This window comes from Amycolatopsis methanolica 239, assembly GCF_000739085.1.
Lineage (GTDB): Bacteria > Actinomycetota > Actinomycetes > Mycobacteriales > Pseudonocardiaceae > Amycolatopsis_E > Amycolatopsis_E methanolica.
Genome location: NZ_CP009110.1, coordinates 1,795,684 through 1,852,896, shown reverse-complemented (window position 1 = coordinate 1,852,896; position 57,213 = coordinate 1,795,684). Strand labels below are relative to the sequence as shown.

Here is a 57,213-nt window from a genome sequence, read left to right as displayed (position 1 = left end):
GGCGCGCCAGTCCTCGCCCGCCGGCTTCGGCGGTTCCTCCTCGGCCGCGTAGTCGACCATCAGCTCGATCAGCTGGTCCTTGCCCGACACGTACCGGTACAGCGACATCGTCGTCTTGCCGACCGCCGCCGCGACCCGCTGCATGGAGAGCGCCTCGACGCCCTCGGCGTCGGCGAGTTCGATCGCCGCGCGGACGATCTTCTCCACGCTCAGCGCGGGCTTCGGTCCCCGGGTGGACCGTTCGCCGCCGCCCCACAGGAGTTCGAGGGTTCGCGTGCGTTCCGCCGTCATCGCCGTCCTTTCGTCCTTGACGGCCATCCTAGAACTGTGTATCACTTACACAAAGCAGTGTATGTCATACACAGTTCCAGGGGTGAGGGTGATGATCGAGGTCAGCGGCCTGCGCAAGGCCTTCGGGGGCAGAGAGGTGCTCGGCGGTGTCGACCTCACCGTCGAGCGCGGCAGCGTCGTGTCCCTGCTCGGGCCCAACGGCGCGGGCAAGAGCACCACCGTCCGCATCCTGACGACCCTGCTCGCGCCGGACGCGGGCACCGTGCGGATCGGCGGGTTCGACGTGGTGCGGCAGGTGCCGGACGTGCGGCGGATCATCGGGGTGACCGGCCAGCAGACCGGGGTCGACCGCCTGCTCACCGGCTACGAGAACCTGGTGTTGATGGGGCGCCTGTTCCGGCTCGGCACCGCGGCGGCCCGACGCCGGGCGAGCGACCTGCTGGAGCGGTTCGACCTGACCGAGGCCGCCGGACGGCCGGTGAAGACCTACTCGGGCGGCCTGGAACGGCGCCTCGACCTGGCGATCAGCATGATCACCGCGCCGCCGGTGCTGTTCCTCGACGAGCCCACCACCGGGCTCGACCCGCGCAGCCGCGCCGGGGTGTGGGAGACGGTGCGCGACCTGCTGTCCGGTGGCGTGACGGTCCTGCTCACCACCCAGTACCTGGAGGAGGCCGACGAGCTGGCCGACCGGGTCGCGGTGATCGACGGCGGGCGGGTCGTGGCCGAAGGCACCCCGGCGTCGCTCAAGCAGCGCGTCGGCAGCGAGCGCCTCGACCTGACCTTCGCCACCGCGGAGGCGTTCGAGGTGGCCCGGATCGTGCTCGATGAGGCGCACACCGGCGAGGGATTGGTGCTCAGCGTGCCCGTCGACGGCGCCCGCGACGTCCGTGAGGTCCTGGAGCGCCTCGACCGGGCCGGCGCGGAGATCGCCGACCTCGCCCTGACCCGCCCGTCGCTCGACGACGTCTTCCTGTCCCTGACCGGCTCGCCGACGATCGGAGCGGCCCGATGAGCACCCTGTACTGGCACGCGAACAACTCGGCCGTCCTCATCGGACGGTCGGTGCGGCACATCCTGCGGTCCCCGGACCAGGCGATGACGGCGATCTTCCTGCCGGTCGCGATCATGCTGATGTTCCGCTACGTGTTCGGCGGCGCGATCAACACCGGCGGCACCGCCTACATCGACTACGTGCTCGCCGGGATCATCGCCATCAGCGTCACGTTCAACTCGACGTCCACCACGGTCGGCGTCGCGGACGACCTCGAACGCGGTGTGGTGGAACGGTTCCGCTCGATGCCGATGTCGAGCGTAGCGGTGCTGACCGGGCACATCGCCGGCGCGATCGTCCGGAACGCGTTGTCGCTCGCGATCATGATCGGCGTCGGCCTGCTCATCGGCTTCTCCCCCACCGCGGGGGTCGGCGGGTGGCTGGGCGCGCTCGGCATCCTGCTGGTGTTCACGGTGGCGATCTCATGGGTCGCGGCGATCCTCGGGCTGCTCGCCGGCGGCACGGAAAGCGCCGCCGGGCTGGGCATGATCCTGGTGTTCGTGCCGTACCTGAGCAGCGCGTTCGTGCCACCGAGCACGATGCCGGACGGGCTGCGCGCGGTCGTGGAGGTCCAGCCGGTCACCCCCGTGGTCGACAGCGTGCGGGCGCTGCTGCTCGGCGGGCCGGTCGGGAACTCAGCCTGGCTCGCGGTGCTGTGGTGGGGCGGGATCACGCTGGTCGCGATGCCGGTCGCGGGCGCGTTGTTCCGGCGGCGCTCCCGGCGCTAGCTTGGCCCCATGACGAACCTCGACGCCGTCCGCTCGCTCGCCGCCCAGGAGACCGGCCTGGCCACGGTGGCGGTCGCGCGGGCGGACGGCTCGGTGCACGCTTCGGTGGTCAACGCCGGGGTCCTCGACGACCCGGTGTCCGGCCGCCCGTCCGTCGCGTTCGTGGCCGTCGGCCACGCGAAGAAGCTGGACCTGCTGCGCGCGCGTGGCAACGCCACGGTGGTGTTCCGGCGCGGCTGGACGTGGGCGGCGGTGCAGGGACCGGTGCGGCTGATCGGCCCGGACCACCCGGACGAGGCCTTCGACCCGGCCGGCCTGACCCGGCTGCTGCGCGACATCTTCACCGCGGCCGGCGGCACCCACGACGACTGGGGCACCTACGACCGCGTGATGGCCGAAGAGCGCCGGTGTGCCGTGTTCGTCGAGGGGGCCCGGATCTCCGGCACCGCGTGAGCGGCCGCTACTTCTTCTTGCCCTTGTCGCCGGAGGGCTCGTCGGTGGACAGCGCCGCGACGAAGGCCTCCTGCGGAACCTCGACCCGGCCGATGTTCTTCATCCGCTTCTTGCCTTCCTTCTGCTTCTCCAGCAACTTCCGCTTCCGCGAGATGTCACCGCCGTAGCACTTGGAAAGCACGTCCTTGCGGATCGCGCGGATCGTCTCGCGCGCGATGATCCGCGACCCGACCGCCGCCTGGATCGGCACCTCGAACTGCTGCCGCGGGATCAGCTCGCGCAGCCGGCCCGCCATCTTGTTGCCGTAGCCGTAGGCAGCGTCCTTGTGCACGATCGCGGAGAACGCGTCGACCGGCTCGCCCTGCAACAGGATGTCGACCTTCACCAGATCGGCGACCTGGGTGCCGGCCTCCTCGTAGTCCAGCGAGGCGTAGCCGCGGGTGCGGGACTTCAGCGAGTCGAAGAAGTCGAAGATGATCTCGGCGAGCGGCAGGTTGTAGCGCAGCTCGACGCGGTCCTCCGACAGGTAGTCCATGCCGAGCAGGTTGCCGCGCTTGCTCTGGCACAGCTCCATGATCGCGCCGATGAACTCCGACGGGGCGATCACGGTGACCTTCGACAGCGGCTCGTGCACCTCGGCGATCTTCACACCGGTCGGCCAGTCGGACGGGTTGGTCACCATCACCTCGGTGCCGTCGTCCTGCACCACGCGGTACTCGACGTTCGGCGCGGTCGCGATCAGATCCAGGCCGAACTCGCGCTCCAGCCGGTCGCGGGTGATCTCCAGGTGCAGCAGGCCGAGGAAGCCGCAGCGGAAACCGAAACCGAGCGCGACCGACGTTTCCGGCTCGTAGGTCAGGGCCGCGTCGTTGAGCTGCAGCTTCTCCAGCGCCTCACGCAGCTCCGGGTAGTCCGAGCCGTCCACCGGGTAGAGGCCGGAGAACACCATCGGCTTGGGGTCGCGGTAGCCGGCCAGCGGCTCGGTGGCGCCCTTGCGCTCGGAGGTGACGGTGTCACCGACCCGGGACTGGCGGACGTCCTTCACGCCGGTGATGAGGTAACCCACCTCGCCGACGCCGAGACCCGCGCTGGGCTTGGGCTCCGGCGAGATGATGCCGACTTCCAGCAGCTCGTGCGTGGCGCCGGTGGACATCATCCGGATCCGCTCGCGCGGCGTGATCTTGCCGTCCACGACGCGGATGTAGGTGACGACGCCGCGGTAGGTGTCGTACACCGAGTCGAAGATCATTGCGCGGGCCGGGGCGTCGGCGTCGCCCACCGGCGGCGGCACCTGGCGGACGACCTCGTCCAGCAGGTCGGGCACACCCATGCCGGTCTTCGCCGAGACGCGCAGCACCTCGGACGGGTCGCAGCCGATGATGTGCGCCAGCTCGGCGGCGTACTTGTCCGGGTCAGCGGCGGGGAGGTCGATCTTGTTCAGGACCGGGATGATGTGCAGGTCCTTCTCCAGCGCCAGGTACAGGTTGGCCAGGGTCTGCGCCTCGATGCCCTGTGCCGCGTCGACCAGCAGGATCGCGCCCTCGCACGCCTCCAGTGCCCGGGAGACCTCGTAGGTGAAGTCCACGTGGCCCGGGGTGTCGATGAGGTGCAGGACGTGGTCGCGGCCGTCGACCTGCCACGGGAGGCGCACGTTCTGGGCCTTGATCGTGATGCCCCGCTCGCGCTCGATGTCCATCCGGTCGAGGTACTGCGCGCGCATGGCCCGCTCCTCGACCACGCCGGTGAGCTGCAGCATCCGGTCGGCCAGGGTGGACTTGCCGTGGTCGATGTGCGCGATGATGCAGAAGTTCCGGATCTGCTCCGGCGGCGTGAAGGTCTGGTCGGCGAACGTGCTCACTCGGATCCTCGGCTCGTCGTGGGGTACGACTCCATGTTCCCATGCCCGATTTCCGGGTCATCCCCGATGCCGGTGAGCGGTGGCGAGTGCTGACCTGGAGGTATGAGCACAACCATCGAGCAGATCCTGGACCGGGCCTTCGGTCACCCCCGCGGCCTGCTGGGCCGCATCGGCGGCGCCGTGATGGCCCAGGCGAACGGCGCGACGGAATCGCACGTGGTGGACGTGGCGAGGCTCACCCCGGAGGAGACGGTGCTGATGGTCGGCCCCGGTCCCGGGGTGGGCCTGCGCTTGGCCGGCCGGCGCGCGGCGGTGGCGCACGGGGTGGATCCGTCGCCGGAGATGCTGGCGCAGGCGCAGGCCCGCTGCGCGGCGGAGATCGCGGCGGGCCGGGTCCGGCTGACCCGCGGTTCGGCGGAGCGGACGGGCCTGGACGAGGCCTCCGTGGACGTCGTGGTGAGCGTGAACAACGTCCAACTGTGGGACGACCGCCTCGCGGGCTTCCACGAGCTGCGGCGGGTGCTGCGCCCGGGCGGCAGGCTGATCCTCTCGGCGCACGACAAGTGGCTCCCCGTGCCGCGGCACGCGCTGGCGGCCGAACTGGTCGACGCTGGATTCACGGAGCTGCAGACGTGGGTGTGGCAACCCCCGGGCGTCACCGCGCCGCTGGCCGCCCAGTTCCGCGCCCAGCGCCCCGCCTGAGCCCGCACGCCATCAGCCCTCCCAAGCGCACCACCAGCCCACGTACACACCTGCCCCGGCGCGATCCGCCGTCAGCGGCGCCGCCCACCCGGCACACGATTCAGCGCTCGCGAGTGCGCCACAGACGCAGCTCGGCGAGATCCGCCGTCAGCTGCACCGGCCCACGGAATAAGCCGCCCCGAGAGGGACGGCCCCACGGGATCCCCAGCTCCCGGCTCGCCACCGGTCCCGCGTCGCGGCTCACCGCGCGCGGATGTCCGTCCGCAGTGGATGGTCCGGCGGTATCTCCACCAGCACGATCGACGTGCCGTCCGGGTCGGAGATGCGCGCCTCGTCCAGGCCCCACGGCTCGCGGCGGGCCTCGCGGTCCGGCACGACCCCGCGTTCGGCCAGCTCGTCGAGCGTGGCCTTGAGGTCGCGGACCTGGAACCACAGCTCGACGTCCGGGCTGGTGCCCCTCTCGCCGCGGCCGACGACCTCCAGGTAGCCCTGGCCGGTGAAGAACACGGTCCCGCCGGGGAACGTGCGGTAGATGGCCAGGCCGAGCACGTCCCGGTAGAACGCCGTCGTCTTCTCGGGGTCGCGGGGGTGGATCAGCACCCGGCTGCTCAGGACGTCCATACCTCCTGCCTACCCCACCTGGTCAGGAAGCCGCAATCGCGGCAATTCCGGCCAGGACGACGACCGAGCCGACCAGGCGGCGCGCCGGGTTCGGCTCGTCCAGCACGAGCCAGGCCGCGATCCCGCCCAGCACGATGCTCACCTCGCGCGCGGGCGCGACCAGGCTGACCGGCGCCATGCGCATCGCGTAGAGCACGAGCACGTAGGCGACCGGCGACAGCACTCCGACGGCCACCGCCTCCCGCCAGTGCGTCCGCCACAGCGCGCCGATCCGTCCGCCCGCCCGCACGGCCGCGGGCGCGAGCAGCAGGCTCTGCAGCACGGAGCCGGCGGCGAAGTAGGTCAGCGGCGGGACGGCGAGGGCGTTGACGGCGTGGTCGTCCCAGAGGGTGTAGGCCGCGATGGCGACCCCGGTGAGCAGCCCGTAGAAGACCCCGGCCCGGCGGGCGCGGGCGTCGGCCGCCGAGCGCGAGCCGAGCCCGATCACGAGCACCCCGGTCACGACGAGGAGCGCACCGGCGAGCCCGAGCCACCCGGGCCGTTCGCCGAGCAGGACGACCGCCGCGAGCACCGAAAGCAGTGGCCCGCTCCCGCGCGCCAGCGGGTAGACGACGGACAGGTCGCCGACGCGGTAGCCGCGCTGCAGGACGATGCCGTAGGCGATGTGGAAGACGGCGGTCAGCAGCGCGGCGGGCAGCCAGATCCATTGTGGATGCTGCCCCTCGATCACCAGTGCCACGACCGCGACCGGGGCGCAGACCACCGCCGAGACGGTGTAGTAGAGGAAGACGAACCGGGCCCCGTCGTCGACCCGCTTGGCCGCGAGGTTCCACGCGGCGTGCACGACGGCGGCGACGAGGACGAGCCCGAGCGCCGTGCCGTTCACTTGCCCCCTCCCCCAGACCAGTGCGAGTGCCACCGTAGCGCCCTGCTAACCTTGTCGGTCGTTGCCGTGCGGCATTCCGCCAGGGAGGAAACCCGCACGCCGGGGCCGGTACAGCGCGGCAGTGAGCCCACCGACAGATCGAAGGAGCGCCTTCATGGCCAACATCAAGTCCCAGATCAAGCGCATCAAGACCAACGAGAAGGCGCGCCAGCGCAACCAGTCGGTCAAGTCCTCGGTGAAGACCGCGATCCGCAAGTTCCGCGAGGCCGCCGAGTCGGGCGACAAGGCCAAGGCCGTCGAGCTGCAGCAGGCCGCCGCTCGCGCCCTGGACAAGGCCGCCAGCAAGGGCGTCATCCACGCGAACCAGGCCGCCAACAAGAAGTCGGCGATGGCCAAGCGCGTCAACCAGCTCTGAGCTTGATCTTCCGCGGGGCGGGCATCCGGCAGGGTGCCCGCCCCTCTGCTGTCCAGGGGTGACGGATTCGTGAGCGCCGGGACCTGAGACTTCCTGCGCCCCCGGCTCCGGCGTCCGCACAGCCGTGGATGCAGCTTCACCACCCGTCACCCGGGTCCGCTGGCCGGCGACCTCACGCACATCCCGAGCAACGGTGAGCCCGCGCTCCCGCGCGCCAAAAGACCGCGGCCCGACCCTGGCGCCACCGCCAGTCCCGAGCAGCGGGGAGCCTGATCCAACACACCGAACACTTCCGCTTGGGCCCCGGGCCGGACACACCTCTCGGCTCGCGCGACGCCGAGCCCCGCACCCACCGCCACGCACACCAGACAACCGCAGTCCGACCCGCGCTCCGGACCAACGCTCGTACCGAGCAGCGGCGCGCCCCCGCCGTCGGGCGAACGACCGCAGCTGACCGCGGTGCCGAACTCAGCGCTTGTCGCGGGCGGCGGCGAGTTCCAGGACGGCCCGCTCGAGCGCGTAGGCCGGGTCCGCGGCCTGGCCCTTGACCTCGGCGTTCACCCGCGCCACCACGGCCATCGCCTCGGCCAGCCCGGCCTGCGTCCACCCGCGGGACTGCCCCTGCGCCTTCCGGATCTTCCACGGCGGCATGCCGAGCTCACCGGCCATCTGGTTCGGGTTGCCGCGGCCCGCCGCCGACACGCGGGCGATGGTGCGGACGGCGTCCGCGAGGGCGTCGGCGATCAGGACGTGCGCCACCCCGATCTGGAGCGCCCACCGCATCGCTTCGAGTGCCGCGCCGCGCTCGCCCGCGACGGCCTTCTCCGCCACCGCGAAACCGGTCACGTCCGCGCGGCCCCGGTGGTAGCGGCGCACGGCTTCCTCATCGACCCGGCCGCCCGAGTCTGCCACCAGCTGCGACGCCGCCGCGGCCAGCTCTCGCAGGTCGGATCCGACGGCGTCGATCAGCGCGGCCACCCCGGCCGGGTCAATTTTGCCGCCGGCCTGTCGGACCTCGTTGCGGACGAACGACTCCCGATCCGCCGGCCGGGTGATCTTCGGGCATTCGGTGACCTGGGCGCCGGCCTTCCGCAGCGCCGCCGGCAGCGACTTGGCCGCCTTGCTGCGGCCACCGCCGGTGTGCACGACGACCAAGACGACACCGTCGGCAGGCATCTTCGCGTAGGCGAGCACCGCGTCGGCCAGCTCCTGGCCGATGTCCTGCGCACCTTCGAGCACGATCACCCGTCCCTCGCTGAACAGCGATGGGCTGACCAGCTCGGCCAGGCCGGGCGGCGTGAGATCGGACACCCGGACCTTCGTCAGTTCGGCCGTCGCGTCCTCCTGGCGTGCCTGGTCCAGGGCGGCGCGGACGGCGCGCTCGACGAGCAGCTCCTCTTCACCGAGCACGAGCTGCAGGGGGGCGGAGGTGGTTGCCGGCGCGGTCACGGTTCAGATCCTCCCACGGACCACCGACAGCTCCGGAGCGTGATGAAACCCGCAGGGGCATGGCGTGCTCCGAGCGTGGTGCCGTATGTTGTCAACCAGGCATCGCGCGAGCGCGACAGCCACACAATCGAATACCGCTCATCCAGAGGGGCAGAGGGAACGGCCCGACGAAGCCCCGGCAACCGGCGTCAGCCTGTCATCTCGATTCCGCGAGGTAGCTGACGATCACGGTGCCAATTCCGGCCCGCGTCAGCGGGGCAGATGAGGAAAGGAACCTCGCGATGACTGCAGCCCTCGATTCGACCACCACCCGTCGCACCGTCGACCTCGGCCCGGCCGTCGAACTGGTCTCCAAGGAAGAGGGCCACCGCCAGCCGCTCGCCCCGGAGTTCGTTTCCGCCGAGGACTTCTCGCCTCTGGAGGTCGCCTACGACTTCGGTCGCGTGCGCCGTGAGGACATCGAGGCGGGCCCGCGCAACATCTGGCGCTACAAGCGGCTGCTGCCGGTGCCGTCGAACGTCGAAGAGATCCCGAACACCGAGCCCGGCTGTACCAGGCTGGTGAAGGCCGACCGGCTCGCCAAGGCTCTCGGTGTGAAGAGCCTGTGGGTCAAGGACGACACCGGCAACCCCACCCACTCGTTCAAGGACCGCGTCGTCGCCGTCGCACTGGCCGCGGCTCGCGAGTTCGGGTTCGACACCCTGGCCTGCCCCTCCACCGGCAACCTGGCCAACGCCGTCGCCGCGGCCGCGGCCCGCGCCGGCTGGCAGTCCGTGGTGCTGATCCCTTCCTCGCTCGAGCGCGCCAAGGTCCTGACGACCGCGGTCTACGACGGCAACCTGATCGCTGTCGACGGCAACTACGACGACGTCAACCGCCTGGCCACCGAGCTGGCCGCCGAGCACGAGAACTGGGCGTTCGTGAACGTCAACGTCCGCCCCTACTACTCCGAGGGCTCGAAGACGCTCGCTTACGAGGTCGCCGAGCAGCTCGGCTGGCGGATCCCCGAGCAGATCGTCGTGCCGATCGCCTCGGGCTCCCAGCTGACCAAGGTGGACAAGGGCTTCCGCGAGTTCGCCAAGCTGGGCCTGGTCGAGGACACCCCGTACAAGGTGTTCGGCGCGCAGGCGGCCGGCTGCTCGCCGGTGTCCACGGCGTTCCGCAACGGTTACGACGTCGTGCAGCCGGTCAAGCCGGACACCATCGCCCGCTCGCTCGCGATCGGCAACCCGGCCGACGGCCCCTACGTGCTCGACACGGTTCGTCGCACGGGCGGTGCGATCGAGGACGTGACCGATGAAGAGGTCGTCGAGGGCATCCGTCTACTCGCCCGCACCGAGGGCATCTTCACCGAGACCGCGGGTGGCGTCACCGTCGCGACGGCGAAGAAGCTCATCGAGGCCGGCAAGATCGACCCAGACGCCGAGACCGTCCTGCTCATCACCGGTGACGGCCTGAAGACCCTGGACGCGATCGAGAACGAGGTCGGCCCGAAGGCGACGGTCCCGCCGTCGGCGGCGGCCGTCCACAATGCTCTGGGTCTCTGACCGGTCCTCTGTCTCTGATCAAGGTTCCACCTCACTTTCCCCGGCGCACAACTGCCGGGCCGGACTGGTCGGGGATCACCGCGGTGTCGCCGTCGGTGTCCGTGCGGGTGACGAGCGCGCCGTCCGCGGTCAGGGTGTCGAGTGTCGTCGGGTTCGGGTGGCCGTAGCGGTTGCCCGGACCGACGCTCACCAACGCCAGCCGCGCGGACACCGCGGCCAGGAACTGCGGCAGCGAGAACCTGCTGCCGTGGTGCGGCACCTTCAGGATCTCCGCACGCAGATCCGTTCCGGCGGCCAGCAGGTCGGCCTGTGCGGCGAGTTCGACGTCGCCGGTCAGCAGCACGCTGCCCGCTGGGGTGCGAGCTCGCAGCACGACCGAGCCGTTGTTGATCTGTGTTCCGTCGTCGTCCTCTCCTTCGGATACGTATCTGGGACCCAGCACTTCGAGACTCAGCGCCGGCCACTCGAGCCGCCGACCCAGCTCGAGTTCGAGCAGCGGGACCCGGTGGCGGGCCGCGATCTGGCCGGCCTGCCGCCACGCCCATCCGGGCTGCCGCCCTGGCCCGACCGCGATCGCGCCCACCGAGCGTCCCTCGAACACCGAGTCGAGTCCGCCGATGTGGTCGGCGTGCAGGTGGCTCAGCACCACCAGCGGCACCCGCTCGATGCCGAGCCGGTCCAGGCAGCGGTCAGCCGGTCCCGGCTCGGGCCCGGCGTCCACCACCACCGCCCGTCCTGGCTCACCGGTGGCGAGCACGAGGCTGTCGCCCTGGCCGACGTCACAGGCGACCACCGCCCATCCCGGCGGCGGCCACCCCGGCGCGATCACCTTGCCCGGGACGACCAGCAGCAACGCCCCGGTCAGCGCCAGCGCCACCAGCACCCGCAAGCGCCGATGGCGCAACGCCAGCACCACGGCGGCGGCGACCACCAGCGCGAGAAACCCGCCCCACCAGCCGCTGGGCCACGCCAGCACCGCGCCGGGCACCTCCGACGCCCGCCGCGCCACGACGACGAGCCAGCCCGCCTCCGGCCCGGCCAGCCGGACGATCAGCTGACCGCCCGCGGGCCACGCGGCTGCGACGACGGTCGCGAGCACCCCGAACACGGTCGCCGGCGCGACCACCGGCGCGGCCAGCACGTTCGCCGCCACGCTGACCAGGCTGAGCTGCCCGGCCATCCCGGCCACGACGGGCGCCGTCACGACGAACGCCGCCGCAGGCACCGCCAGCCCTTCGGCGAAGCCCGGCGGAACGCCCCGCCGCTGAAGGCCTTCCGCCCACCGCGGCGCGAGGAGCACCAGCCCGGCGGTCGCGATCACCGACAACGCGAAGCCGAAGCTGACCGCCATCGCCGGGTCCCACGCCACGAGGACGCAGGTCGCGGCAGCCAGTGCGGGCACGACTGATCTTTCCCGCCCCAGCGCCAGCGCCAGCAGGGCGACCGCGCCCATCACTCCGGCCCGCAGGACACTCGGCTCCCCACCCGCGAGGACCACGAACCCGGCCAGTGCCGCCCCGGACAGCGCCGCGGACAACCGCGGTCCTGCCCGCAACAGCCGTAACAGCAGCAGCACAGCGCCGCACACAATCGCGACGTTGGACCCGCTGACCGCCATCAGGTGGGTGAGGCCGGCGTCGGTGAACTCGCGGTCGAGCCGTTCGGACAGCCCGCTCGTGTCGCCCACGACGAGCCCCGGCACCAGCCCGGCCTGCTCCTCGGGCAGGACCGCGCACGCGTTGCGGAGCGCCTCGCGCATCGACTCCGCGGCGCGCTGCCACCAGGGAGCCTCCGTAGCTGCCACGGGTGGCCCGCGGACGTGGATCGCGGCTACGGTCAGGTCGGCGTCGCGCGGCGGGGCCAGCTCGCCGCTCGCGGTGACCTCCTGCCCCGGGATGATCTCGCTCCACGTCGCGAACGGCGCGAGCAGCGCGACCCGCCCGGTCGAGACCACCGGCTGGGCGCCACGTTCCGCGTGCAGGACATCCGCCGCGATCGCCACCGACCTCGGCCCCGCCTGCTGATCGGCATATCCGGCGGACCGCACCGGTTTCGGGCGTTCCGTCACCAGCACCCGCAGCGTGACCTCCGTGCCCCGCTGCGCGAGGCCGTGGAGCTGGTCGTGCTCCGCCCGGTGCAAGCGGAGGCCAAGCGGGCCGGCCAACAAGAGACCGGCCACGAGCAGCGCCGCCGCGCCCGCCCACCAGCGCGACCGAGCCGGACGTAGCTTGATAACCAGCACCACGGACACCAGCACCGCCGCAGCGCCGCACGCGAGGGCCAGCCACCACGTCCACACCAGTCCGAGCAGAGCTCCGAGCCACAACGACAACGCGGCCGGCACCAGGCGGAAGTCGTGCCGCACAACAGGTTCCGCGATCACGACACCGTCACCTGCTCGCGCAGCCGGGACAGTCGTGTCTCACCGATGCCCTCGACCTCGCGCAGCTGGTCGATCGACCGGAACGACCCGTGCTTGGTGCGCCAGTCGATGATGCGCTGGGCGGTGACCTCGCCAATTCCCGGCAGGGCGTCAAGTTGCTCGGCGCTGGCCGTGTTCAGGTCGACGAGCGCGGGGGCGCCGCCGCTCTCGGCCGGTTGTTGTACGCCGGCAGGCGGCGGGATGCCGACGTAGATCTGCTCGCCGTCAGCCAGCTTGCGCGCGAGGTTCAGCGGCGTGACGTCGGTGCCCTCGATCGCGCCGCCCGCCGCGCGGAGAGCGTCCGCCACCCGCGCGCCGCCGGGGACCGTGACCAGCCCGGGGTTCCGGACCTTGCCGACCACGCTGATCAGCAGCGAACTGTCGGCCACCCGGCTCGCCGACGCGGTGACCGGTGCGGGCCGTTCCGGCGCCGCGGGCAGCACCGGCGCACGTTCGACGGGCGGGCTGCCGCCCAGGAGCACGATCGATGTCCCGACGAGAACCAGGACGCCGACCAGGGCCAGGAGCACCGTGGTCAGGCGCCGCCGCTGGGGGCTGCCGGTGAGCGACTCGGGCACCCAGCGTTCGACCAGCCGTCCGACGGCGCCCGGCGGCCCGGTGTCCCGGTCAGCCGCGAGGGCCTGACCGGCGAGCTGCTCGAGCCGGCGGTTGACGGGGATGCCCGGTGATTCCGGGGCTGATCGTTCGAACACGCATTCGACGCTAGGGGGCGTGGGAAGGAGGGAGAAGTGGGAATCGAGGAAGCTGTGGACAAGTGGGGGTCTGTGGACAAGTGGCGCGTTCTACCGCGGTGCCACGGTTTTCTGTCGGTGCCGTGTGGCATGGTCAAGGGTTCGCGCCCGTCCATCATCTCGCGACTACTCCACACACGAGCGCACCACGAAAGAACCTGCAACTGATCACGGCCACTTCCTATTCTTGGGCCCATGGGGAGCTCGAAGCGTAGGGTTACTTCCTGCTTGCCGCGGTCATATACGGCTGGACGAGCAAGGACGTCGGACTCCCATTCATCATCGCGGGATCCTCGTTAGCGTTTCTCTACATGCTTTTCGCCGCCCCGACCTGGTGTATGGCACCCACTCGCAACAACCTGCCCTGCCGGAACAACGCGAACGGACTGCTGATGGGGTGCAGCTACCGATCGCACAAATGGGAGAAGCTCAAGATGGTCGTCAAGAGGCAGAGGTGGGCGGAGTTGCCGGGGCGGTGCTGGGGGAATGTGGCCAATCGCGCCGCGTCGGTCAGTGCCGCGGGGACGGCGGTGTCCGCTCTCATGGCCACGGCCACGTTCCTCGTCAAATAGAGCCCGGCCCGCCTGGATTCCGTTGCACCACAACGCCGACCACACCCGGCCCGGTGTGTGCGCCGATCACGGCACCCAGTTCCGACACCACGCAACCGTCGACGACGGTCAGCCGCTCCTCGATGCGGTTCGCCAGTTCCACCGCCCGCCGCGGCGAGGCGAGATGGTGCACCGCGACCTCGACCGGCTCCCCGCGCGCGGCCTCCTCGGCGAGTTCGACCAGGCGCGCGGTGGCGCGGTTCATCGTGCGCACCTTCTCCAGCGGCTGGATCCGGCCATCGTCCAGGTGCAGCACCGGTTTCATGGCCAGCGCGGTGCCCAACAACGCCGCCGCCGCGCCGATCCGGCCACCCCGCCGCAGGTACTCCAGCGTCTCGACCACGAACAGGGTCTCCGAACAGCGCACGGCCGCCGTCGCGGCCGCTTCCACCTCGGCCGCTGACGCGCCGGCCGACGCCGCGCGCGCCGCGTGCAACGCCGCGAACCCCAGCCCCATCGCGGTTCCCCGCGAGTCGACGACCCGCACCAGGTCCGGTCCGACCTCCTGGGCGGCCAGCACCGCGGACTCCCAGGTCCCGGAGATCTCGCTGGACAGGTGGATCGACACGACCGAGTCCGCGCCCGCCTCCAGCGCTTCGCGGAAGGCCTTGGCGAACTCGCCGGGCGTCGGCCGCGACGTGGTCACAATCCGGCGCTGCCCCAGCGCCTCGGCGAGCGCCGCCGCCCCAACCTCGACACCGTCGAGCGCCGCGACCCCGTCGATGAGCACGTGCAGCGGGACGACGCGCAGGGCGTGGCGCTCGGCGAAGCCCTCGGGCAGATGGGCGGTGGAATCCGTGATGACGGCAACCGGCACGACGGTCAGCCTACGTGCCGGCGGGCGATTCGCCGGGGGCCAGGAGCGGACCGATCAACGCGGCCATCGCCTTGCCCACGAGCGCGTGCCCCTCCCAGCCCCAGTGCATCCCGTCCGGGTTGCCGCGGCCGCTCAGGACGTGCTCCCCCACGACCTCCGCCAGGTTCAGCACGGGCACGTCCACCCGCCGCGACCAGGCGGCGATGGCGGCCGCCGTCTCCTCCCGGCCGGTGTGCACGTTGCCGTAGGACGACGCGCGGTGGACGCTGGGCAGGACGGCCACGATCGGCAGCTCCGGCCGCAGGATGCGCAGTGCGTAGACCGCCCGGTCCAGGTAGTGCACGGTCAGCTTCGCGGGCAGGACCCGCGGGCGGCCGCGCATCGCGACCGCCAGCCGCGGCTGCGCGGCCAGGTACGCCTTCCGCACAGTGCGGCGGAGCCCGGACGGCCGGAGGTAACGCAGGCCGCCGCGCAGGTAGGTCGGCAGCGGCGACGGCAGCGTGTCCATGCTTCCCACGGCCAGCACCACGACGTCGGCGTGCTTCAGATCGGCCCACACCCGCGGGTCGCCGATCATCGCCCACCACGCGTCGCGCGCCGTCCAGCCCGCGGACGCCACGAGCTCCGCGCTCCCGCCGAGCGCTGAGGCGGCGATGTTCGGCCACAGTCGCGGCTCGTCGGCCGCGCAGGGGCTCTCCGGGCCCTGGAAACTCAGCGAGTCCCCGAAGACCAGCAGCCTCGGCATCTCAGCCGAGCATTCCGGCGTTGTAGGCGTGCAGCCGCCAGTGACCGTCGCGCAGGCCCAGCTCGACCCAGTGGCAGTTGCCGATCCCGCCGAGCTGCGGCCACGCCTCGACCGGCAGGGCCAGCAACTTGCCGGTGAGCGCCGTGATCAGGCCGCCGTGCGCGGCCAGCAGCACGGTCTCACCCTGGTCGTCACTGGCCAGCAGGTCGCTGACGACCTCCGAGGCGCGCTCGGCGACCTCGACCCGGGACTCGCCGCCCGGGGGCGCCCAGGTGGCGTCCACGCGCCAGATGGCGCGGTCGCCGGGCCAGCCCTCGTCGACCTCGGCGCCGGTCAGCCCCTGCCACTCGCCGAGGTGGGTCTCCCGCAGGCGCTTGTCAATGCGCAGCGGCACCCCGATCGCCTCGGTGAGCACCATCGCGGTGTCCATGGCCCGGTGCAGGTCGGACGAGATGACCAGGTCGGGCTGGAAGCGGGCGAGCGCGGGCGCGGCGAAGCGGGCCTGGTTCCAGCCCACCTCGGTGAGCGCCGAGTCCAGGTGGCCCTGCATACGCCCGGCGGCGTTGTAGTCGGTCTCCCCGTGACGCCACAGCACGAGGCGCCGGAAACTCACGAGCCGTCCCCGGCGTCGACGGCCTCGGCGAGCCCGTCGACCTCGATGCGGGGGCAGTCCTTCCACAGCCGCTCGATGCCGTAGAACGAACGCTCCTCGTCGTGCTGCACGTGTACCACGACGTCGACGAAGTCGAGCAGGACCCAGCGGCCCTCCCGCGCACCTTCGCGGCGGACCGGCTTGTGCCCGGCCTCCCGCAGCTTCTCCTCGACGTTGTCGACGATGGCCCCCACCTGGCGCTCGTTGGGCGCCGAGGCGATGACGAACACGTCGGTGATGACGAGCTGCTCGGAGACGTCCAGCACCACCACGTCGGTGGCCTTCTTGTCCGCGGCGGCGTGCGCCGCCACGGTCGCGATGTCACGTGCCTGGGACGTCGCTGCCACTCCTGTGCTCCCTCATCCTGAGACCGTCGGTCCACCGAGGGTACCTGCCGCCGTCCACGACCCCGGCGGCGTGTCAGGCAGGCTTGCGGTACAGCCCGCGCTTGTCGATGTACCGGACAACGCCGTCGGGCACCAGGTACCAGATCGGTTCGCCGTGCTCGACGCGTTCACGGCAGCCGGTCGAGGAGATGGCCATCGCGGTCACCTCGACCAGGCTCACCTTGCCGCTGGGCAGATGGTGGTCGTTGAGCTTGTACCCGGGCCTGGTTACGCCGATGAAGTGCGCGAGGGTGAACAGCTCGTCGGCGTTGTGCCAGGTCAGGATCTGTTCCAGCGCGTCGGCGCCGGTGATGAAGAAGAGCTCGTCCTCGGGGTACTCGGCCTTGAGGTCACGCAGGGTGTCGACGGTGTAGGTCTCGCCGCCGCGGTCGATGTCCACCCGGCTGACCGAGAAGACCGGATTGGAGGCGGTGGCGATGACCGTCATGAGGTACCGGTCCTCGGCCCTGGTGACCTGCCTGCCGGACTTCTGCCACGGCTGGCCGGTCGGCACGAAGATCACTTCGTCGAGGTCGAACCGGGACTGCACCTCACTGGCCGCGACGAGGTGGCCGTGGTGGACGGGGTCGAACGTGCCGCCCATGACCCCGATTCGGCGTGGTGACATGAACGGATCGTAGAAGCGCGAGTGCGCGGGTACTGCCCCGCTCCCCGGTAACAGTACCCGCGCGCCTCGCTCCGCCGGCGGTCCGAGGGGAACCTCCGGAGGCGCCGGCGAACCCGCAAGTGAACCCCGACAGCTTGGAGACTCCGCCGTCCGGGTGTCCTGATGAGGACATTGGTTGTGTCTTGCATCACATTACTCGACGACTGGTCCACTCGGGCGGTACTCGGCTCGGTTTCGTCGCAGCCTTCGGGTAGACGTTGAGCCGTGGACCTTCACCTCCTGCGCGAACGCGCCGAAACGCTGCTCCAGGCACTGGCCGGAGACGGCGCGACCCTGCGCGACGACCAGTGGACAGCCATCGAGGCCCTGGTCGCCCACCACCGGCGCGCCCTCGTCGTGCAGCGCACCGGCTGGGGCAAGTCGGCCGTGTACTTCCTGGCCACCGCCCTGCTCCGCGAGCGAGGAGCGGGTCCGACAGTGATCATCTCGCCGCTGCTGGCGCTGATGCGCAACCAGATCGCGGCGGCCGGGCGGGCAGGCATCCACGCGGCGACGATGAACTCGGCCAACCAGCAGGAGTGGGACGACGTGCAGGCGCGCATCGCCGCCGGCGAGATCGACGTGCTGCTGGTGAGTCCGGAGCGGCTGAACAACCCCGACTTCCGCGACACAGTGCTGCCCAAGCTCACCACCACCGCTGGCCTGCTCGTCGTGGACGAGGCCCATTGCATCTCCGACTGGGGTCACGACTTCCGGCCGGACTACCGCCGCCTGCGCACGCTTCTCGCGGGGCTGCCCGAGGATGTGCCCGTGCTGGCGACCACGGCCACCGCCAACGACCGGGTGGTCACCGACGTCGCCGAACAGCTCGGGCTCGGTCAGGGCGGCGACACGCTGGTGCTGCGCGGTCCGCTCGACCGGGAGAGCCTGCACCTGTCGGTCGCGAAGCTGCCCACCCCGCAGGCGCGGCTGGCGTGGCTGGCGGACCGGCTCGGCGAGCTGCCGGGGTCCGGGATCATCTACACGCTCACCGTTGCCGCGGCGCACGACATCGCGGAGATGTTGCGCGAGCGCGGGTTCCCGGTCACGTCCTACACGGGCAAGACCGAGCCGGCCGATCGCGAGGCGGCCGAGGACGACCTGCTGGCCAACCGGGTCAAGGCGCTCGTGGCCACGTCCGCGCTGGGCATGGGGTTCGACAAGCCCGATCTTGGTTTTGTCGTCCACGTCGGGGCGCCGTCCTCGCCGATCGCCTACTACCAGCAGGTCGGCCGCGCCGGCCGTGGCGTGCGGCGGGCTGAGGTGATCCTCCTGCCGGGTGCGGAAGACGCCGAGATCTGGAGTTACTTCTCCTCGCTCGCGTTCCCGGACGAGCAGCGCGTCAACCAGGTGCTGAACGCGCTCGCCTACGCCGACCGGCCACTGTCGACGGTGGCGCTGGAGCCGATGGTCGAACTGTCCCGGTCGCGGCTGGAGATGGTGCTGAAGGTGCTCGACGTGGACGGCGCGGTGCGGCGCGTCAAGGGCGGCTGGGAGGCGACGGGGCAGGACTGGCACTACGAACGCGAACGGTACGAGCGCGTCGCCGAGGCGCGGCGGGCGGAACAGCAGGCGATGCTGGAGTACCAGTCCACCGCTTCGTGCCGGATGGAGTTCCTGCGCCGTCAGCTCGACGACCCGTTCGCCGAACCGTGCGGCCGGTGCGACAACTGCACGGGCGAGCATCGGGACGTCACCGTTTCGGCGGAGGCGGTCGAGAAGACCGACGAACGGCTCCGGCGGCCGGGGGTCGAGGTGAGCCCGCGGCGCCAGTGGCCGACGGGCATGGCGTCGCTCGACGTGCCGCTGTCCGGTCGGATCGGGAAGGGCGAGCTGGCCGAGCCGGGACGCACGCTCGGCCGGCTGACGGACGTCGGGTGGGGCGGGCCGTTGCGCGAGCTGGTCGGCGAGCGGGCCGCCGACGGCGAGGTGCCGGACCGCATTTTCCAGGCCTGCGTCCAGGTTCTGGCGTCCTGGCGGTGGGAACAGCGACCGGCGGCAGTAGTGGCGATGCCCTCTGCGACCCGGCCGCGCCTGGTGCACGACCTGGCGACCCGGCTGGCTCAGATCGGGCGACTGCGTTTCCTCGGCGCACTGGAGAGCCGAGGCGGGCGACCACGCCGGGCGAACAGCGCGCAGCGGGTCGCGGACCTGTGGCAAACGCTTACGGTGCCAGGTGCGCTGGCCGCCGAGTTGTCCGGTGTGGAGGGTCCGGTGTTGCTTGTGGACGATCTCGTGGACACCGGCTGGAGCATGACGCTGGCCGCCCGGCTCCTACGTCAGGGCGGGGCGCCTGCAGTGCTGCCGTTCGCGCTGGCGAGCACGAACTGAAGGGAGGGATTTGAGGGGGAATTCTTGATCTCGACGCCCAGCTTTTTGGGGCAGGGGCGGGACCGCGACGCATTGACCACCCGCGTCTAGCTGGGAGAGCCTGGCACGGCATGTCGCCCGCAGCCTCATCAGGCGGCCGCGTTGGCCGGGCCGGGGCCGACCAGGACCGCACGGTGCACGCCACCGGTGCTGACCGGCTGGCGGGACAACATGCCTCGCCCGGCGGCACGACCGGCCAGTCGGCAGGACCGGTCAGTCGGCACGGCTCGCCCGGCGGGTGAGGCGGCACGGCTCGCTTGCCAGCCCTGTGGGCCGGACAGCCTGCAGGGCAAGCGCCACGGCAGGCCAAGCCACACTACTGGGCGCGCAGTCCTCCAGGCCGGACCCGACCAGCCGACGCGGGCGGTGCGACTGGTGGCCAGGCGGCACGGCCCGCCCGGCAGCACTGCGGGCCGGACGGCCTGCAGGCCAAACGGCAGGGTCGCCCCCGGGCCTCGCGGACCGAGCGGCCTGCAGGGCAAGCTGCCCAGACCGCCCCGGCGGGCCGAGCCGCTGGGGCGCCGCGCAGGTGAGACGCCGCGGAGATGGGCGCCGTGCAGGTGAGGCGCCGTGCAGGTGAGGCGCCGTGCAGGTTCGCGTCGCGCACATGGAGCACCGCGCAGGTGGGGCTCTCCGGTGTGGGCGCATCGGCCACGTGGGTGTCACTTCGACTCCGCTCGGGGAGAAAAGCCCTGCTCAGCACGTTCCCGGCAGAAAAGAATCTTTCGGTCGCGGCCGAGGTGTGGCATTGTCCGACCCATTCGGGTGAACGTGGAGGTGCGCCATGGTCGAGTCGAAGGTGGGCACAGAAGTCCGGCACCGGCTGCCCGTCCGGAAGTTGTTCGCGGCCAGCGTCGGCAACGCGCTGGAGTGGTTCGACTGGACGATCTACGCGACGTTCAGCATCTACTTCGCCACAGCGTTCTTCCCCGCGGGCAACGACCTGCTCGCCCAGATCAACACGTTCGCCACCTACGCGCTCGCCTTCTTCTTCCGGCCCCTCGGCGGTCTGCTGCTCGGCCGGTTCGCCGACGTGCGCGGTCGCAAGCCGGCCATGATTCTCACCATCACGCTCATGGCGGGCGGCTCCATCGTCATCGCGATCCTGCCCACCTTCCAGCAAGTCGGCTGGCTGGCACCGATCCTGCTGCTCCTCGCGCGCATCGCGCAGGGGCTGTCCCTCGGGGGCGAAGTGTCCAACGCCTCCGCCTACCTCGGCGAAATCGCGCCGCCGAAGTGGCGGGGGCGCTACTCGTCCTTCTTCTACATCTCCACCGGCTCCGCGGTGCTCCTCGCGTCCGTGCTCGGGTTCGTCCTCGCCCGCACGATGGACAAGGCCGCCATGAGTTCCTACGGCTGGCGCATCCCGTTCCTGCTCGGCGGCGTCCTCGGCATCGTCGGCCTGTGGCTGCGCCGCAGCCTCTCCGAGACCGAACAGTTCGAGCAGAACAAGGGCCGCGCGCAACGCGTCCGCCGCCCGCTGCTGACCACCCTGCGCGAACATCCGAAGGCGGTGGGCCAGCTCGTCGGCATCACGATGCTCTCGACGCTGTGCTACTACACGTTCTTCAGCGCCCTCACGCCATTCGCGGTCAAGACCCGCCACGCCAACGACGTCGACGTGTTCCTCGCCCTGTCCATCGGCACCGCGCTGTTCGTCGCGCTCCAATACCCCTACGGCGCGCTCTCCGACCGCATCGGGCGCAAACCCCAGCTGTTCGCCTGGTCCGCAGCCACCGCGATCCTCATCGTGCCGCTGTCCGCCCTGGTCAAACCCGGCCTCGGCAACCTGCTCGTCGTCTTCTGCGTCGGCCTCGGGCTCTACGCCGCCCTGTCCAGCCTCGCGCCCGCGATCATGAGCGAACTGTTCCCCACGGAACTGCGCGGCCTCGGCATCGGCGCCTGGTACAACCTCACCGTCGCCGTGTTCGGCGGCACCGCACCGCTGGTCATCAGCACGCTCTCCGCCGCCGGGGCGTCGATCCTGTTCTTCTGGTATGTCGCGGCCGGCGCGCTGATCGCGTTCCTCGTGCTGCTCACCCTCCCCGAAACGAAGGGCACGGAACTGCGTTAACGGCGGAACGGCACCAGATCGTCGGCGTGCACGACCTCCCGCCGCTGCTCCTCCGGCAGCTCGTGGCTGGACCGGCCGATCAGCTCGGGCAACTCCCCCGCGTCGAACGCCACCACACCACGGGCCACCACACGCTGCGCCGCGTCGACCAGCTCCACCACGTCGCCCGCCTCGAAGTCACCGTCGACACCGGTGACCCCCGCCGCCAGCAACGACCGGCGCCGGCGCACCACCGCGGCCACCGCACCGTCGTCCAGGTGCAGACGCCCCCGCGTCCCCGCCGCGTAGCCGAGCCAGAACCGGCGCGCGGACAGCCGGCTGTCGGCCGCCCGGAACGCAGTACCGACCTCGGCCGTCGACAACGCCCGCGAAGCGTCCGACGCCGCGGCCAGCAGCACCGGGATCCCCGCCGACGCGGCCGTGCGTGCCGCGGCCAGCTTCGACACCATCCCGCCGGTGCCGAGCCCCGAGCTGGACATGCCGACGGCGATGCCCTCCAGATCCGCCGGGCCGGTCACCTCGGCGATGCGCCGCGTCGAACCCGACCGCGGATCCCCGTCGTACAGACCGTCCACATCGGACAACAGGACCAGGGCGTCGGCGCCGACCAGGTGCGCCACCAGCGCCGCCAGGCGGTCGTTGTCGCCGAACTTGATCTCCTCGGTGGCCACCGTGTCGTTCTCGTTGACCACCGGCACCGCGCCCAGCGCCAGCAGGCGGGAGAACGTCCGCTGCGCGTTGCGGTAGTGCGCGCGGCGCACGACATCGTCGGAAGTGAGCAGCACCTGGCCCACCGTCAGCGCGTACCGGCCGAACGACTCCGCGTAGGCGTGCGCGAGCTGCAACTGGCCGACGCTCGCCGCGGCCTGCTGGGTTGCCAGGTCCCGCGGCCGCTTGCCGAGCGCGAGCGGCGCCAGCCCGGCGCCGATCGCACCCGAGGACACCAGCACGATCTGGCTGCCCTGCGCGATCCGCGCCGCGATGGCGTCGACCAGCGCGTTCAGCCGCGTCACGTCGAGCCCGTCACCGGCGGTGGTCAGCGCCGACGAGCCGACCTTGACGACCAGCCGTTCCGCCGCCGCGACGGCTTTGCGGGCCACGCTCATCGTGCTGTCGCGTCCTCGTCCTCGGGCTGGTCCGGCCCGTCACGGCGGATGCGCCGGGCTTCCTTGCGCTCGGCCGCCGACACGCGGTTGTTCTGCTCCAGCCGCGCGTCGGTGCCCCGGCCAGTCATGCGCGCCGCCACGCCCGGCGTGGAGGGCTCCCACTCGAACGTGATGTTGCCGATCGTCACCGGGCAGCCCGGCTCGGCGCCGCGCTTGGCCAGCGCGTCCTCGACACCCAGCCGGTTGAGCCGGTCCGCGAGGTAGCCCACGGCCTCGTCGTTGCCGAAGTCGGTCTGCCGGATCCACCGCTCGGGGCGCGCGCCGCGCACGATGAAGCCGCCCGGCTCCTCCGGGTCCTCCTCGATGGTGAAGCCCGAGTCGTCGACCGCCACCGGCCGCAGCACGATCCGCGTCGGCTCCGCCTCCGGCTGCGCCGCCCGGTACTTCTCGACCTCCTTGGCGAGCGCGAAGGTCAGCTCACGCAGGCCCTGGCGGGTCACCGTGGAGACCTCGAACACCGGCAGGCCACGCGCCTCGAACTCGCCACGCACCATCTCGGCCAGCTCGGCCGCGTCCGGCACGTCGATCTTGTTGAGCACCACGACCCGTGGCCGGGAGTCCAGCTCGCCGCCGAGCGCCGGGGTGTAGCGGGCCAGCTCGGCCTCCAGCGCGTCCACGTCGGACACCGGGTCGCGGCCCGGGTCGTAGGTCGCGCAGTCGACGACATGCACCAGCACCGCGCAGCGTTCGATGTGGCGGAGGAAGTCCAGGCCGAGGCCCTTGCCCTCGCTCGCGCCGGGGATCAGACCGGGCACGTCGGCCATCGTGAACACGGTGTCGCCGGCGTTCACCACGCCGAGGTTCGGCACCAGCGTCGTGAACGGGTAGTCGGCGATCTTCGGCTTGGCCGCGGACAGCACCGAGATCAGCGACGACTTGCCTGCCGACGGGAAGCCGAGCAGGCCGGCGTCGGCGACCGAGCGCAGCTCCAGCACGAGGCTGCGTTCCTCACCGGGCTCGCCGAGCAGGGCGAACCCGGGCGCCTTGCGCGCTTTGGACGCCAGCGCCGCGTTGCCGAGGCCACCGCGCCCGCCCTGGGCGGCGACGAACGTCGTGCCCGGACCGACCAGGTCCGCCAGGACCTCGCCGTCCTCGGACATCACGACGGTGCCGTCGGGCACCTTGAGCTCCAGGGTCTCGCCTGCCGCGCCCGCGCGGTGGCTGCCCTGGCCCTGGCGGCCGTTGGTCGCCTTGGCGTGCGGGTGGAAGTGGAAGTCGAGCAGCGTGTGCACGTTCGGGTCGACGACGAGTCGCACGTCGCCGCCGTTGCCGCCGTTGCCCCCATCGGGGCCGCCGAGCGGCTTGAACTTCTCGCGGTGGATCGAGGCACAGCCGTGCCCGCCGTCGCCCGCGGCGACGTGGATCACCGCGCGGTCAACGAACCGGGACGCCATCGTGAAGCCTCTTCTCGTTTCTCCGAAGGGATATCAGCCATCTCCAGCAACAAGGGGCGGGACCGGATCTGTTCCGGGCCCGCCCCTCGCTGAAGGTGCTGGGTTGTCTAGCCGGACCCTCAGGCCTCGGCCGGGACGATGTTGACCGTCTTGCGGCCACGCTTCGCGCCGAACTCGACGGTGCCCGCCGCGAGGGCGAACAGCGTGTCGTCGCCGCCACGGCCGACGTTCAGGCCGGGGTGGAACTTGGTGCCGCGCTGGCGGACCAGGATCTCACCGGCGTTCACGAGCTGACCGCCGTAGCGCTTCACGCCGAGGTACTGGGGGTTGGAGTCGCGCCCGTTGCGGGAGCTGGACGCACCCTTCTTGTGTGCCATGGCTCCTGCAGCTCCTTACTTCGTGATTCCGGTGACCTCGACGCGGGTCAGCTTCTGACGGTGACCCTGCCGCTTGTGGTAGCCGGTCTTGTTCTTGAACTTGTGGATGCGGATCTTGGGACCCTTGGTCTGCTCGACGACCTTGCCGGTGACCGAGATCTTCGCGAGTGCTTCGGCATCCGCCGTGACATCGCTGCCGTCGACGTACAGCACGGCGGGGAAAGAGTGCTCGGTGCCCGGCTTGCCCTCGAGCTTCTCGACCTCGACGACGTCGCCGACGGCCACCTTGTACTGCTTGCCGCCGGTCTTGACGATCGCGTACGCCGACACGGAAGTCTCCTGCTAACTCGACAATGGGTGAGGGCTTGCGCCACGTCCCGCTGTGTGCGGTCCGGTGATCGCGCCATAGCCCGTCCGGGGACGGGCCGTCTTACAGGTTACGTGACGCCCCGGTGCCGGTTGACACCGGGGCTCACGTAGGTGGATCAGCTCTGGTCCGACGCGTGCACCGGGGGGCCGGCCGGGCGGGAGGCCGCGCGGCGCGGGCGCCTGCGGACCGTCCTCGTGGCCGGGGTGGGCACGCTGACCTCGGGCGACGTCTCGCCGGAATCCTCCTGCCCGCCGGCTTCGGGGCCGGAGGTTTCCGAGGTGGACGCCGGTCCGCCGGCCACGGGGCCGGCCGGGACGGTGGTGACCTGAGGCGCCTCGGTGGCGGCCTGGACCGGCTCCGGGGGCGCCGCGGGCCTGCGGGCGACCCGCCGGGTCCGGGCGCGGGAGGGCTTCGCCTGCTCCGCGGCGGCCGGCTCACCGGTCGGCGGCTGTGCCGCTGCCTCCGGCGAAGGCTGCGCCTCGGTGCGGACCTGGACCGGGGGCTCGACCGCGCCTTCCGGGCCGGCCTGCTCCGCCGCTTCGCCCTGGGCCTGCGCCGCGGGCTCGGTCCCTGCTCCAGGCTGCTCCGACGGCGCGGGCTGCGCCTCGGAACCGGCCTGCGCGGACGGAGCCGCTGCGTCAGCCTGAACCGCGGGCTGAGCAGCTGACTCGTGAGCCGTCGTCCCGAACTGCGGCGGCGCCTCAGCGGGAGCCTGCGCCGCGCCCTCCGGGCTGGTCTGGGCCTGCGGAGCGGCGCCCGCGGTCTCCGGCTCGGGCTGGGGTGCCGCCTCGGGCTGGACCGTCGCGTTCGGCTGGGTCTGGGCTTCGGGCTGGGCCGTCTCGGCGCGGGCCTTCCCACGGGAGCGGGACCGCCGCTCGGAGCGACCGCTGCCCGACCCGGCGGCGTTCTCCGCGCCGGTGTGGGCCTCGGCGGGTGCCGCGTCGGCCGGGGTCGCGCCCGTCTCCGGCTTCTCGCCGCCCTCGGTCTTCGTCGAGGCGATCTTCGCGGCCTTGGCCATGGCCTCGACGGCCGAGATCGTGCTCTCCCGCTGCACCGGGGAGGGCTCGGGCGTCTTCTCCGCCTGCGGCTCCTCGACCTTGGCCCGGCCACGCGACCGGCGCGAACCGCCGCCGCCACCGACGTGCTGGTGACCGCCGCCGTTGCCGCCGTTGCCCGACTTCACCGGCTCGGTCGAGACGATGACGCCCCGGCCCTTGCAGTGCTCGCAGGTCGTGGAGAACGCTTCGAGCAGGCCGGTGCCGATCTTCTTGCGGGTCATCTGCACCAGGCCCAGCGAGGTGACCTCGGCGACCTGGTGACGCGTGCGGTCCCGGCCGAGGCACTCGGTCAGCCGCTTGAGCACCAGCTCGCGGTTGGACTCCAGCACCATGTCGATGAAGTCGATCACGATGATGCCGCCGATGTCGCGCAGCCGCAGCTGGCGCACGATCTCCTCGGCCGACTCCAGGTTGTTGCGGGTGACCGTCTCCTCGAGGTTGCCGCCCGAACCGGTGAACTTGCCGGTGTTGACGTCGATCACAGTCATCGCCTCGGTGCGGTCGATGACCAGGTAACCACCCGAGGGCAGCCACACCTTGCGGTCCAGCGCCTTGGTGAGCTGCTCGTCGATGCGGTGCTCGGCCAGCACGTCACCGGTGCCGACGTAGCGCTTGAGCCTGGGGGTGAGGTCCGGCGCGACGTGCTCGACGTAGGCGCGGATGGTCTCCCACGCCGTGTCGCCCTGGACCTCGAGCGAGACGAAGTCCTCGGTGAACAGGTCGCGGACCACCTTGACCAGCAGGTCCGGCTCCTCGTAGAGCATCACCGGGGCGGACGACTTCTTGCCGGAGGTGGCCGCGTCGGCCTTCTCCTTGACGACCTCCCACTGCGCCTTCAGCCGCCGGACGTCGCGCTCCAGCTCCTCCTCGCTGATGCCCTCCGACGCGGTGCGGATGATCACGCCTGCGTCCTCTGGGACGATCCGCTTGAGGATGTCCTTCAGCCGCCGCCGCTCGTTCTCCGGCAGCTTGCGCGAGATGCCGGTGGCGCCGCCCGACGGCATGTAGACCAGGAACCGGCCCGGAAGCGAGATCTGGGTAGTCAGCCGGGCGCCCTTGTGCCCGACCGGGTCCTTGGTGACCTGCACCAGAACGTTGTCACCGGTGGACAGGGCCTGCTCGATCTTGCGGGACTTGCCCTCCAGGCCGGCGGCGTCCCAGTCGACCTCGCCCGCGTAGAGCACGGCGTTGCGACCGCGGCCGATGTCGACGAACGCGGCCTCCATCGAGGGCAGCACGTTCTGCACGCGGCCCAGGTAGACGTTGCCGACGATCGAGCCGCTGCCCTGCGACGTCACGAAGTGCTCGACCAGGACACCGTCCTCGAGCACGCCGATCTGGGTGTGCTCGCCGCGCTCGGCGACCACCATCGTGCGTTCGACCGACTCGCGACGGGCCAGGAACTCGGCCTCCGACAGGATCGGCGCACGGCGGCGGCCCGCCTCGCGGCCGTCCCGGCGGCGCTGGCGCTTGGCCTCCAGGCGCGTGGAGCCGCGGACGCTGCGCACGCCGTCCGAGCTGCTGCTGCTCTTCTCGTCGGCCTTCGCTTCGCGGACGTGGACGACGGTGTTCGGCGGGTCGTCGGTGGTGGAGTCGGCGCTGTCCCCGTCGGAGCCCTTGCGGCGGCGACGGCGACGGCGACGACGGCTCGACCCCTCGGTCTCGTCGGTGTCCTCGGACGGCTCGCCCTCTTCGGCGGTGTCCTCGTCCTCGCGCTTGGCGGTCTCCTCGGCGGGCGCGGTCTCGTCGGCCTCGGTGGTCTCGGTGGCGTTCTCGTCGCCGCCCTTGCCCCGGCCACGGCCGCGACGGCCCCGGCGGCGGCGACGGCGGCCCGCACCGTCCTCACCCTCGTCGGCGTCCTCGTCCACCGGCTTGACCTCGGCGGCCCGCTCCACCTTGGGGGCGGGCTCCTCCTCGACGGCACCGGCCTCCGGCGGCAGGAACACCGGCGACGGGGCCGCGAAGACCGGCATGTGCGGCGGGCGCTGCGGCTGCCGCACCGGCTCGGGCTCGGCGACCGGCTCGGGTGCCGCGGCCGACGGCGCGGCCTCGGGCTCGGGCTCCGGCGTCGCCTGGGCGGCGAGCTCGGGGGTCGGGGCGGTCGGTGTCTCGGCGGCCGGTGTTTCGACGACCGGCTCGGGCGTGCTCTCCGGAACGGCGTCGGGCGCCGCGTCCTCGGCCGGGGCGACCACCTCGGGGGCAGCCGACTCCTCGACGGCCTGCTCGTCGGCCGGGGCGAGCGCCTCGGCGACCTTCACCGCGACCTCCCGCGGCACGCTCGACTGCGCGCTGCGCGCCGTCTCACCCAGTTCGGTGAGCTTCGCCAGTACGACCCGGCTGTTGGAGCCGAGCAGCTTCGCCAAGGCGTGCACCCGGACGCGAGGCGGCAACTCGCCCAGCGGGCCGGTTGCGGGTAGGGCGGTGTTCCCGCCGGTGTTCTCGGCGGGTGTGTCCGCGTTCGACATACATCTCCTCCGCCCCCGGGCGCGTCCCAGCCGCTTGGGCTGGCGGACGCGGCCGCACAGGGGCCCTTCCTGTCTGTTCCGCCGGGGTGGTCACCGCCGGCGGGAATCCTGTGCCTCGTCTCGCCCCGACGGTGCCGGGGTCCGGCACCCGCCGATGGCAGGTCCGCTCGGTGACGAGCCGTCCGAGCCGGCGGTTCCCGCCCGCCTGCCGCTCGTCGAGCCACCCAGGTGGTTCCTGGCGGCGACGACCTGGCGCTCTTCCGGCCTGTCTCCGGACCGCAACCCCCGGACGGACCGCAGGTCGCGGGCGTGTCGGCGGAAGCAGCCAAGCCGAGTATCCCACACGGTGCGTCCGGTGCGGCGTACTCGGTGCCAACAGGCGCGTGACCACGGCCGGGCGAACTTGCGGCGTGCGCTTGTCGCCGCCGCGCGGGGTGGCTTAGCGTGCGGCAGGACGCCGACGGCTTCCCGGCCGCTGTTCGCCCAGTTGGAGGTCCCCGTTGCCCGGCTTCGGACGATCACTGGTGGCGGTGGCGTGCGCCGTGCTGGTGGCGGCGCCGGCCCACGTCGCGGCGGCGGAGCCGGATCAGGCGTGCTCCGACAGCGGGCGGGACGTGCGTTACCTGGTCGTCTTCGACCGCGACACGCCCGAACCGGCGGCCCGGGACCAGACACGGGCCGCGTGCGGGCAGCTGACCGGGTACCACCCGCAGATCGGTGTGGGCGTCGCCACCTCCGGCGATCCGGACTTCGCGCAGCAGATGGGCCCCGGGCGTGCCTACAGCGCGCAGAACGAGCGGCGGGCCGGGCAGCGGCCGGTACGACCCGCCCTGCGGGCGACCACGCAATCGGAGGTGCCCTCCGCGGACCGCGCCGGTGAGCAGTGGAACCTCGCCGCCGTGGGCGGGCCCGGCGCGGGCAGCCCGGACGTCGTGGTCGGCGTCCTGGACTCGGGCATCGACCCGGACCACCCCGACCTCGTGGACGCGCTCGACCGGGGCGACTCGGCCGGCTGCCTGAGCGGTGTGCCCGACCCGGCCGAGCGCGCGTGGCGGGCCACGACGTCGGCGCACGGCACGCACGTCGCCGGGATCATCGCCGCGGCCGACGACGGGCGCGGCATCACCGGGGTCGCGCCGGGGACGCGGGTGGCGTCGGTCAAGGTCATCGACGACCAGGGCCTGGTCACCCCGGAAGCCGTGGTGTGCGGGCTGATGTGGGCGGCCGAGCGCGGGATGGCGGTCACCAACAGCAGCTTCGCGATCAACACGTGGGCCCCCTCGTGCACTTGGTCGCCGGGGCGCGAGGCGGTGCGCGAAGCGGTCGGCCGGGCGCTGGCCTACTCGGCGTCGCGGGGCACGGTGAACGTCGCCGCGGCGACGAACGACGCCGTGGACCTGACCCCGGCGTCCCGGGCGGGCGGGTGCGACGCGCTGCCCGGCGCGCTGCGGGACGTGGTGGCCGTGTCGGCGGTCGGGCCGGACGAGGTGAAAGCCGGGTACAGCTCGTACGGGCTCGGCGTGGTGGACCTGACCGCGCCGGGCGGCGACCGCGGCACGTGCGTGCTGTCCACCGCGCCCGGCGGGTACGGCGAAATGTGCGGCACCTCGATGGCCGCGCCGCACGTGGCCGGCGCGGCGGCGGTGCTCGCGGCCGAGCGACCCGGTTCGGCTGCCCGGCAGCTGCGGCGCGCGCTGGAAGAACGCGCGCGGCCGGTGCCCTGCCCCGCCGACTACGACCTCACCGGCGACGGGCGGCAGGACGCGTTCTGCGCCGGGTACACCGGCTACAACGGCTTCTACGGGCACGGGATGGTGCGGGTCAGCGCCGGCTGACGGTGGGGCCGCGCTCCGGATGGCCAGGACCGCGCCAGCTTTGAGGCCGATCATGCCGGCGGGAAGGTGGTCCGGCGCCTCCGCGCGCGACAGCGGGCACGGGCTGGCACAGGAGCAGCCCGCTCAGGCGGCGAGCCTCGCTCCGGATGCCCAGCATCGGGACACCAAGGAGGCGATGTGGCCGACCACGCCGGCGCAGGGCGACCCGAGGCGGCGGCAACGGGCGCGCCCGGTGCCGTGCCCAGCGGGCTACGACCTCACGGGACACGGGTCTCAACGCAGGAGCAGCCCGCTCAGGCGGCGGGCCGCGCCCCAGATGCCGAGTACCGCCAGCGCCACGAGGTAGGCGACGTGACCGATCATGCCCGGGTGCATGGCTCCGACGGCCAACTCCCGCATCAGCTGGATGCCGTGGTAGAGCGGCGAGCACTGCACCACCACCTGCAGCGGCCCGGGGTAGACCGACAGCGGGTAGAACGTCGTGGAGAATAGGAACATCGGGACGACGGCCAGCTGGATGTAGTCGAACTGGGACGTCGAGCGGAGGAACGTCGCGCAGGCCATGCCGATCGCGGCGAAGGCCAGCGCGATCAACAGCGCGACCGGGATCAGCAGCAGCGCCCACGGCGAGGTGACCAGGCCCATCGCGGCCATCACGGCGAAGAACGCGACCGAGTAGAGCCCGCCGCGCAGGACGGCCCAGGAGATCTCGCCGATCGCGATGTCCAGCGGGCCGATCGGGGTGGCCAGCATCGCGTCGTAGGTCTTGGCGTAGCGGAACTTGAAGAACACGTTGAACGTGCTGTCGAAGACGGCGCCGTTCATGGCGGACGAGGCGAGCAGGGCGGGCGCGACGAACGCGACGTAGCTCATCGGCTGCCCGTCCGGGCCGGTGGCGTCGCCGACGAGCCTGCCGAAGCCGATCTGGAACGCGACGAGGTAGAGGAGCGGCTCCAGAACGCCGGACGCGAAGACCAGCCACATGCGTGAGTAGGCGAGGATCGAGCGCTCGACGAGCTTGCTGGCGCGGCCGGCGTAGAGGCCAGGCGGCAGGACGCGGAGCAGGACGCCGCGGCGCGGGTTTTCGGTGAGTGTGGTCATCGGGGCTCTCGCGTGGTCGGCCGGAGTCGGGCGCGGGTGGTCCGTGGGGAGCAGGCGGGCATCGTCACACCACCAGGCGGCGGTAGAAGTAGTGGCGCGCTAGGAGCGCCCCGATGGCGAACAGCGCCGCCAGGAAGGCCAGGTGGCCGAGCGCGGGCAGCGGCTCCAGGGCGCCGAGGGTGACGCCCCGCGCGAGTTCGTTGCCGTGCCACAGCGGGGAGATCCAGGCGAGCCAGCGCAGCGCCACCGGGATCTGCTCGATCGGGAAGAACGTGCCTGCGAACAACGTCATCGGCATCACCACGAACCGGAACACGGCGTTGAACCGGACGCCCTCGTCGTACGTCGTCGCGGCCAGGGCCGTCACCGGCGCGGCACACGCCAGGCCCGTCACGGCGCCGACCACCACGACCAGCGCCGCCCCGGCGTTCAGCCACGCCCCGAACGGCACCGCGATCAGGGCGTACACCGCGCCGGACAGCAACAGCCGCAACGTCACCCAGATCAGGTGCCCGCCGAGCACCTGTCCCGGGGAGACCGGCGTCGCCGTGACGGCCAGGTAGTCCTTCTGCCACTTGAATCCGGACAACACCGGGTACGTCGACTCCCCCACCGCGTTCTGCATCGCCGCCGACACCAGCAGCGCTGGCGCGATGTAGTGCACATAGGACAATCCGCCGGTGGCTGGCCCGGCCTGCACCTGCGAACCGAACCCGAGCCCCATCGCCAGCAGGAACAACAGCGGCTGCAGGCCCGTCGAGTACACATTGGACTTCCAGTACCGGCGGTACCACTCCCAGTACCCCTCGACGCGCAGCCACGCGCCCTGCCACGCCGGGACGACCCGGCCCGTCGACCGCACGCTCATCAGTCCACCAGCGTCCGTCCGGTCAGGCGCAGGAACACGTCCTCCAGCGTGCTCCGCCGCACCAGCGACGACAGCGACCGCACCCCGCGCTGGCGCACCTGCTCCAGCGCCGACTCGCCCGCCGCGGTGTAGAGCAGCAGGCGGTCGGGCAGCACCTCGACCCGGTCGGCCAGGTCGGCCACCCGGTCCGCGGGCACCTCCTCCCCCGGCGCGAACCGCAGCTCCACCACCTCGCGGGTGGAGTACCGCAGGATCAGCTCGGCGGGCGAGCCCTCGGCCGCGATCCGCCCGCCGTCCATGACCACGAGGCGATCGCACAGCTGCTCGGCCTCGTCCATGTAGTGGGTCGTGATGATGAGCGTGACGCCCTGCGCCTTCAAGCGGAACAGCCTGTCCCACAACAGGTGCCGCGCCTGCGGGTCCAGCCCGGTGGTCGGCTCGTCGAGCAGCAGCAGCTCGGGATCGTTGACCAGGGCGCGAGCGATGGTCAGCCGGCGTTTCATTCCGCCGGACAACGGCTCCACCTCGTCCTCGGCGCGGTCGGACAGCTGCGCGAACTCCATCAGCTCGACCGCCTTGCGCCGCACGTGCGCCCTGGACAGTCCGAAGTAGCGCCCGTACACGTGCAGGTTCTGCCGCACGGTCAGCTCGTTGTCGAGGTTGTCCTGCTGCGGCACCACCCCGAGCCGGGCGCGGATGCGCGGGCCCTCGATGTTCGGGTCCATGCCGAGGACCTTCAGATCACCGTCGGACCGCGGCGACACCGACGCGATCATCCGCATCGTCGACGACTTCCCGGCACCGTTGGGCCCGAGGAAGCCGAACGCCTCCCCGCGCCGGACCTCGACGTCGATCCCCCGCACCGCTTCGAAGTCGCCGAAGCGCTTCACCAGCGCCTTGGCCTGCACCATGCTCGGTTCGTCCACACCCAGCACAGTACGACCGGGCACCGACAGTTTCGATCGGTTTACGACGCGGCCAGCTCCCGGGTCAGCGCGGAGGCGGCGGTCCGCACGGCCGGCGCCAGCCGTTCCACGTCGAGGCGCTCGGCGCTGCCGGTGATCGACACGGCCGCGACCAGCCTGCGACGCCGGTCGTACACCGGCGCGGCCACCGCGGCGACCCCGACCTCGGCTTCCTCGTGGTTGACCCCGTACCCGCGCTCCACAGCCCGGTCCAGCTCCCGCCGCAGCAACCCGGGCGCGACGATCGTGCGTGGGGTCTTGCGGGCCAGCCCGGCCTCGGTCACGCGCCGGAAGTACTCCGGCGGCCCGAGCGCGAGGAAGACCTTGCCGGTCGCGGTGCAGTGCACCGGCATCCGGCCGCCGACGCGCGAGCCGATGGGCGTCGACCGGTGACCGGTGACCTTCTCCAGGAACAACGTGTGACCGCCGTCCGGCACCGCGAGGTGGATGTTCTCGTGCGTGGCCTCGTACAGGTCCTGCAGGTACGGCAACGCCGCTTCGCGCAGTTCACGCCGCCGCGGCACGCGCTGGCCGAGCTCGAAGAGCTTCATCCCGAGCCGGTAGGAAGCGCCGTGGCGTTCCAGCCCGCCCCAGCGGACAAGTTCGGCGGCCATCCGGTGGGCGGTGGGCTTCGGCAGGCCCGTGCGGGCGGACAGTTCGGCGAGGGAGAGTTCGACGTCGGCGGGTTCGAACGCGTCCAGCAACACCAGCCCGCGCGCCAGCACCGACTTGGGGACATCGCCTTCGTTGGCGGTCATGCCCCAGATGGTAGTTCCCGGAAGGGGCTCCCGGTAAGGATCAACCCCACCGGAAGCCCCCGCGGTTGCTCAGAGGTCGGGGAACCAGAGCTTCAGCTCGCGCTCGGCCGACTCGGGCGAGTCCGAGCCGTGCACGAGGTTGAACTGGGTCTCCAGGCCGTAGTCCCCGCGCAGCGTGCCGGGGGTGGCCTTCTCCACCGGGTCGGTGCCGCCTGCCAGCTGGCGGAAGGCCGCGATGGCCCGCACGCCCTCGACGGCGATCGCGACGACCGGGCCGGAGGTGATGAACTCCAGCAGGTCGCCGAAGAACGGCTTGTCCTTGTGCTCGGCGTAGTGCTCCTCGGCGACCGAACGCTCGACGGTGCGCAGCTCCAGCGCGGCCAGCTTCAGCCCCTTGCGCTCGATGCGCGAAATGACCTCGCCGACGAGGCCGCGCTGTACGCCGTCGGGCTTGACCAGAACCAGCGTGCGTTCACTCACGACTGTGTTTCTCCTTCATCACGTGCACGGATTGCCCGAAGCCTACTGGCCTGGTCAGCGCTGCGGCTCCAGGGTCGTCGACCACAGGGAGGCGCCCGTGCCGTCACGGAGATCGACTCGCAGCTCACCCGAGCCGCCGTCGATGTTGATTTCGCCGAAATGCTGGAAACCGGCCATCGGCGAGGTGTTCGCGGCGGGCGGTGCGTGCACGAAAACGGCCTGCGGGCCGAAGGTCGGGTCGAGCGTGTTCGGGCCGAACGCGCCGGCGTGCAGCGGGCCGGAAACGAATTCCCAGAACGGGTCGAAATCCCGCACCGCGGCGCGGTCCGGCGAGTAGTGGTGCGCCGCGGTGTAGTGCACGTCGGCGGTCAGCCACACGGTGTTGCGCACCTTCCGCTTCGCCAGTTCCCGCAGCACCCACGCGATTTCGCTCTCACGGCCTGCCGGCGCGCCGGGCCGGTTGTTCGCCACGCCCTCGATGCCGGTGGAGCCGTCCAGCACGGCGAGCCCGATGGGCAGGTCGGCCTGCACGATCTTCCACGTGGCGCGGCTGCGGGACAGCCCGTCGACGAGCCACTTCGCCTGCTTCTCGCCGAGGATCTGCCCGGGCTTCGTGGGGTCCGCGGTGTTGGCGTCCTTGTAGGTCCGCATGTCCAGCACGAACACCTCCAGCCGCGAGCCGTAGGTGAAGCTGCGGTACACCCGGCCGTCCACGGCCTGGCGCGGGTCGATCGGCTGCCACTCGTGGAAGGCCTGGAACGCACGCGCGGCCAGGACGTCGACGCGCTTTTCGGTGTACTGCGGCAGGTCCAGGATCTCGCCCGGGTACCAGTTGTTAGTCACCTCGTGGTCGTCCCACTGGACGTAGCTGGGCACGGCGGCGGTGAACGCGCGGACGTTCGCGTCGAGCATGTTGTAAGCGAACTGGCCGCGGTACTCGTCGAGCGTCTCGGCGACCTTCGTCTTCTCCGGGGTCACGATGTTGCGCCAGACGCGGCCGTCGGGCAGCGTGACCTTCTCGGTGAGCGGGCCGTCGGCGTAGACCGTGTCGCCGCTGTGCAGGAACAGGTCCGGTTTGCGGGCGAGCATCGCGGCGTAGGCGGTCATGCCGCCGATGTCCGGGTTGATGCCCCAGCCCTGGCCTGCCACGTCGCCGGACCAGGTCAGCCGCACGTCGCTGCGGCCAACCGGCGCGGTCTTGAACGTGCCGGTCAGCGGCTCGCTGGTGGCCCCGCCGTCGAGCGATTCGGCGGTGACCCGGTAGTGCAGTTCGGTGCCCGGCGCGAGCGCGGAGATCCGCAGTTTGCCGGTGCCGCCGGTGTCCGGGGTCAGCAGCGGGCCGCGGACGGTCCGCACGTCCCGGAAGGACGGGTCGCGCGAGACCTCGACGATCATGCGGGACGGCCGGTCGGCACGGGTCCAGACCAGTGCCGAGTTCGGGGTCACGTCGCCGGACTGGATGCCATGCGTCAGGACGGGGCGGTCCTTGCGGACGAGGGCGGCCTTCGCGAAGGGGCTGCCGAGGACGCCTGCGGCGAGGACACCGGCGCCGACGAGGCCGCTTCTGAGGGCGGAGCGGCGGGTCTGTTCGGTCATGCCGGAGTTCTATGCGGGCTCGGGGGCCGACGGGCCAACTCCGGCTGTCCGGACGGTGAAATCACGCCGTGGCGCGCTGCCTGCCGTCGGCCGTGCGCAGACCGTAACCGAAGGCGCGGTCCACGACGATGTGCGCGAGCCAGGCCAGACCGAGCGTGAAGGCGGCGGGGCTCGCGACGAAGCTGAAGACCACGAGCAGGACCACCGGACCCGCCCAGTGGTGGGCGGCGTTGTAGAACGGCACCACCCGGCGCGGCAGCACGCCGCGCTCGGCGGGCGGCGCGCCGATCCCCGCCAGGAACGTCAGATCCGGCCCGATCAGGCCGAGCAGCAGGGCGCCGACGGTCCAGCCGCCGTGCTTGACGGCCTCGAACACGGCGAACGCGAGCAGGAAGACGCCGGCGACGGCCCAGGCGGTGCGCTTCATGGGAACACTCCTCCGAGATCGGTTGTCCATTTCGAGAGCAGTGATCTCACAAGACAAGAATGACCCAGCGGAGCGCCCTTGTCAAGAGCACCGCTCTCTATTCGGATCGCCGCTACTGCTGCTGGCTGGGCAGACGGCCCTCGGCCATGCGCCGGGCCACGTCGTTGCGCAGCCACAGCGCCCACAGCCAGAACGCGAGGAACAGCAGGCCGATGACGCCGATGGCCACCGTGTCGACGAAGTACGCGACCAGCGCGACCTGCAGCACCAGGATCGCCGGCACCGCCCAGCGCCGCTTCAGGACGCCGCACAGCAGCACGTGCAGGACGGCGATCACGATGATCCCCCAGCCCGCGAGGGTGCCGATGCCGCCGCCCAGGTTGGCGATCACCGGCAGGGCGAGGCCGACCGTGATGGCCTCGCAGATCAGCGTCCCGGCCATCACGCCGCGGAAGGACTTCATCGGGTCCTTCGCCGGGGGCCGGACCGTCTTCTCCTCGCTCACGCGGGCTCCTTCCCGAACAACGTCCGCGCGTCGCCGACCGTGACGACGGAACCCGTGATCAGCACGCCGCCACCGGCCAGCGGTTCGCCGCCGTCGCTCTCCTCGACCAGCGCCACCGCGGTCTCCACCGCCGCGTCCAGGCTGGGCTCGGCGACCACCCGGTCCTCCCCGAACACCGCCAGCGCCAGTTCGTTCAGCTCGTCCAGCGGCATCGCGCGGGGCGAGCTGTTCTTGGTGACCACCACGTCGGAGACCACCGGTTCGAGCGCCTCCAGCACGCCGCGCACGTCCTTGTCCTCGAGCACCCCGATGACCGCGGCCAGCCTGCGGAACGCGAACTCCTCCTCGATGGCGGTGGCCAGCGCCCGCGCGCCGTGCGGGTTGTGGGCCGCGTCCAGCAGGACCGTGGGCGCGGCGCGGACGGGCTCCAGGCGCCCCGGGATCTCCACCGCCGCGAACGCCTCGCGCACGGCCTCGATGTCGAGCCGCCTGTCCTTGCCCGCGCCGAAGAACGCCTCGACCGCGGCCAGCGCCAGCAGCGCGTTGTTGGCCTGGTGCGCGCCGTGCAGGGGCAGGAAGATCTCGTCGTAGACACCGCCGAGGCCCTGCAGGCTCAGCATCTGGCCGCCGACCGCGATCTCGCGCCGCAGCACGCCGAACTCGCTGCCCGCGCGCGCCACCGTGGCGTCCACCTCGACGGTGCGCTCCAGCAGCACGCGCTGCGCGTCCGGCTCCTGCTCGGCGAGGATCGCGACGCTGCCCGCCTTGATGATCCCGGCCTTCTCGCCCGCGATCCCGCCGAGGTCGCTGCCCAGGTAGTCGATGTGGTCGAGGCCGATCGGCGTGATGACCGCGACTTGCCCGTCCGCGACGTTGGTGGCGTCCCAGGTGCCGCCCATGCCGGTCTCGATCACCGCGGCGTCGACCGGCGCGTCCGCGAACGCGGCGAACGCCATGCCGGTGAGCACCTCGAACTTGCTCATCTTCGGGCCGCCCGCGTTGTCCACCATGCCGATGTAGGGCGCGATGTCGCGGTAGATGTCGACGTACTTGGACGCCGCGATCGGAGCGCCGTCGACGGCGATCCGCTCGGTGACCAGCTGCAGGTGCGGGCTGGTGTAGCGGCCCACGCGCAGCCCGAGGCGGGACAGCAGCGCGTCGATCATGCGGGTGACCGAGCCCTTGCCGTTGGTGCCCGCGACGTGGATGACGGGGTACGTCTTCTGCGGGTCGCCCAGCACGGTCATCAGCGCGGCGATGCGGTCGAGCGACGGCTCGATCTTCGTCTCCGGCCAGCGCTGATTCAGTTCGGCCTCGACGCGCAGCAGCTCACGGCGGGCCTGTCGCTCGATCTCCTCCAGGTCGACCGGGTCGATCTCGGCCGGATCGTCGGGCAGGGGCCCGGCTACGAAGTTGCCTCCGCTGGACAGCTCCGCCGGGTACTCCTCGTCCTCGCCCGATGTCACGCGTTCTCCCTCTTCGGCCGGGGTTGACTACCCGACCGAGTCTACTTTCGCGGGTCCTGGCAGGTTGGGCTGCATGCCGTTCGACCACAACCACGCCTACCACCGGTTGCTGCTGCGGCACGTGCCCGCCGGGACGCGCACCGCGCTGGACGTGAGGTGCGGCGCGGGACGGTTCACCCGCAAGCTGGCCGCGGCGGGTCTGGCCGTCGAGGGGATCGACCCGTCCGCGGAGGTCGTCGCCGCGGCACGAGCGCTCGGCCCCGGCATCACCTACCGGAACGGGGACGTCACGACGGCGGAGCTGGACCGCTACGACTTCATCTCGCGCCTCGCCTCGCTGCACCACGTGCTGCGGGCCGCCCTCAACCCCGGGCGGGGTGCTGGCCGCGCTCGGCCGCGGACTGGGCGATGTGGGGCCTGCTCGCGCCGCCGGCCAACCTGGCGGCGCGGCTGGTCGTGGCGGCGGGTGAGCACCTCAACGGCGGTCCGGACCCGGTCGCGAAGGCGCCGGTGCGCGACTGGGACACGACGATGACGCAGGTGCGGCGCGACTCCGCACGGCTACTGCCCGGATCGAGCGTACGGCCGCTGCTGTTCTTCCGCTACCTGCTGCTCTACCGGGCCTGACGCGCGGCGATCCGCGCGCGCACCTCGGGCCGGCGCAACGGGGGCACCGTCGTGGGCGGCTGGCGGCGCGCGGGCAGCTCGCCGAGCAGCCGCGTGGTGATCTCGGCGATCTCCGCGACGGCCCGTTCGAACGGCTCGCGCGTGGCGTCGGACAGGGTCTGCACCCCGGTCACCTTGCGCACGTACTGGCGCGCGGCGGCCTCGATCTCCTCCGCCGTGGCCGACGGCTCCAGCCCGCGGAGCACCGTGATGTTTCGGCACATGTGGCCGAGACTACGCGCGCCGCACCCTCGACGGGGTCACACTGATCGGGCAAGCTCTCCGGAAAGCCCCCGTGCACGAGGAGGTGTGCGCGCTGTCGACCGACTTCGGCGCCTACGTCGAGCGCTTTCCCCACCCGGAAACCGGAATCCCCTTCGCGGTCAAGGACTTCCTCGACGTCGCGGGCCAGAAGACGCGCAACGGCACGCCCGGACTGGGGCACCACGTCGCGGCCGATGACGCCGAGGTGGTCGCCCGGATGCGTGCCGCCGGGTACGTCCCCGTCTCCCGCACCACGGTGCCGGAGCTGGCGTGGTCGGTCCGCACACCCGGCTGCCGCAACCCGTGGGCGCCGGACCGGGACGCGGGCGGGTCGAGCGGCGGCTCGGCGGTCGCCGTCGCCATCGGGGACGTGCCGGTCGCGCTGGGCACCGACACCGGCGGCTCGATCCGAATCCCGGCCGCGCTGTGCGGGGTCGCCGGGCTGCGGCCGACGCACGGCACCGTGCCGATGCGCGGGGTGACTCCGCTCGTGCCGTCGATGGACACCGTCGGGCCGATCGCGCGGACGGCGGCGGACTGCCTCACCGTGCACCGGATCCTGGCCGGTGCGGGTGAACCCGCGCCGGACACGGTCGAGGGCCTGCGCCTCGGCTGGCCGGAGCACCTGTGGCGCGGCAAGGTCGACCCCGAGGTGCTGGAGGTGTTCGAGTCGGCCGCCGGGACCCTGCGCGCGGCCGGCGCGGAGATCGTGCCGGCCGAGCTGCCGCTGGGCGCCCGGCACGCGCGCTCGGCCGGGTTCACGACCATGCTGTACGAGTCCGCCCAGCAGTGGTGGCGGGCCTACTCCGACGACCCGTCCGGCCTGCGTGGCCGTGCGATCGGGCAGCTCAAGGCGGGCACCGAGGTGAGCCGGGACGACTACGACGCCGCCCGCGCCCGCGCCGCCGAGATCGCCGACGAGGTGGACGCGGTGTTCCGCGAAGTCGACGCCCTGTTGATGCCAACCCTGCCGGTCACCGCGGCGCCCGCCGGCACCGACACGGTCGAGCTCGGCGGGCGAGCGGAGTCACTCGAGAACGCCTACTACCGGCTGACGGCACTAGCCTCGGTCAGCGGGCATCCCGCGCTGACGGTCCCGGCGGGGCTGACCGGCGCCGGCCTCCCGGCCGGCGCGCAGCTCGTCGGGCCGCGGCGACAGGAAGCCCTGCTCTGCCTGCTCGGCGGAGTGATCGAAACCGGTCCACCCGCCCGCGCCCTGGCACGGGCCCGCACAGGAAGAACGCCGTCATGACGAAGCCCGACCCCCGTGACCTGCTCGGCATCCGCGACCTGCTGAACGAGGAGGAGCGCGAGATCGCGGACACGGTGCGGACCTTCGTCCGCAAGGAGGTCGCCGACCACGCCGGCCAGTGGTTCGAGGACGCAACGTTCCCGAAGCACCTCGTGGGGCAGCTCGGCGAGATGGGCCTGCTCGGCATGCACCTCACCGGGTACGGCTGCGCGGGCACCAGCGCCACCGCGTACGGCCTGGCGTGCCTGGAGCTGGAGGCCGGTGACAGCGGGCTGCGCAGCTTCGTGTCCGTGCAGGGCTCGCTGGCGATGTTCCCGATCTGGAAGTACGGCTCGGACGAGCAGAAGGACCGCTGGCTGCCGGCGATGGCGCGCGGCGAGGCGATCGGCTGCTTCGGCCTCACCGAGCCCGACCGCGGGTCCGACCCTGGCGACATGCGCACGTTCGCCAAGCGCGACGGTGGCGACTGGATCCTCAACGGGTCCAAGATGTGGATCACCAACGGCACCCTCGCCGACGTCGCCGTGGTGTGGGCGCGCACCGACGACGGCGTGCGCGGGTTCGTGGTGCCGACGGACACGCCGGGGTTCACCGCGCGGGAGATCAAGCACAAGCTGTCGCTGCGGATGTCCGCGACGGCCGAGCTGTCGTTCGACGACCTGCGCCTGCCCGGTGACGCGGTGCTGCCCGGCGTGACCGGGCTGAAGGGGCCGCTGTCCTGCCTGTCCGAGGCGCGGTTCGGCATCCTGTTCGGGGCGCTCGGCGCGGCCCGCACGTGCTACGAAAGCGCACTCGACTACGCGTCGACGCGAGAGCAGTTCGGCCGCCCGATCGGCGGGTTCCAGCTGACGCAGCAGAAGCTGGTCGGGATGGCGATGGAGCTGAACCAGGGCATGCTGCTCGCGGTGCACCTCGGGCGCCGCAAGGACGCCGGCGAGCTGCCGCCCGAGCTGGTCAGCTTCGGCAAGCTGAACAACGTGCGCACCGCGATCGACATCGCCCGCACGGCGCGCACGATCCTGGCCGCGAACGGGATCAGCCTGGAGTACCCGGTGCTGCGGCACGCGAACAACCTGGAGAGCGTGCTGACGTACGAGGGCACGGAGGAGATCCACACGCTGGTGCTCGGGCAGCTGCTGACCGGGCAGAGCGCCTACCGCTGAGCCGGGCTCGCCGGCCGGCCGCGAGCAGGCCTGCCGTCCGCAGAGCGGCGAGTTCCTCGCCGCCGTGGCCGAGCGCGCTTCGCCGGCACGGCAGCCACCGCGAGCACCGACACCGCGCCAGGGCGCGAGAAGGCCCGCGGTCGCCGCCAGGCAGAGCGCCTACCGCTGCGCCGGGAGGAACCACCCGGACCGGTCAGCGAGCACGCCGGGCTCGCGCAGCGCGCCCTTCGTGCCGCCGCCGCGCCGGGCCTGAGCGGCGCCGCCCTACGCGCGGGCCGCCAGGAACTCGTCGATCTCCTGGCGGCCGGGGGCCGTGGCGGGGCCGCGGCGGAGCACGGCCATCGCGGCGGCCGCGTTCGCCCGGTAGGCCGCCGTGGCCAGGTCGGCGCCCGCCAGCAGCTCCGCCGCGAGGACGCCGCAGTGCGCGTCGCCCGCGCCGTTGGTGTCCACGGGCTCCACCGGGAAACCGGGGATCGTCCGCACGTCGCCGTTCTCGGCCAGCAGGCAGCCGGCGGGGCCGTCGCGGACGACGACCGTTCCGCCGAGCGCCAACGCAGCCTCCGTCAGCGAGTCCTTTCCGGACAGCGCACGAGCCTCCGCGGCGTTGCAGCTCAGGATGTCCACGTGCGGCAGCACGACGTCCAGCGGCAGGTCGGCGGCGAGCGGACCCGGGTCGAGCAGCACCCGCGCCGGCACGGTCGGCAGCCACGCCGCCAGCGTCGCGCGGTTCGGGGCGTGCGCCAGCGAGTACCCGCTGACGTACACCAGGTCGTCCGCCGCCACCGGCCCGTCGTCCAGCCGCCCCGGCGCGAGCATCCCCTCGGCGCCGGTCCCGGTCACGAACGTCCGCTCGCCACCGGAATCGACCAGCACCACGCACACCCCGGTGTCCACATCGGACAGCGGAGCTTGCGCCACCGTTATTCCCTCCGCCGCCAGCGCAGCCCGGACCGCGTCGCCGAACCGGCCCGTTCCGTGGGCGCCGGCGTAGACCACCTCGGCGCCGGAGCGGGCCGCGGCGGCCATCACGTTGAAGCCACCACCGGGAGTCAGGTCCATCCCATCCGCGAGGACGTCACCGCCGCGCCTCGGCAGCTCCGGCACCCGCAGCACCAGGTCGACGATCACCTGTCCGGTGTGGACGAGCCTGCTCACTTCGACGCCGTCCGCGCGCCGCCGAGTAGCCCGTACAGGCCGCCCGCCACGACGAGCGTGATCAGCCAGCCCAGCCCGTTCTGCCCTGGCCAGGTGTTCGCGAACGGCCCGGTGAACCACACGTCCTCGCCGGTGCCGGCGGTGGTGAACAGGTACCCGGTGACGATGCCCGCGGCCCACGCCAGCAGCGCACGCGGCTCGATCCCGGCCCGGTACCAGTACACGCTGGTGCGGCGCAGGTCCATCAGCCCGGCCGGGTCGTAGTGCCTGCGGCGCAGCATGTCCACGCCGAACACGCCGACCCACGCGGTGATCGGCACCGCGAGCAGGCTGATGAACGCGATGAACGGCCCGTAGAAGTTGTCCGCGACCAGCATGAAGTACGCGGCCCCGGCGAAGGTGACGATCACGTCGACCACCACCGCGTACACCCGCTTGATCCGGATGCCCAGAGTCAGCGTGGTCAGTCCCGCGGAGTACACCGACAGGTGGTTGGACAGCAGGAGCCCGCCGAACGCGGCCAGCAGGTACGGCACCGCCATCCACGCGGGCAGCATCGACCGGATCGCGGCGACCGGGTCGTCGGCCTGCGCGAGCGTGGGGTCACCCGCGGAGAGCAGGCTGCCAAGGCCGATCAGGAGCACCAGCGGGATCCCCGCGCCCGCGGCGGCGGACAGCACGAGCGACCCGTTGCGCACCGCGGGCGACTGGTAACGCGACATGTCGGCCGAGGCGTTCGCCCAGCCGATGCCGGTGCCGGCCGCGATCGTCCCGACCCCGGCGATCATCGCGCCGACCGACGCCGGCTCGGCGGACCCGACGGCGCTCCAGTCGATGGTCGCGACCAGGTTCACCGCGACGACGATGTTGAGCGCGCCGAAGATCCACGTCGCCCAGCGCTGCACGGCGACCAGCACCGCGTGCCCGAGCCCGGAGACCACCACGGTGCAGGCGACGAAGACCGCGATGCAGGCGATGGTCAGCACCGGCGTGGCCTTCGCGTCCGATGCGGTGCCGAACACGATGGCGCACAAGGACAACAGGGCGAACGCGGCGGTCGTGGTGTTGACCGTCTCCCAGCCCAGCCGCGACAGCAGCGACACCACGGTCGGCCCGGCGTTGCCGTGCACTCCGAACACCGCCCGGGACAACGTCAGGCCCGGCGCTCCCCCGCGCCGCCCGGCGATCGACACCGCGCCGACGATCGCGAACGACCCGACCGACCCGATCACCGCGACGATCGCGGCCTGCCAGAACGTCAGCCCCTGGATCGCGACCAGCGTCGCGCCGAGCGGCAGACCGAGGATGGAGATGTTCGCGGCGAACCACACCCAGAACAGCTGCCCCGGCCTGCCGGTGCGTTCGGCCTCGGGGACCGGTTCGATGCCGCGGGTCTCCAGTGCACCCGCGCGGGACTCGACAGCGGTGTCAGTCGCCATGTCACTTCCTTCCACGAAGTTCCAGCAGCCCGTCGACGACGGGGCCGAGGTCCAGCCGGTTGACCGTGAGGACGGTGCCGACCGGTCCGGCGGGCAGTCCGGCGAAGCCGTGCTGCGCGCCGAGGATCGCGCCGCACATCGCGGCGACGGTGTCGGTGTCGCCGCCCAGTCCGGCGGCGAGGGTGAGGGCGTCGGCGGGCCGCTCGCCCAGCGCCTGCGCCAGCGCGATCGCGGCGACCACCGATTCCTGCGCCGCGACCGAGGTGCCGATCACCTGGTAGACGGCGTCGGCGAGGGTCGCGGAGTCCAGTCCGGACACCCAGCCGCGGGCCCAGCGGATGCGGGCCGCGATGTCGCCACCCGCGCTCCAGGCGCCGCGGCCGGCACCGGCCGCGGCCGCCGCTTCGGCGTGGTCGAGCGCTTCGGGCAGGGACGCGCCGTCCACTCCCGCGGACACGGCCGCCGCGACGGCCGCGGCCGCGGCGATGCCGAGGCTCGAGTTGTGCGTGACCAGACTGGCTTCGGTCACGGCGTCCAGCAGGCAGTCCAGCTCCGGCGGGGTCGCGATCGCCACCGGCGTGATCCGCATGGCGGCGCCGTTCGTGCTGCCCCCGCGCCCGGCCTCGGCCGGGTCGGCGCCCGACTGGAGCAGGTCCAGCGCGCGTTTCGTGGACGGGCCGAGCAGGTCGGCCGAGCCGCGCCGGATCATGTCGGCTTCCCAGTCGAGCAGCGCGCGGGCGAACACCAGCGGGTCGATCCGGCCGTCGCCGTCGATGAGCAGCCGCGCCAGCAGCAGGGCCTGTTCGGTGTCGTCTGTGATGGACCCGGCCGGCATGCCGGGCGCGATCGGCTGGTCCGCCACGGCGTCCACGAGCGTCTCGATCCGCCCGTAGCGGCGGGTGATCTCGGCTCGCGACATCGACTGCGTCGGCATGCCCAGCGCGTCACCGAGGGCGAGCCCGGCGAACGCGCCGAGCGCCCGGTCCCGCGCGCTCACCGGCGGCCGAACGTGAGGTGGAACTGGAACCGCGCCGGGTCCAGGAGGCTGACGACGTGCTCGACGAGGCCGCCCGCCGCGTCGGTGCTCGTGCGGACCGCGCGGAGGAACAGCGTGCCTGCCGGCCGTTCCAGCAGCGCCGCGGTCTCCGGGGTCAGCGCCTCGGTGCCGATCCACTGCTCACCACCTTCGGCGCGCAAACCGGCGTCGGCGAGCGTCGCGGTCAGCGAGCCGCGCACCAGGCCCCGCTCCGGCAGCCCGGCGAGCGCGCCGGCGCCCGGGACGAGCGCGACTTCCAGCGACACCGGGCCGGCGGCCTGGTCGCGGCGCAACCGGCGGATCGAAACGAACGACTCGACCCCGAAGCGTTCGGCGAGGGCGTCGTCGCGCACGCGCTCGATCGCCAGCAGATCGGTGGTGATCTCGAACCCGGACCGCGCGAGCGCGGTGGCCCAGCCGACGGCCTGGTCCAGCTCGACGCCGTCGAAGGTGACGAACGAACCGACACCGCTTTCCGTCGCGATCAGGTCGCGTCGCTGCAGTTCGGACAGAGCGCTGCGGACCGTGCCCCGGCTGACCTGGTACCGCTGCGCCAGCTGGTGCTCCCCGGGCAACCGCTCGCCGCGCGCCAGCCGGCCCGACCGGATCTGCTCGGCGAGATCGGTGACCAGGCGGTGCCGCTTGGAAAAGCCGACCTGTTCAGTCCTGTCCATACCTGTACATTACCCCGGACAGGTGAGGGAACGCGAGCCCACCCGAATGGCGGCGGCACACCGGCCCGCCCGGAGCTATGAACTACCCATGCGCCGCAGCATGTTCGTCCTCCTGGTCGCCGCCTGCACGTTGCTCGCCTCGACGCTCACCGCGTCCGCCGAACCCCGCTACCGGCACTACGTCGCGCTCGGCGACTCCTACACGGCAGGCCCGCTGATCCCGCTGCAGCGCCTGGACCCCGTCGGCTGCCTCCGCTCGACCGGGAACTACCCGTCGCTGCTGGCGATCGCCTTGCGGGTCGGCTCGTTCACCGACGTGTCGTGCAGCGGCGCGGACACCCACGACATGGTCGCCCCGCAGGACGTGATCCTCGGCCCGAACCCACCGCAACTGGACGCCCTGCGCCCGGACACCGACCTGGTCACGCTCGGCATCGGCGGCAACGACTACGGCGTGTTCGGCACGATCATCGGCACCTGCCCCGGCCTGCGCGCCTCCGATCCCACGGGCAACCCCTGCGAGCGCCACTTCACGGTCGACGGTGTCGACACGATCAAGGCCAGGCTGCCGCAGACGCAGGCGAACGTCACCGCGGTGCTCGGCGAGATCCACGACCGCGCGCCGGAGGCCGAGGTGCTGGTGATCGGCTACCCGCGCATCGCGCCGCCGTCGGGCACCTGCCCGGACGTGCTGCCCTTCGCCGACGGCGACTACCCATGGCTCAACAGCGTGGAAGAAGAACTCAACGCGGCGTTGGAAAAGGCGGTCGCCGACGACGGCGACGCGTCCTATGTGGACACCTTCGGGCCGTCGCTGGGCCACGACGCGTGCGCCCCGCCGGGGCAGGCGTGGATCAACGGCAAGGACCTCAAGCCGTGGGCCGCGAACTACCACCCGTTCTTCACCGGGATGCAGGGCGTCGCCGCGGTGACGTACGCGCAACTACGCGATTGACCGCTCGAACCCGAGGTGGTTCGGCAGCTGCCAGGTCATCGACACCGTGGTGCCCTCGTCGGTCGCCATGACCTCGACGTGCCCGGCCAGCCCGCGGATGAGCCGGAGCCCGCGGCCGTCGGACATCGAGCGCCCCGGCGGCGGTGTCTTCCAGCGGCCTCGATCGATGACGGTGACGGCGATCAGGTCGTGGTCCCGGCTCGCGTGCAGTTCGACCGGGCCGTCCGTCCCCGCCGGGTAGGCGTGGGTCACCGAGTTCGTCAACGCCTCGTAGCCGGCGAGACCGATCGCGTGCGCGAGGTGACCCGGGAGGTCGAGGTCCTGTGCCCAGCGCACGAGCTCGTACCGCAGCGCCGTGATGTCCCGGGGCGAAGCCGGCCAGCGGCAGTGCAGGCTGGTCTCGGTGCACCCCGACGGCCCGGGAGTCCTGTCCATCGGTCTTCCCCACTCGAACACCTACAGGTTCGTCCATCTTCACACCTCCGGGTGACCCGCTGAAGGGTCCTTGTGCCCTTCCCTGGCAATTCCACTGATTTGCCGTTTCCCACGCTGACCAGCCCGGAACCGGGCGCGCCCCACCCGCGTCCCAGCTCCGGTTCGATGATCAACTGGGAGCGGTGACGTGTCGTACAAGGTGACGGGTGTACTGGCGGCGGCCTGCGCGGTCGTGGTGCTCGCCGGATGTGGTTCCGACGGTGGGCGAGCGGCCGCGCCGCCGGTGTCCAGCAGCTCCGCGCCGTCCGCGCCGCGGGAACCGCTTCCGGCCGAGTTCGACGCCGCGCGCGGCTGGTCGATCAGCGCGGACCAGGACGTCGAGTACGCGCGCCCGACCGGCGCGCCGGAAGCCCGCCTGTTGCTGGTGCGGGCGAGCGGGCCGGACGGGGTGCACGTGGTCGCGCACGACGCCGTCACCGGGGCGGTCCGGTGGCGCAGCGTGCCGGTGCCGGAACCGGAGGGCGACCTCGACTCCACCGTGTTCGTGACCAGCGACGGCGGCCGCGAGTACGCGGTGCTGGCCACCACCGGCACGGGCGAGGACAACGGCGTCGACAAGCCGTCGCGGAGCACGCACCTCTACGTGTACGGCACGGACTCCTCCGGCACGGCGGTCACGCCCGAACGGGACGTCAGTCTGCCCGTCGCGTCCGGCGACTACTGGGCGCAATCCGACGGCCGGGTGTTCCTGGAGAACGGCGACACCGTCACCGTGGTGCGCGTCGCGGACGGCAGCATGACCAGCTACCCGGAGGACGACGCCGGGCTGCGCCCGCCGAAGGAGTGCCCGCACGCCATCGGCGCCTGCACCGACCGGATGGCCGTGGTCGGCGCGACCGCGAGCGGACCGCTGGTGCAGGGCTTCCAGTCGTTCTGGGTGCCAGGCGCGTGGATCAGCGACGACGTCAGGCCCGCCGGCGCGAGTTCGAACGAGGGCTTCCGCAACGTCGAGGTCGTCGATTCGCCCGGCGGGCAGTCGGTCCTCGCCGGCTGGCCGACCGCGGACCCCACGGAGTGGTTGTGGGCGCTGCACGACGCCGCGACCGGACAGGTCCGCGGCTCGGTGAAGTGCGACCTCGACGGCGCGACCGCCCACGGTCCGTCCGGCCTCGAACCGGTTGTCTCCGGTCACTACCTGCTCGCCGGTCGCGTCGCGTTCGACCTGTGGACCGGGCAGGGCCGCTGCTTCGCGGAGACTTCGGACCGGCGTGCGATCGAGCTGAGCGCGATCGGCGGCGACACGGCCTACGGCACCGCGGGCAGCGACGACACCCCGGTCAGCGTGTCCCTGAGCACCGGCAAGGCGACGCCGCTGCCCGACGGCACCAAGGTCCCGGACGGCGTCGCGGCCGGCTCGGCGTACCTGGGCACGGCCACCAACGGCGGCGAGAGCATCCTCGTCTACCCGCCCGCCTAGAACGAGCACCGCCGGGGTCCCGTCCGGCACGAGCCTGCTGCGGCTCGTGAAGCACCTGATCGCGGTCGAGCACAACTGGTTCGTGTGGGCATACGCGGGCGAAGAGGTCGAACTGCGGGACGACGAAGCGTTCCCCGGTCCCGCGGACACGGCCGAAACGCTGTTCGCCCATACCGCGCGATGGTCGAGCGCTGCAATGCGGTCGTGTCCGCCTGCCCGGATCTGGATCGCCCGGGCGCGCGATCGCTGCGGAAGACCGAGCCGCCGTCGATGCGCTGGCTGCTCGTGCACATGATCGAGGAGACCGCGCGGCGCGGGACCAGCGCCCCGGTGAGTGTCCTGCCATGCCGGCACGGACGGCAGCTCCGCCCGGCGGGAACTCGGCACCGGAACGCGGGCACCGTGCCGGAATGGACTTCGTCGTCCGGCACGGCACCACCCAGTCCCCGGCGGGCTGGGACAGCCTCACCACGATCCTCACCGCTCGCAGTCACCGGCGCGCCTCGCCGGATCTCCCGAGCGGTCACCCCGAGTGGGGAGCGGCCGACTGCATGCGGGCCGTCCGGGGGCCGGTTCCCGCCGAGTTCGACAGGCCGGTCGTGGCCACGCACTCCGGCGCCGGCCTGCTCCTGCCTGCCGTCGCCGCCGGGTTGGCGGTTCGCCACCTCGCCTGGCTCGGGCTGCGGTGCCGGACGTGCCCGGCGGGATGTCGTCGGCGCACCGCCGGACTCACTGCGCGCACGTGTCAGAACCGCAGCTCGTCGCCGAAATCCTCGACAGCATCACCTGAATCCGGGCCTCGTCACGGCTCGCGCTCCGACGGCCCGTTCGCGGACTGGTGCCTCGCGAGCTCGGCTCCGTGGGCCGTCAACGGCGCCGGGACGGGCGCGGGGCCCGTCCCGGACGCGTGATCAGGCCGTGGGCAGCGAACCCAGGCGCGCCGTGAGCCGCTCGATGTCGGCTGCCGCCGCGTCCCGGCGCACCTTGATCTTCTCGACCACGTCGGCGGGCGCCTTGTCCAGGAACGCCTGGTTGCCGAGCTTGCCCTCGGTCTGCTTGAGCTCCTTCTGCGCCGCGGCCAGGTCCTTCTCCAGCCGCTTGCGCTCGGCCGCCACGTCGACCGCGCCGGACAGGTCCAGCTCGACGTGCACGTTCCCGCTGGACAGGCTCACCTCGACCGAGGCGGACGCCGTGAAACCGTCCTCCGGGGCGGTCAGCCGCGCCAGCGCACGCACCGCTTCCTCGTGCGCGGACACGTCGGCGAAGCCCGCGCCGTTGACGCGTGCCGCCACGCGCTGACCGGGCTTGAGACCCTGGTCCGACCGGAACCGGCGGATCTCGGTGATCAGCTTCTGCACGTCGGCGATGCGGGCGTCGGCCGCCGCGTCGGCGTAGGAGGCGTCCGCCTTCGGCCAGTCGGCGATGACGACCGACTCGCCGCCGGTCAGCGCCCGCCACAGCTTCTCGGTGATGAACGGGATCACCGGGTGCAGCAGCCGCAGCACGGTGTCGAACACGTGCCCCAGCACCGCGCGCGTGCTGTCGGCCCGGTCACCGGCGATCTGGACCTTCGCCAGCTCCAGGTACCAGTCGCACAGCTCGTCCCAGGTGAAGTGGTAGAGCCGGTCGACGGCCTTGGCGAACTGGAAGTCCTCCAGCAGCTCGTCCACTTCGGACACCGTGCCCGCGAGGCGGCCGAGGATCCAGCGGTCGGCCTCGGTCAGCTCGGCGGCGGGCGGCAGCGGCGTCGCCACGGTGGCGCCGTTCATCAGCGCGAACTTGGTGGCGTTCCACAGCTTCGTGCAGAAGTTGCGCGACCCGGCGGCCCACTCCTCGGCCAGCGCCATGTCCGAACCGGGGTTCGCGCCGCGGGCCAGGGTGAACCGGGTGGCGTCCGCGCCGTAGCTGTCCATCCAGTCCAGCGGGTCGATGACGTTGCCGCGCGACTTCGACATCTTCTTGCCCTGCGCGTCGCGGATCAGCCCGTGCAGGTAGACGTGGTCGAACGGCTGGACGTCGCCGCCGCCGTACAGGCCGAACATCATCATCCGGGCGACCCAGAAGAACAGGATGTCGTAGCCGGTGGACAGGACGCTGGTCGGGTAGAACTTCGCCAGGTCCGGCGTCTCCTCCGGCCAGCCGAGCGTGGACAGCGGCCACAGGCCCGAGGAGAACCAGGTGTCCAGGACGTCCGGGTCCTGCGTCCAGCCCTCGCCGGACGGCGGCTGCTCGTCCGGCCCGACGCACACCGTCTCGCCGTTCGGCCCGTACCAGACCGGGATGCGGTGGCCCCACCACAACTGGCGCGAGATCGTCCAGTCGTGCATGTTGTCGACCCAGTCGAAGTAGCGCTTCTCCAGCTCCGGCGGGTGGATCTTGGTGCGGCCGTCGCGGACCGCGTCGCCCGCCGCGCGGGCCAGCGGCTCGACCTTGACCCACCACTGCAGCGACAGCCGCGGCTCGACGACCGTGTCGCACCGCGAGCAGTGCCCGACGGCGTGCAGGTACGGGCGCTTCTCCGCGACGATCCGACCCTGCTCGCGCAACGCCGCGACGATCGCCGGGCGCGCCTCGAACCGGTCCAGCCCCTGGAACGGGCCGGGCACGGTGATCGTGGCCCGCTCGTCCATGATCGTCGGCATCGGCAGGTCGTGGCGGCGGCCGATCTCGAAGTCGTTCGGGTCGTGCGCCGGGGTGACCTTGACGGCGCCGGTGCCGAACTCGGGGTCGACGTGCTCGTCGGCGATGACCGGGATGCGGCGGCCGGTCAGCGGCAGCTCGACCTCGGTGCCGACCAGGTGCTGGTACCGCTCGTCGTCCGGGTGGACGGCGACCGCGGTGTCACCCAGCATCGTCTCGGCGCGGGTGGTGGCCACGACGATGGAGTTTTCGCCGTCGCCGTAGCGGATGGAGACGAGTTCCCCCTCGTCCTCGGAGTGCTCGACCTCGATGTCCGACAGTGCGGTGAGGCAGCGCGGGCACCAGTTGATGATGCGCTCGGCGCGGTAGATCAGGCCGTCGTCGTAGAGGCGCTTGAACATGGTCTGGACGGCGCGGGACAGGCCCTCGTCCATGGTGAAGCGCTCACGCGACCAGTCGACGCCGTCACCGAGGCGGCGCATCTGGCCGAGGATCTTGCCGCCGTACTCAGCCTTCCAGTCCCAGACGCGCTCGACGAACTTCTCGCGGCCGAGGTCGTGGCGCGACTTGCCGGACTTGGCCAGCTCGCGCTCGACAACGTTCTGGGTCGCGATGCCGGCGTGGTCCATGCCCGGCAGCCAGAGGACCTCGTAGCCCTGCATGCGGCGGCGGCGCGTCATCACGTCCATCAGGGTGTGGTTGAGCGCGTGCCCCATGTGCAGGCTGCCGGTCACGTTCGGCGGCGGCAGCACGATGGTGAACGGAGGCTTGTCCGACCCGGCCTCGGCCGTGAAGTAGCCCGCGTCTACCCACCGCTGGTAGAGGGCGGCTTCTTCGTCGGCCGGGTTCCACGCGGCCGGGAGGGCGGGCTGCTGGTCAGGGGCGTTCTCCGTCACAACCGGTAAGTGTACGAACCTGCTAATCAGCGCCGCATCCGCATTGCCTCCCGGGCCGGTGACGATCTTCGGCCCGGGGCGGCGCGTCCGAAATGGACGCCCACGAGCACCGGCGCGGGCCCCGCGGAACCGGCGCCGCCGGCGGCTGATGACGGCCCTGGTGACGGCGGCCACACCGGCCCCGCCGAGGTCGCCGCGACCGCGGAGCAGCTCAGGCGGCTGCCCGCCGGCCCGCGTGAGGCTGACCGCGCGGTCGGACCTGCGCATCGAAGGGCCCGCCGCGTGAGCCGCGTCGCATCGTTGTTTGCGGATCGGTCTCAGGCGCCCGAACCCCGTAACACTCGCCCGACGTAGTCGATCAGAAGGCGAGATCGAACCGGAAGGATGGGTCCGAAGTGGACGACTACGACATCGCGCAGCACCCGGATCTGCGGGACCCGGAGTGGCAGCGGCGCGCGGTGAAGCAGGCGCGGGCCGGCGTGCGCCGCCAGCGCCGGACGGGCAAGCGGCTCGCCTGGACCGGCGTGTCGCTGGTCGTCGTGGCCGGGGCGGTGTTCGGGCTCGTCCAGTGGGGCCGCTCGACGTCCGCCCACTACGACGGCAGCGCGCCCCCACCGGCCGAAATGCGTCCGACGGCGCCGCAGGTGATGCCCGACATCGCTCGGGTCGACCTCGCTCGCCCGTTCGACAACACCCCGGCGGCGACCTGGGGCGAGTCGGTGGACGGCCTTGTCCTTCCGCCGGCCAGCCCGATCGGCGCGTTCAGCGCCGGCGAGGTGCAGACCGCCGTGGACCAGGTCAAGAAGTTCATCCACATCGGCAGACTCGACCGGCGGACAATCGAAGGCCACGACGGCGCCGCGTTGGTAGATCTGCTCGCTCCGAGCAATCGTTCCCTGTACGCGAACATGCTGAACCTGCGCCTGACCAGCGAATTCGCGAACATCGTGTCCTACGCCGCCGACGGCTACCGCCTTCTGCCCGCCAACCCCCGCATCTCCGGCACCATCACGGCGGCACCGGGACCAATCCGGGACACGCTGAACCTCCACGCCAGTTATTCCGTCGGCTACCCCTTCGACCCCGGCACCTTCGCACCAATCCTCGCTCCGGGAGAAATCGATGTCTTCCTGCGCTGGGAGGTGGACTTCAAGTTCACCGGCAGCAGCCATCGGAAGGACCTCCGCGGCCTTTCGGTGGGGAGCACCAGCGGCGTCGTCGTCTGGATGGGGTGCGAGGCGTGGAAGAAGGGCTACCTGGCGCCGGCCTACAGCGAGACGATGCAGGGTTCGGACGAGCCCTTCGACGAAGCGGCTGTCTACGACGTGACGAAACCGCTACCAGAGGTGACTGAAGGGTGCACACCCTGACCACTTCGACAGCCCAGACTCAACAGTCTAGGCTGTCTATATGACCCGGGCGCCGAACGACGCTGCGCGTCTCGCCGGTGCGGTGCGCGCCGTCGTCGGGCAGTTGCACCGCCGGTTGCGCCAGGTGGACAACGCGGGCGTCCTGACGCCCTCGCAGTCGGCCGTGCTCGCGCGGCTGCACCGGGACGGCCCGGCCACCCAGGCGCAGCTCGCGGCGGCGGAGCACGTCCGGCAGCAGTCCATGGCGGCCACGCTGGGCGCGCTGGACGAGCTGGGCTACCTCAGCCGCACCCGCGACCCGCGCGACGGGCGGCGCGTGCTCGTCGCCCTGTCGGACCTGGGCGAGAAGACCGTGCGGGGCGTGCACCAGCACCGCGAGGAGTGGCTGGCGCGCGCCCTGACCGACGACCTCACCGCCGAGGAGCGCCGCAAGATCGACGAAGCACTGCCCCTGCTCGCGAGGCTGGCGCAGCGATGAGGAAGTGGTGACCACGTCCCAGCGGACGACACAGCTCACGCGAACCGCCTACCCGCCGCGCATGGTCCTCCCCCTGGTGGCCAGCGCGGTGCTCAACCCCGTCAACTCCACCCTGATCGCCGTGGCGCTGGTGCCCATCGGCCAGGCGTTCGGCGCCGGGCCTGGGGAAACCGCCTGGCTGATCACCTCGCTGTACCTGGCCACGGCCGTCGGGCAACCCGTCGTCGGGCTGTTCGTCGACCGGTTCGGCGCGCGGCGCGTGCTGCTGGCCGGCTCAGTGACCGTGTTCGCCGCCGGTGTCGGCGGCCTGCTCGCGTTCTCGCTGGGCTGGCTGGTCGCGGTCCGGGTCGTGCTCGGCATCGGCACCTGCGCCGGCTTCCCCGCCGCGATGGCGGTGCTGCGCAAACGCGCCGACGCCACCGGCGGCGGCGTGCCGAGCCGCGTCCTGTCGGTCCTCGCGATGTCCTCGCAGACCGTCATGGTCATCGGCCCGACGCTGGGCGGCGCGCTGATCGGGCTGGCCGGCTGGCCGGCGATCTTCGCGGTCAACATCCCGCTCGCCGCGGTCGCGTTCGTGCTCGCGCTCGTCTGGGTGCCCAAGGACCCGCCGCGCGCCGGACGGCGCGCGGCGATCGACGTCGCCGGGATCGCCCTGTTCTCCGCGACCCTGCTCGCGGTGCTCCTCTACGGGATGGCGCCAGCGGTGTCCGACCTGTACCTGCTCGGCGTCGCACTGGTGCTGGGCGCCCAGTTCGTCCGGGTCGAGCTGCACGCCGAGCGCCCGTTCGTCGACCTGCGGATGCTGGCGGGCAACCGCCCGCTCCTGCGCACCTACCTGCGCCAGGCGCTGGCGTTCCTCATCGTCTACTCGATCATGTTCGGCTACGTCCAGTGGCTCGAATCCGCGCGCGGGCTCACCGAATCGACGGCGGGCGCGCTGCTGACCCCGATGTCGGTGGCCGCCGTGCTGGCCGCGGCGTCGGCAGGCAAGCCGGCGCGGCTCAAGGGGCGGCTGGTCGTCAACTCGCTGGCGCTGCTCGCCGGGTCGGTGCTGCTGCTGTTCGTGCACGACGGCACGTGGATCGGCGCGCTCGTGGTGCTCGCCGCGGTGTTCGGGCTGGGCCAGGGCCTGACGAGTGTGACCAACCAGACGGTCCTCTACGGCCAGGTGCCGCCGGAGGTGATGGGCACCGCGAGTGGCCTGTTCCGCACGGCGCAGTACCTCGGCGCGATCGGGTCGTCGACGCTGATCGCGCTGTGTTTCGGCGACCACGCCACCTCGCACGGCCTGCACGAACTGGCCGCGGCGCTCATCGTGATCGGCACCGTGCTGTTCACGGTCACGGTGACCGACCGGCAACTCGGTACTCGCGCGAACGCAGTCGCTGACGCAAGATAGTGAACGTGACACGCAACGCTCCTCGCGCCGATATCGACGAAGCCGCCCTCGAAGTGCACAAGCCCAAGGAATGGGCGGCGGGCATCCCGGGAGTGGCGGTGTCGCTCCTGCGTGGTGTCGAGCAGATGGGCGCCGGCCGCACGGTGAAGACCCTCCGCCTGCTCAACCAGCGCGACGGCTTCGACTGCCCCGGCTGCGCCTGGCCCGAACCGCGCGCGGAGGACGGTGAGCACCGCAAGCTCGCCGAGTTCTGCGAGAACGGCGCGAAGGCGGTCGCCGAGGAGGCCACGAAACGACGCGTCGGGCGGGAGTTCTTCGCCCAGCACCCGGTCGAGGAGCTGCACGGCCGCACCGACTACTGGCTCGGGCAGCAGGGCAGGCTCACCGAGCCGGTGGTGCTGCGCGAGGGCGGCACGCACTACGAGCCGATCGCCTGGGACGAGGCGTTCCGGCTGATCGCGGGCAAGCTCAAGGAGCTGGACAGCCCGGACGAGGCGATCTTCTACACCTCCGGCCGCACCAGCAACGAGGCCGCGTTCCTGTACCAGCTGCTGGTTCGCTCGTTCGGCACGAACAACCTGCCGGACTGCAGCAACATGTGCCACGAGTCCTCCGGCGCGGCGCTGTCGGAGGCCTACGGCATCGGCAAGGGCTCGGTGAGCCTCGCCGACATCCACCACGCCGACCTGATCGTCGTCGTCGGCCAGAACCCGGGCACCAACCACCCGCGTATGCTGTCCGCGCTGGAAGAGGCCAAGGGCCGCGGCGCGAAGGTGATCGCGGTGAACCCGCTGCCCGAAGCCGGGCTGATGCGGTTCAAGAACCCGCAGAACCCGCGCGGCGTGGTCGGCAAGGGCACCCCGCTGGCCGACGAGTTCGCGCAGATCCGCCTGGGCGGCGACCTCGCGTTGTTCCAGGCGGTCGGGCACCTGCTGCTGTCCTGGGAGGAGGCGGCGCCGGGCACGATCGTGGACCGAGAGTTCGTCGAGTCCTCGACGCACGGCTTCGACGACTGGGCCAAGAACCTGCGCGAGATCGACTGGGCGGCGATCGACGAGGCCACCGGCCTGGACCGCGACCAGATCGAGCGGATCGCGCGGATGATCGCGGCGTCCGAGCGCACCGTCTACTGCTGGGCGATGGGTGTCACGCAGCACCGGCACGCGGTCGCGACGATCCAGGAGATCAGCAACCTGGCGTTCGCACGCGGCATGATCGGCAAGCCGGGTGCGGGCCTGTGTCCCGTGCGCGGACACTCCAACGTGCAGGGCGACCGCACGATGGGTGTCTGGGAGAAGATGCCCGAGTCGTTCCTGAGCAGGCTGGAGGACGAGTTCGGCATCCCGGTGCCGCGCAAGCACGGGCTCGACACCGTGGACTCGATCCGCGCGATGCGCGACGGCCGCGGCAAGGTGTTTATCGGCATGGGCGGCAACTTCGCCGCCGCCACCCCGGATTCTGGGCTGACCGAGCGCGCGCTGCGGTCGTGCGAGCTGACCGTGCACGTGTCGACGAAGCTGAACCGGTCGCACGTGGTTCCCGGCCGGACCGCGCTGATTCTGCCCACGCTGGGCCGCACCGAG

51 protein-coding genes, 2 pseudogenes and 1 riboswitch (2 of these 54 cut by a window edge) are annotated in these 57,213 nt (G+C 71.9%); of the genes and pseudogenes, 20 read left to right on the top strand and 33 right to left on the bottom strand.

The annotated features are described in order from the left end of the window. Positions 1-318, bottom strand: the beginning of a protein-coding gene (locus AMETH_RS09025; RefSeq protein WP_051079511.1) for a TetR/AcrR family transcriptional regulator. It extends 456 nt beyond the left edge of the window; 318 of the gene's 774 nt are visible here — the first part of the coding sequence; the start codon lies at positions 316-318; the stop codon falls past the left edge of the window. Between the two features lie 64 nt (positions 319-382). Here AMETH_RS09025 and AMETH_RS09020 point away from each other — a divergent pair, with 64 nt between their 5' ends. The 3 genes from AMETH_RS09020 to AMETH_RS09010 are packed head-to-tail and all read left to right on the top strand — an operon-like array spanning position 383 to position 2,526. Further along, positions 383-1,306 (top strand): daunorubicin resistance protein DrrA family ABC transporter ATP-binding protein, encoded by a 924-nt coding sequence (locus AMETH_RS09020; RefSeq protein WP_017987753.1) that lies wholly within the window; start codon positions 383-385, stop codon positions 1,304-1,306. Continuing rightward, positions 1,303-2,073 (top strand): ABC transporter permease, encoded by a 771-nt coding sequence (locus AMETH_RS09015; protein WP_017987752.1) that lies wholly within the window; start codon positions 1,303-1,305, stop codon positions 2,071-2,073. The genes AMETH_RS09020 and AMETH_RS09015 overlap by 4 nt, the downstream gene beginning before the upstream one ends. 9 nt (positions 2,074-2,082) lie before the next feature. Then, entirely contained in the window at positions 2,083-2,526 is a 444-nt protein-coding gene (locus tag AMETH_RS09010; protein ID WP_017987751.1) for a pyridoxamine 5'-phosphate oxidase family protein, read from the top strand. Between the two features lie 7 nt (positions 2,527-2,533). Here the strand turns inward: AMETH_RS09010 and lepA are convergent, their stop codons facing one another. Then, positions 2,534-4,384 carry a translation elongation factor 4 gene (lepA, locus tag AMETH_RS09005; protein ID WP_017987750.1) on the bottom strand — a complete coding sequence of 617 codons (1,851 nt, stop codon included), beginning with the start codon at positions 4,382-4,384 and terminating at the stop codon, positions 2,534-2,536. 102 nt (positions 4,385-4,486) lie between these two features. Between lepA and AMETH_RS09000 the strand changes: the two genes are divergently transcribed. Next, positions 4,487-5,086, top strand: coding sequence for a class I SAM-dependent methyltransferase (locus tag AMETH_RS09000; RefSeq protein ID WP_017987749.1), 600 nt, complete (start codon positions 4,487-4,489; stop codon positions 5,084-5,086). Positions 5,087-5,326: 240 nt separating this feature from the next. On the opposite strand, the gene AMETH_RS08995 is transcribed toward AMETH_RS09000, so the two are convergent. Further along, positions 5,327-5,707, bottom strand: a complete 381-nt coding sequence (locus AMETH_RS08995; RefSeq protein ID WP_017987748.1) for a VOC family protein — start codon at positions 5,705-5,707, stop codon at positions 5,327-5,329. Between the two features lie 22 nt (positions 5,708-5,729). Further along, positions 5,730-6,593 (bottom strand): DMT family transporter, encoded by an 864-nt coding sequence (locus AMETH_RS08990; RefSeq protein WP_017987747.1) that lies wholly within the window; start codon positions 6,591-6,593, stop codon positions 5,730-5,732. 154 nt (positions 6,594-6,747) lie between these two features. Between AMETH_RS08990 and rpsT the strand changes: the two genes are divergently transcribed. Next, on the top strand, positions 6,748-7,008 hold the full coding sequence (rpsT, locus tag AMETH_RS08985) for a 30S ribosomal protein S20 (protein WP_017987746.1): 261 nt from the start codon (positions 6,748-6,750) through the stop codon (positions 7,006-7,008). 468 nt (positions 7,009-7,476) lie between these two features. On the opposite strand, the gene holA is transcribed toward rpsT, so the two are convergent. Next, positions 7,477-8,457, bottom strand: a complete 981-nt coding sequence (gene holA, locus AMETH_RS08980; protein ID WP_017987745.1) for a DNA polymerase III subunit delta — start codon at positions 8,455-8,457, stop codon at positions 7,477-7,479. 135 nt (positions 8,458-8,592) lie between these two features. Then, positions 8,593-8,725, top strand: a riboswitch (SAM riboswitch). A gap of 13 nt (positions 8,726-8,738) precedes the next feature. Between holA and thrC the strand changes: the two genes are divergently transcribed. Then, positions 8,739-10,004 (top strand): threonine synthase, encoded by a 1,266-nt coding sequence (thrC, locus tag AMETH_RS08975; protein ID WP_017987744.1) that lies wholly within the window; start codon positions 8,739-8,741, stop codon positions 10,002-10,004. Between the two features lie 31 nt (positions 10,005-10,035). Here thrC and AMETH_RS08970 read toward each other — a convergent pair whose 3' ends face one another. The 7 genes from AMETH_RS08970 to nadD all read right to left on the bottom strand — a co-directional run bounded on the left by AMETH_RS08970 (position 10,036) and on the right by nadD (position 17,017). Beyond that, positions 10,036-12,387 carry a ComEC/Rec2 family competence protein gene (locus AMETH_RS08970; RefSeq protein WP_026153944.1) on the bottom strand — a complete coding sequence of 784 codons (2,352 nt, stop codon included), beginning with the start codon at positions 12,385-12,387 and terminating at the stop codon, positions 10,036-10,038. Then, positions 12,384-13,139: a ComEA family DNA-binding protein gene (locus AMETH_RS08965; protein ID WP_017987742.1), complete on the bottom strand. Its 756-nt coding sequence runs from the start codon at positions 13,137-13,139 to the stop codon at positions 12,384-12,386. Before AMETH_RS08965 ends, AMETH_RS08970 begins: the two co-directional genes overlap by 4 nt. Before the next feature lie 603 nt (positions 13,140-13,742). Next, positions 13,743-14,606 (bottom strand): DegV family protein, encoded by an 864-nt coding sequence (locus tag AMETH_RS08960; protein WP_017987740.1) that lies wholly within the window; start codon positions 14,604-14,606, stop codon positions 13,743-13,745. Positions 14,607-14,616: 10 nt separating this feature from the next. Next, positions 14,617-15,351, bottom strand: coding sequence for a diglucosylglycerate octanoyltransferase (gene octT / locus AMETH_RS08955; protein ID WP_017987739.1), 735 nt, complete (start codon positions 15,349-15,351; stop codon positions 14,617-14,619). Between the two features lies 1 nt (position 15,352). Further along, positions 15,353-15,964, bottom strand: a complete 612-nt coding sequence (locus tag AMETH_RS08950; protein ID WP_017987738.1) for a histidine phosphatase family protein — start codon at positions 15,962-15,964, stop codon at positions 15,353-15,355. Then, positions 15,961-16,350 carry a ribosome silencing factor gene (rsfS, locus tag AMETH_RS08945; RefSeq protein WP_017987737.1) on the bottom strand — a complete coding sequence of 130 codons (390 nt, stop codon included), beginning with the start codon at positions 16,348-16,350 and terminating at the stop codon, positions 15,961-15,963. Before rsfS ends, AMETH_RS08950 begins: the two co-directional genes overlap by 4 nt. Positions 16,351-16,423: 73 nt before the next feature. Then, positions 16,424-17,017, bottom strand: coding sequence for a nicotinate-nucleotide adenylyltransferase (gene nadD, locus AMETH_RS08940; protein ID WP_081617688.1), 594 nt, complete (start codon positions 17,015-17,017; stop codon positions 16,424-16,426). Positions 17,018-17,281: 264 nt separating this feature from the next. On the opposite strand from nadD, the gene AMETH_RS08935 reads away from it, so the two are divergent. Both AMETH_RS08935 and AMETH_RS08930 read left to right on the top strand, forming a co-directional pair. Next, the gene (locus tag AMETH_RS08935) at positions 17,282-19,387 is read left to right on the top strand and encodes a RecQ family ATP-dependent DNA helicase (protein ID WP_017987735.1); all 2,106 of its coding nucleotides are present in this window, start codon (positions 17,282-17,284) and stop codon (positions 19,385-19,387) included. An 823-nt stretch (positions 19,388-20,210) separates the two neighbouring features. Continuing rightward, positions 20,211-21,500: an MFS transporter gene (locus tag AMETH_RS08930; RefSeq protein WP_017987734.1), complete on the top strand. Its 1,290-nt coding sequence runs from the start codon at positions 20,211-20,213 to the stop codon at positions 21,498-21,500. On the opposite strand, the gene proB is transcribed toward AMETH_RS08930, so the two are convergent. From proB to AMETH_RS08905, 5 genes are all read right to left on the bottom strand, one after another. Beyond that, positions 21,497-22,606: a glutamate 5-kinase gene (gene proB / locus AMETH_RS08925; protein ID WP_017987733.1), complete on the bottom strand. Its 1,110-nt coding sequence runs from the start codon at positions 22,604-22,606 to the stop codon at positions 21,497-21,499. The two genes, AMETH_RS08930 and proB, sit on opposite strands and share 4 nt — an antisense overlap. Then, positions 22,603-24,060, bottom strand: a complete 1,458-nt coding sequence (gene obgE / locus AMETH_RS08920; RefSeq protein WP_017987732.1) for a GTPase ObgE — start codon at positions 24,058-24,060, stop codon at positions 22,603-22,605. Before obgE ends, proB begins: the two co-directional genes overlap by 4 nt. Before the next feature lie 119 nt (positions 24,061-24,179). Beyond that, a complete protein-coding gene (gene rpmA / locus AMETH_RS08915) occupies positions 24,180-24,437 on the bottom strand; it encodes a 50S ribosomal protein L27 (RefSeq protein WP_017987731.1) in 258 nt (85 codons plus the stop codon). A 15-nt stretch (positions 24,438-24,452) separates the two neighbouring features. Continuing rightward, a complete protein-coding gene (rplU, locus tag AMETH_RS08910; protein ID WP_017987730.1) occupies positions 24,453-24,767 on the bottom strand; it encodes a 50S ribosomal protein L21 in 315 nt (104 codons plus the stop codon). Positions 24,768-24,922: 155 nt separating this feature from the next. Continuing rightward, positions 24,923-28,330 carry an Rne/Rng family ribonuclease gene (locus AMETH_RS08905; protein ID WP_017987729.1) on the bottom strand — a complete coding sequence of 1,136 codons (3,408 nt, stop codon included), beginning with the start codon at positions 28,328-28,330 and terminating at the stop codon, positions 24,923-24,925. Between the two features lie 524 nt (positions 28,331-28,854). Here AMETH_RS08905 and AMETH_RS08900 point away from each other — a divergent pair. Beyond that, on the top strand, positions 28,855-30,165 hold the full coding sequence (locus tag AMETH_RS08900) for a S8 family peptidase (protein ID WP_017987728.1): 1,311 nt from the start codon (positions 28,855-28,857) through the stop codon (positions 30,163-30,165). A gap of 273 nt (positions 30,166-30,438) precedes the next feature. Here the strand turns inward: AMETH_RS08900 and AMETH_RS08895 are convergent, their stop codons facing one another. From AMETH_RS08895 to folC, 9 genes are all read right to left on the bottom strand, one after another. Next, positions 30,439-31,266, bottom strand: coding sequence for an ABC transporter permease (locus AMETH_RS08895; protein WP_017987727.1), 828 nt, complete (start codon positions 31,264-31,266; stop codon positions 30,439-30,441). A gap of 64 nt (positions 31,267-31,330) precedes the next feature. Beyond that, positions 31,331-32,134 (bottom strand): ABC transporter permease, encoded by an 804-nt coding sequence (locus AMETH_RS08890; protein ID WP_017987726.1) that lies wholly within the window; start codon positions 32,132-32,134, stop codon positions 31,331-31,333. Further along, positions 32,134-33,045, bottom strand: coding sequence for an ABC transporter ATP-binding protein (locus tag AMETH_RS08885; RefSeq protein ID WP_051079599.1), 912 nt, complete (start codon positions 33,043-33,045; stop codon positions 32,134-32,136). Before AMETH_RS08885 ends, AMETH_RS08890 begins: the two co-directional genes overlap by 1 nt. 56 nt (positions 33,046-33,101) lie before the next feature. Further along, positions 33,102-33,857 (bottom strand): IclR family transcriptional regulator, encoded by a 756-nt coding sequence (locus AMETH_RS08880; protein ID WP_017987724.1) that lies wholly within the window; start codon positions 33,855-33,857, stop codon positions 33,102-33,104. Positions 33,858-33,926: 69 nt separating this feature from the next. Beyond that, positions 33,927-34,337 (bottom strand): nucleoside-diphosphate kinase, encoded by a 411-nt coding sequence (gene ndk / locus AMETH_RS08875; RefSeq protein ID WP_017987723.1) that lies wholly within the window; start codon positions 34,335-34,337, stop codon positions 33,927-33,929. 54 nt (positions 34,338-34,391) lie between these two features. Beyond that, positions 34,392-35,933, bottom strand: a complete 1,542-nt coding sequence (locus AMETH_RS08870) for an alkaline phosphatase D family protein (protein WP_017987722.1) — start codon at positions 35,931-35,933, stop codon at positions 34,392-34,394. A 61-nt stretch (positions 35,934-35,994) separates the two neighbouring features. Continuing rightward, positions 35,995-36,360, bottom strand: a complete 366-nt coding sequence (locus AMETH_RS08865; RefSeq protein WP_017987721.1) for a DUF4260 family protein — start codon at positions 36,358-36,360, stop codon at positions 35,995-35,997. A 112-nt stretch (positions 36,361-36,472) separates the two neighbouring features. Beyond that, positions 36,473-36,865 carry a DUF4233 domain-containing protein gene (locus AMETH_RS08860; RefSeq protein ID WP_017987720.1) on the bottom strand — a complete coding sequence of 131 codons (393 nt, stop codon included), beginning with the start codon at positions 36,863-36,865 and terminating at the stop codon, positions 36,473-36,475. After that, positions 36,862-38,331 (bottom strand): bifunctional tetrahydrofolate synthase/dihydrofolate synthase, encoded by a 1,470-nt coding sequence (folC, locus tag AMETH_RS08855; protein ID WP_017987719.1) that lies wholly within the window; start codon positions 38,329-38,331, stop codon positions 36,862-36,864. The genes AMETH_RS08860 and folC overlap by 4 nt, the downstream gene beginning before the upstream one ends. Before the next feature lie 73 nt (positions 38,332-38,404). On the opposite strand from folC, the pseudogene AMETH_RS42475 reads away from it, so the two are divergent. Then, a pseudogene (locus AMETH_RS42475) lies at positions 38,405-38,623 on the top strand (class I SAM-dependent methyltransferase); the annotation flags it as partial. A 116-nt stretch (positions 38,624-38,739) separates the two neighbouring features. Then, positions 38,740-38,958, top strand: a complete 219-nt coding sequence (locus AMETH_RS42470) for a hypothetical protein (RefSeq protein ID WP_017987718.1) — start codon at positions 38,740-38,742, stop codon at positions 38,956-38,958. Here AMETH_RS42470 and AMETH_RS08845 read toward each other — a convergent pair. Then, on the bottom strand, positions 38,946-39,221 hold the full coding sequence (locus AMETH_RS08845; RefSeq protein ID WP_017987717.1) for a DUF2277 domain-containing protein: 276 nt from the start codon (positions 39,219-39,221) through the stop codon (positions 38,946-38,948). The two genes, AMETH_RS42470 and AMETH_RS08845, sit on opposite strands and share 13 nt — an antisense overlap. A 71-nt stretch (positions 39,222-39,292) precedes the next feature. Between AMETH_RS08845 and AMETH_RS08840 the strand changes: the two genes are divergently transcribed. Further along, entirely contained in the window at positions 39,293-40,513 is a 1,221-nt protein-coding gene (locus tag AMETH_RS08840; protein WP_017987716.1) for an amidase, read from the top strand. Continuing rightward, the gene (locus tag AMETH_RS08835; protein WP_017987715.1) at positions 40,510-41,676 is read left to right on the top strand and encodes an acyl-CoA dehydrogenase family protein; all 1,167 of its coding nucleotides are present in this window, start codon (positions 40,510-40,512) and stop codon (positions 41,674-41,676) included. Before AMETH_RS08840 ends, AMETH_RS08835 begins: the two co-directional genes overlap by 4 nt. A 264-nt stretch (positions 41,677-41,940) precedes the next feature. On the opposite strand, the gene AMETH_RS08830 is transcribed toward AMETH_RS08835, so the two are convergent. From AMETH_RS08830 to AMETH_RS08815, 4 genes are read right to left on the bottom strand one after another with little or no spacing between them, the layout of a single operon-like run. Beyond that, positions 41,941-42,831, bottom strand: a complete 891-nt coding sequence (locus AMETH_RS08830) for a PfkB family carbohydrate kinase (RefSeq protein WP_017987714.1) — start codon at positions 42,829-42,831, stop codon at positions 41,941-41,943. Then, positions 42,828-44,270 (bottom strand): purine-cytosine permease family protein, encoded by a 1,443-nt coding sequence (locus AMETH_RS08825; protein WP_017987713.1) that lies wholly within the window; start codon positions 44,268-44,270, stop codon positions 42,828-42,830. Before AMETH_RS08825 ends, AMETH_RS08830 begins: the two co-directional genes overlap by 4 nt. Before the next feature lies 1 nt (position 44,271). After that, on the bottom strand, positions 44,272-45,267 hold the full coding sequence (locus AMETH_RS08820; protein ID WP_017987712.1) for an ADP-ribosylglycohydrolase family protein: 996 nt from the start codon (positions 45,265-45,267) through the stop codon (positions 44,272-44,274). Further along, positions 45,264-45,980, bottom strand: coding sequence for a GntR family transcriptional regulator (locus tag AMETH_RS08815; protein WP_017987711.1), 717 nt, complete (start codon positions 45,978-45,980; stop codon positions 45,264-45,266). Before AMETH_RS08815 ends, AMETH_RS08820 begins: the two co-directional genes overlap by 4 nt. A gap of 88 nt (positions 45,981-46,068) precedes the next feature. On the opposite strand from AMETH_RS08815, the gene AMETH_RS08810 reads away from it, so the two are divergent. Continuing rightward, a complete protein-coding gene (locus AMETH_RS08810) occupies positions 46,069-46,935 on the top strand; it encodes an SGNH/GDSL hydrolase family protein (RefSeq protein ID WP_017987710.1) in 867 nt (288 codons plus the stop codon). On the opposite strand, the gene AMETH_RS08805 is transcribed toward AMETH_RS08810, so the two are convergent. Continuing rightward, positions 46,924-47,370 (bottom strand): ATP-binding protein, encoded by a 447-nt coding sequence (locus tag AMETH_RS08805; protein ID WP_017987709.1) that lies wholly within the window; start codon positions 47,368-47,370, stop codon positions 46,924-46,926. The genes AMETH_RS08810 and AMETH_RS08805 overlap by 12 nt on opposite strands. A 187-nt stretch (positions 47,371-47,557) precedes the next feature. On the opposite strand from AMETH_RS08805, the gene AMETH_RS08800 reads away from it, so the two are divergent. Continuing rightward, the gene (locus AMETH_RS08800) at positions 47,558-48,847 is read left to right on the top strand and encodes a hypothetical protein (protein WP_017987708.1); all 1,290 of its coding nucleotides are present in this window, start codon (positions 47,558-47,560) and stop codon (positions 48,845-48,847) included. Between the two features lie 180 nt (positions 48,848-49,027). Continuing rightward, positions 49,028-49,099 (top strand): annotated as a pseudogene (locus tag AMETH_RS42465) (mini-circle protein); the annotation flags it as partial. Between the two features lie 659 nt (positions 49,100-49,758). Here AMETH_RS42465 and AMETH_RS08790 read toward each other — a convergent pair. Beyond that, on the bottom strand, positions 49,759-52,383 hold the full coding sequence (locus AMETH_RS08790) for a valine--tRNA ligase (protein ID WP_017987706.1): 2,625 nt from the start codon (positions 52,381-52,383) through the stop codon (positions 49,759-49,761). Between the two features lie 395 nt (positions 52,384-52,778). On the opposite strand from AMETH_RS08790, the gene AMETH_RS08785 reads away from it, so the two are divergent. The 4 genes from AMETH_RS08785 to AMETH_RS08770 all read left to right on the top strand — a co-directional run. Further along, positions 52,779-53,753 (top strand): hypothetical protein, encoded by a 975-nt coding sequence (locus AMETH_RS08785; RefSeq protein ID WP_017987705.1) that lies wholly within the window; start codon positions 52,779-52,781, stop codon positions 53,751-53,753. 40 nt (positions 53,754-53,793) lie between these two features. Then, complete coding sequence (locus AMETH_RS08780) at positions 53,794-54,231, top strand: MarR family winged helix-turn-helix transcriptional regulator (RefSeq protein WP_017987704.1); 438 nt, start codon at positions 53,794-53,796, stop codon at positions 54,229-54,231. 61 nt (positions 54,232-54,292) lie between these two features. Next, positions 54,293-55,630 (top strand): MFS transporter, encoded by a 1,338-nt coding sequence (locus AMETH_RS08775; RefSeq protein WP_085929452.1) that lies wholly within the window; start codon positions 54,293-54,295, stop codon positions 55,628-55,630. Between the two features lie 5 nt (positions 55,631-55,635). After that, on the top strand, positions 55,636-57,213 hold the 5' portion of the coding sequence (locus tag AMETH_RS08770) for an FdhF/YdeP family oxidoreductase (protein ID WP_026153941.1). It continues 729 nt past the right edge of the window; 1,578 of the gene's 2,307 nt are visible here — the first part of the coding sequence; it begins with the start codon at positions 55,636-55,638; its stop codon lies beyond the right edge, outside the window.

What these genes read in the sequence shown, in the direction of transcription:
- rpsT (WP_017987746.1), top strand. Translation starts at nt 6,748, where the DNA reads ATGGCCAACATCAAGTCCCAGATCAAGCGCATCAAGACCAACGAGAAG.
- octT (WP_017987739.1), bottom strand. Translation starts at nt 15,351, where the DNA reads ATGCCGAGGCTGCTGGTCTTCGGGGACTCGCTGAGTTTCCAGGGCCCG.
- thrC (WP_017987744.1), top strand. Translation starts at nt 8,739, where the DNA reads ATGACTGCAGCCCTCGATTCGACCACCACCCGTCGCACCGTCGACCTC.
- obgE (WP_017987732.1), bottom strand. Translation starts at nt 24,060, where the DNA reads ATGGCGTCCCGGTTCGTTGACCGCGCGGTGATCCACGTCGCCGCGGGC.
- AMETH_RS08805 (WP_017987709.1), bottom strand. Translation starts at nt 47,370, where the DNA reads ATGGACAGGACTCCCGGGCCGTCGGGGTGCACCGAGACCAGCCTGCAC.
- AMETH_RS08815 (WP_017987711.1), bottom strand. Translation starts at nt 45,980, where the DNA reads ATGGACAGGACTGAACAGGTCGGCTTTTCCAAGCGGCACCGCCTGGTC.
- AMETH_RS09000 (WP_017987749.1), top strand. Translation starts at nt 4,487, where the DNA reads ATGAGCACAACCATCGAGCAGATCCTGGACCGGGCCTTCGGTCACCCC.
- nadD (WP_081617688.1), bottom strand. Translation starts at nt 17,017, where the DNA reads ATGTCACCACGCCGAATCGGGGTCATGGGCGGCACGTTCGACCCCGTC.
- AMETH_RS09010 (WP_017987751.1), top strand. Translation starts at nt 2,083, where the DNA reads ATGACGAACCTCGACGCCGTCCGCTCGCTCGCCGCCCAGGAGACCGGC.
- AMETH_RS08930 (WP_017987734.1), top strand. Translation starts at nt 20,211, where the DNA reads ATGGTCGAGTCGAAGGTGGGCACAGAAGTCCGGCACCGGCTGCCCGTC.
- AMETH_RS08775 (WP_085929452.1), top strand. Translation starts at nt 54,293, where the DNA reads ATGGTCCTCCCCCTGGTGGCCAGCGCGGTGCTCAACCCCGTCAACTCC.
- AMETH_RS42470 (WP_017987718.1), top strand. Translation starts at nt 38,740, where the DNA reads ATGTGGGGCCTGCTCGCGCCGCCGGCCAACCTGGCGGCGCGGCTGGTC.
- AMETH_RS08780 (WP_017987704.1), top strand. Translation starts at nt 53,794, where the DNA reads ATGACCCGGGCGCCGAACGACGCTGCGCGTCTCGCCGGTGCGGTGCGC.
- AMETH_RS09020 (WP_017987753.1), top strand. Translation starts at nt 383, where the DNA reads ATGATCGAGGTCAGCGGCCTGCGCAAGGCCTTCGGGGGCAGAGAGGTG.
- AMETH_RS08890 (WP_017987726.1), bottom strand. Translation starts at nt 32,134, where the DNA reads ATGAGCGTGCGGTCGACGGGCCGGGTCGTCCCGGCGTGGCAGGGCGCG.
- AMETH_RS08905 (WP_017987729.1), bottom strand. Translation starts at nt 28,330, where the DNA reads ATGTCGAACGCGGACACACCCGCCGAGAACACCGGCGGGAACACCGCC.
- proB (WP_017987733.1), bottom strand. Translation starts at nt 22,606, where the DNA reads ATGAGCGTGGCCCGCAAAGCCGTCGCGGCGGCGGAACGGCTGGTCGTC.
- AMETH_RS08810 (WP_017987710.1), top strand. Translation starts at nt 46,069, where the DNA reads ATGCGCCGCAGCATGTTCGTCCTCCTGGTCGCCGCCTGCACGTTGCTC.
- AMETH_RS08865 (WP_017987721.1), bottom strand. Translation starts at nt 36,360, where the DNA reads ATGAAGCGCACCGCCTGGGCCGTCGCCGGCGTCTTCCTGCTCGCGTTC.
- AMETH_RS08995 (WP_017987748.1), bottom strand. Translation starts at nt 5,707, where the DNA reads ATGGACGTCCTGAGCAGCCGGGTGCTGATCCACCCCCGCGACCCCGAG.
- AMETH_RS08835 (WP_017987715.1), top strand. Translation starts at nt 40,510, where the DNA reads ATGACGAAGCCCGACCCCCGTGACCTGCTCGGCATCCGCGACCTGCTG.
- AMETH_RS09015 (WP_017987752.1), top strand. Translation starts at nt 1,303, where the DNA reads ATGAGCACCCTGTACTGGCACGCGAACAACTCGGCCGTCCTCATCGGA.
- AMETH_RS08895 (WP_017987727.1), bottom strand. Translation starts at nt 31,266, where the DNA reads ATGACCACACTCACCGAAAACCCGCGCCGCGGCGTCCTGCTCCGCGTC.
- AMETH_RS08870 (WP_017987722.1), bottom strand. Translation starts at nt 35,933, where the DNA reads ATGACCGAACAGACCCGCCGCTCCGCCCTCAGAAGCGGCCTCGTCGGC.
- AMETH_RS08885 (WP_051079599.1), bottom strand. Translation starts at nt 33,045, where the DNA reads ATGGTGCAGGCCAAGGCGCTGGTGAAGCGCTTCGGCGACTTCGAAGCG.
- AMETH_RS08845 (WP_017987717.1), bottom strand. Translation starts at nt 39,221, where the DNA reads ATGTGCCGAAACATCACGGTGCTCCGCGGGCTGGAGCCGTCGGCCACG.
- rpmA (WP_017987731.1), bottom strand. Translation starts at nt 24,437, where the DNA reads ATGGCACACAAGAAGGGTGCGTCCAGCTCCCGCAACGGGCGCGACTCC.
- AMETH_RS08880 (WP_017987724.1), bottom strand. Translation starts at nt 33,857, where the DNA reads ATGACCGCCAACGAAGGCGATGTCCCCAAGTCGGTGCTGGCGCGCGGG.
- AMETH_RS08825 (WP_017987713.1), bottom strand. Translation starts at nt 44,270, where the DNA reads ATGGCGACTGACACCGCTGTCGAGTCCCGCGCGGGTGCACTGGAGACC.